General features: G+C 60.2%; 41 protein-coding genes (1 of these 41 running past the window's edge). 27 read left to right on the top strand and 14 right to left on the bottom strand.

Annotated elements, in window-relative coordinates; all coding sequences use genetic code 11:
• Window positions 1-123: 123 nt before the first annotated feature.
• Window positions 124-930 carry an aspartate/glutamate racemase family protein gene (locus ABK249_RS21575; RefSeq protein ID WP_348863954.1) on the bottom strand — a complete coding sequence of 269 codons (807 nt, stop codon included), beginning with the start codon at window positions 928-930 and terminating at the stop codon, window positions 124-126.
• Between the two features lie 96 nt (window positions 931-1,026).
• On the opposite strand from ABK249_RS21575, the gene ABK249_RS21570 reads away from it, so the two are divergent.
• Window positions 1,027-1,569, top strand: a complete 543-nt coding sequence (locus tag ABK249_RS21570; protein WP_227704474.1) for a winged helix DNA-binding protein — start codon at window positions 1,027-1,029, stop codon at window positions 1,567-1,569.
• Here ABK249_RS21570 and ABK249_RS21565 read toward each other — a convergent pair.
• From ABK249_RS21565 to ABK249_RS21540, 6 genes are all read right to left on the bottom strand, one after another.
• Window positions 1,548-2,339, bottom strand: a complete 792-nt coding sequence (locus tag ABK249_RS21565) for a cyclase family protein (protein ID WP_227704475.1) — start codon at window positions 2,337-2,339, stop codon at window positions 1,548-1,550. The two genes, ABK249_RS21570 and ABK249_RS21565, sit on opposite strands and share 22 nt — an antisense overlap.
• The gene (locus tag ABK249_RS21560) at window positions 2,336-3,580 is read right to left on the bottom strand and encodes an SDR family NAD(P)-dependent oxidoreductase (protein ID WP_348863953.1); all 1,245 of its coding nucleotides are present in this window, start codon (window positions 3,578-3,580) and stop codon (window positions 2,336-2,338) included. Before ABK249_RS21560 ends, ABK249_RS21565 begins: the two co-directional genes overlap by 4 nt.
• Window positions 3,577-4,755 carry a thiolase family protein gene (locus ABK249_RS21555; RefSeq protein ID WP_227704477.1) on the bottom strand — a complete coding sequence of 393 codons (1,179 nt, stop codon included), beginning with the start codon at window positions 4,753-4,755 and terminating at the stop codon, window positions 3,577-3,579. The genes ABK249_RS21560 and ABK249_RS21555 overlap by 4 nt, the downstream gene beginning before the upstream one ends.
• Entirely contained in the window at window positions 4,755-5,180 is a 426-nt protein-coding gene (locus tag ABK249_RS21550) for an organic hydroperoxide resistance protein (RefSeq protein WP_348863951.1), read from the bottom strand. Before ABK249_RS21550 ends, ABK249_RS21555 begins: the two co-directional genes overlap by 1 nt.
• Before the next feature lie 71 nt (window positions 5,181-5,251).
• Window positions 5,252-6,865 (bottom strand): AMP-binding protein, encoded by a 1,614-nt coding sequence (locus tag ABK249_RS21545; protein ID WP_348863950.1) that lies wholly within the window; start codon window positions 6,863-6,865, stop codon window positions 5,252-5,254.
• Between the two features lie 10 nt (window positions 6,866-6,875).
• The gene (locus ABK249_RS21540; RefSeq protein ID WP_037156446.1) at window positions 6,876-7,304 is read right to left on the bottom strand and encodes a hypothetical protein; all 429 of its coding nucleotides are present in this window, start codon (window positions 7,302-7,304) and stop codon (window positions 6,876-6,878) included.
• Between the two features lie 401 nt (window positions 7,305-7,705).
• Between ABK249_RS21540 and ABK249_RS21535 the strand changes: the two genes are divergently transcribed.
• The 4 genes from ABK249_RS21535 to ABK249_RS21520 all read left to right on the top strand — a co-directional run bounded on the left by ABK249_RS21535 (window position 7,706) and on the right by ABK249_RS21520 (window position 13,052).
• Window positions 7,706-9,241, top strand: a complete 1,536-nt coding sequence (locus tag ABK249_RS21535) for an ABC transporter substrate-binding protein (RefSeq protein WP_052183078.1) — start codon at window positions 7,706-7,708, stop codon at window positions 9,239-9,241.
• Between the two features lie 77 nt (window positions 9,242-9,318).
• Window positions 9,319-10,335, top strand: coding sequence for an ABC transporter permease (locus ABK249_RS21530; protein ID WP_037157227.1), 1,017 nt, complete (start codon window positions 9,319-9,321; stop codon window positions 10,333-10,335).
• 1 nt (window position 10,336) lies between these two features.
• Window positions 10,337-11,194: an ABC transporter permease gene (locus ABK249_RS21525; protein WP_037156444.1), complete on the top strand. Its 858-nt coding sequence runs from the start codon at window positions 10,337-10,339 to the stop codon at window positions 11,192-11,194.
• 1 nt (window position 11,195) lies between these two features.
• Window positions 11,196-13,052: a dipeptide ABC transporter ATP-binding protein gene (locus ABK249_RS21520; RefSeq protein ID WP_037156442.1), complete on the top strand. Its 1,857-nt coding sequence runs from the start codon at window positions 11,196-11,198 to the stop codon at window positions 13,050-13,052.
• Between the two features lie 30 nt (window positions 13,053-13,082).
• Here ABK249_RS21520 and ABK249_RS21515 read toward each other — a convergent pair whose 3' ends face one another.
• On the bottom strand, window positions 13,083-13,787 hold the full coding sequence (locus ABK249_RS21515) for a hypothetical protein (RefSeq protein ID WP_227704481.1): 705 nt from the start codon (window positions 13,785-13,787) through the stop codon (window positions 13,083-13,085).
• Window positions 13,788-14,159: 372 nt separating this feature from the next.
• Here ABK249_RS21515 and ABK249_RS21510 point away from each other — a divergent pair, with 372 nt between their 5' ends.
• A complete protein-coding gene (locus ABK249_RS21510) occupies window positions 14,160-14,957 on the top strand; it encodes an ABC transporter substrate-binding protein (RefSeq protein ID WP_037157224.1) in 798 nt (265 codons plus the stop codon).
• Window positions 14,958-15,026: 69 nt separating this feature from the next.
• Window positions 15,027-15,701 carry an amino acid ABC transporter permease gene (locus ABK249_RS21505; protein WP_037156432.1) on the top strand — a complete coding sequence of 225 codons (675 nt, stop codon included), beginning with the start codon at window positions 15,027-15,029 and terminating at the stop codon, window positions 15,699-15,701.
• 4 nt (window positions 15,702-15,705) lie between these two features.
• On the opposite strand, the gene ABK249_RS21500 is transcribed toward ABK249_RS21505, so the two are convergent.
• Together ABK249_RS21500 and ABK249_RS21495 are read right to left on the bottom strand one after the other, a co-directional pair.
• On the bottom strand, window positions 15,706-16,221 hold the full coding sequence (locus ABK249_RS21500; RefSeq protein ID WP_037156430.1) for a MarR family winged helix-turn-helix transcriptional regulator: 516 nt from the start codon (window positions 16,219-16,221) through the stop codon (window positions 15,706-15,708).
• A 67-nt stretch (window positions 16,222-16,288) separates the two neighbouring features.
• On the bottom strand, window positions 16,289-17,866 hold the full coding sequence (locus tag ABK249_RS21495; protein ID WP_348863948.1) for a phytoene desaturase family protein: 1,578 nt from the start codon (window positions 17,864-17,866) through the stop codon (window positions 16,289-16,291).
• Between the two features lie 321 nt (window positions 17,867-18,187).
• On the opposite strand from ABK249_RS21495, the gene ABK249_RS21490 reads away from it, so the two are divergent.
• Genes ABK249_RS21490 through ABK249_RS21480 form a run of 3 tightly spaced genes read left to right on the top strand, consistent with a single transcriptional unit; the run spans window position 18,188 to window position 21,164 of the window.
• The gene (locus ABK249_RS21490; RefSeq protein WP_210056070.1) at window positions 18,188-18,973 is read left to right on the top strand and encodes a cyclase family protein; all 786 of its coding nucleotides are present in this window, start codon (window positions 18,188-18,190) and stop codon (window positions 18,971-18,973) included.
• Window positions 18,974-19,033: 60 nt separating this feature from the next.
• A complete protein-coding gene (locus tag ABK249_RS21485; RefSeq protein ID WP_348863946.1) occupies window positions 19,034-20,623 on the top strand; it encodes a phytoene desaturase family protein in 1,590 nt (529 codons plus the stop codon).
• 31 nt (window positions 20,624-20,654) lie between these two features.
• Window positions 20,655-21,164 (top strand): MarR family winged helix-turn-helix transcriptional regulator, encoded by a 510-nt coding sequence (locus tag ABK249_RS21480; RefSeq protein ID WP_348863945.1) that lies wholly within the window; start codon window positions 20,655-20,657, stop codon window positions 21,162-21,164.
• Between the two features lies 1 nt (window position 21,165).
• Here the strand turns inward: ABK249_RS21480 and ABK249_RS21475 are convergent, their stop codons facing one another.
• The 4 genes from ABK249_RS21475 to ABK249_RS21460 all read right to left on the bottom strand — a co-directional run bounded on the left by ABK249_RS21475 (window position 21,166) and on the right by ABK249_RS21460 (window position 28,924).
• Window positions 21,166-22,539, bottom strand: a complete 1,374-nt coding sequence (locus tag ABK249_RS21475) for a virulence factor family protein (RefSeq protein WP_348863944.1) — start codon at window positions 22,537-22,539, stop codon at window positions 21,166-21,168.
• Window positions 22,536-25,118 carry a bifunctional lysylphosphatidylglycerol flippase/synthetase MprF gene (gene mprF, locus ABK249_RS21470; protein WP_348863943.1) on the bottom strand — a complete coding sequence of 861 codons (2,583 nt, stop codon included), beginning with the start codon at window positions 25,116-25,118 and terminating at the stop codon, window positions 22,536-22,538. Before mprF ends, ABK249_RS21475 begins: the two co-directional genes overlap by 4 nt.
• Before the next feature lie 94 nt (window positions 25,119-25,212).
• On the bottom strand, window positions 25,213-26,760 hold the full coding sequence (locus tag ABK249_RS21465) for an indolepyruvate oxidoreductase subunit beta family protein (protein WP_348863942.1): 1,548 nt from the start codon (window positions 26,758-26,760) through the stop codon (window positions 25,213-25,215).
• Window positions 26,761-26,770: 10 nt separating this feature from the next.
• Window positions 26,771-28,924: an indolepyruvate ferredoxin oxidoreductase subunit alpha gene (locus ABK249_RS21460; RefSeq protein ID WP_037156417.1), complete on the bottom strand. Its 2,154-nt coding sequence runs from the start codon at window positions 28,922-28,924 to the stop codon at window positions 26,771-26,773.
• A 329-nt stretch (window positions 28,925-29,253) separates the two neighbouring features.
• Between ABK249_RS21460 and ABK249_RS21455 the strand changes: the two genes are divergently transcribed.
• From ABK249_RS21455 to ABK249_RS21375, 17 genes are all read left to right on the top strand, one after another.
• Complete coding sequence (locus ABK249_RS21455; protein ID WP_348863941.1) at window positions 29,254-30,789, top strand: ABC transporter substrate-binding protein; 1,536 nt, start codon at window positions 29,254-29,256, stop codon at window positions 30,787-30,789.
• 182 nt (window positions 30,790-30,971) lie between these two features.
• The gene (locus ABK249_RS21450; RefSeq protein WP_348863940.1) at window positions 30,972-31,979 is read left to right on the top strand and encodes an ABC transporter permease; all 1,008 of its coding nucleotides are present in this window, start codon (window positions 30,972-30,974) and stop codon (window positions 31,977-31,979) included.
• A complete protein-coding gene (locus tag ABK249_RS21445) occupies window positions 31,972-32,868 on the top strand; it encodes an ABC transporter permease (RefSeq protein WP_348863938.1) in 897 nt (298 codons plus the stop codon). The genes ABK249_RS21450 and ABK249_RS21445 overlap by 8 nt, the downstream gene beginning before the upstream one ends.
• Window positions 32,865-33,725, top strand: a complete 861-nt coding sequence (locus tag ABK249_RS21440; protein ID WP_348863937.1) for an ABC transporter ATP-binding protein — start codon at window positions 32,865-32,867, stop codon at window positions 33,723-33,725. Before ABK249_RS21445 ends, ABK249_RS21440 begins: the two co-directional genes overlap by 4 nt.
• Window positions 33,725-34,552, top strand: a complete 828-nt coding sequence (locus ABK249_RS21435; protein ID WP_348863936.1) for an ATP-binding cassette domain-containing protein — start codon at window positions 33,725-33,727, stop codon at window positions 34,550-34,552. The genes ABK249_RS21440 and ABK249_RS21435 overlap by 1 nt, the downstream gene beginning before the upstream one ends.
• Before the next feature lie 113 nt (window positions 34,553-34,665).
• Window positions 34,666-37,014, top strand: coding sequence for a bifunctional salicylyl-CoA 5-hydroxylase/oxidoreductase (locus tag ABK249_RS21430; protein WP_348863934.1), 2,349 nt, complete (start codon window positions 34,666-34,668; stop codon window positions 37,012-37,014).
• 10 nt (window positions 37,015-37,024) lie between these two features.
• On the top strand, window positions 37,025-37,822 hold the full coding sequence (locus ABK249_RS21425) for an SDR family NAD(P)-dependent oxidoreductase (protein ID WP_348863933.1): 798 nt from the start codon (window positions 37,025-37,027) through the stop codon (window positions 37,820-37,822).
• Window positions 37,823-37,865: 43 nt separating this feature from the next.
• Window positions 37,866-38,312 carry a cupin domain-containing protein gene (locus ABK249_RS21420; RefSeq protein ID WP_348863932.1) on the top strand — a complete coding sequence of 149 codons (447 nt, stop codon included), beginning with the start codon at window positions 37,866-37,868 and terminating at the stop codon, window positions 38,310-38,312.
• 65 nt (window positions 38,313-38,377) lie between these two features.
• Window positions 38,378-39,220 carry an enoyl-CoA hydratase family protein gene (locus ABK249_RS21415; protein WP_348863931.1) on the top strand — a complete coding sequence of 281 codons (843 nt, stop codon included), beginning with the start codon at window positions 38,378-38,380 and terminating at the stop codon, window positions 39,218-39,220.
• Entirely contained in the window at window positions 39,220-40,395 is a 1,176-nt protein-coding gene (locus ABK249_RS21410; protein ID WP_348863930.1) for an acyl-CoA dehydrogenase family protein, read from the top strand. Before ABK249_RS21415 ends, ABK249_RS21410 begins: the two co-directional genes overlap by 1 nt.
• A gap of 8 nt (window positions 40,396-40,403) precedes the next feature.
• Complete coding sequence (locus ABK249_RS21405) at window positions 40,404-40,835, top strand: acyl-CoA thioesterase (protein WP_348863929.1); 432 nt, start codon at window positions 40,404-40,406, stop codon at window positions 40,833-40,835.
• Entirely contained in the window at window positions 40,813-41,208 is a 396-nt protein-coding gene (locus tag ABK249_RS21400; protein ID WP_348863963.1) for a RidA family protein, read from the top strand. The genes ABK249_RS21405 and ABK249_RS21400 overlap by 23 nt, the downstream gene beginning before the upstream one ends.
• Window positions 41,209-41,214: 6 nt before the next feature.
• The gene (locus ABK249_RS21395) at window positions 41,215-43,176 is read left to right on the top strand and encodes a 3-hydroxyacyl-CoA dehydrogenase NAD-binding domain-containing protein (RefSeq protein ID WP_348863928.1); all 1,962 of its coding nucleotides are present in this window, start codon (window positions 41,215-41,217) and stop codon (window positions 43,174-43,176) included.
• A gap of 313 nt (window positions 43,177-43,489) precedes the next feature.
• Window positions 43,490-45,097: an ABC transporter substrate-binding protein gene (locus ABK249_RS21390; RefSeq protein ID WP_348863927.1), complete on the top strand. Its 1,608-nt coding sequence runs from the start codon at window positions 43,490-43,492 to the stop codon at window positions 45,095-45,097.
• The gene (gene argE, locus ABK249_RS21385; RefSeq protein WP_348863926.1) at window positions 45,097-46,266 is read left to right on the top strand and encodes an acetylornithine deacetylase; all 1,170 of its coding nucleotides are present in this window, start codon (window positions 45,097-45,099) and stop codon (window positions 46,264-46,266) included. Before ABK249_RS21390 ends, argE begins: the two co-directional genes overlap by 1 nt.
• Before the next feature lie 9 nt (window positions 46,267-46,275).
• On the top strand, window positions 46,276-47,247 hold the full coding sequence (locus ABK249_RS21380; protein ID WP_348863925.1) for an ABC transporter permease: 972 nt from the start codon (window positions 46,276-46,278) through the stop codon (window positions 47,245-47,247).
• Window positions 47,244-47,446 carry the 5' end (the start) of an ABC transporter permease gene (locus ABK249_RS21375; RefSeq protein ID WP_037156388.1) on the top strand. The gene runs 742 nt beyond the window's last position, so only the first 203 of its 945 coding nucleotides appear in the window; its start codon is at window positions 47,244-47,246; its stop codon lies beyond the right edge, outside the window. The genes ABK249_RS21380 and ABK249_RS21375 overlap by 4 nt, the downstream gene beginning before the upstream one ends.

The following is a 47,446-nucleotide window of genomic DNA, read 5'->3' as shown; positions in this document are numbered from 1 at the left end:
GGCGTCGAACCGAAAGTGGCGCTCAAATCCGATGGATGTTCTCGACAGACCAAGCCCGCGAAAAGATGGCAAAGTCTTATCCAATACCTTTGCTCAACGAGTCATAATCTCTGGGACGTCACACTAGATGCCGTTCGGGAAGAGCGGCGCTCCCCGGCCTTTGGCGACGAAAGTCCGGAAATCTTCGACCGCGTGCTCATTGGCAAGCGCGCAGAACGGTCCGCGACTCACCTCAATGCCATTGATGTTCCGCAGTCGCACATCCATTTCGGCGCTTTTCAACGTCACTGCGGCCGTGTTGACCACCGGTGCATGCAGCACCTTGAAACCGTATTCACCACCGACGAGCAGGCCAGGCAGCACTCCCGCCGGCACCACCACATCCGCACCATCCCGAACCAATGGCTCCGCACAAGCGGTAAAATTTGCCAACATCCGGCGTCGCGCCTTATCGTCGCCGGCAAAGGCGGCACTGAAATCGGATGGCTCGCAGTTCAGCCCGGCCACGTGCTTCACGCGATTGCCAAGGCCGTAGAGATCGGCCTGTTCATAGTGCCAGACCTGGAAAACGTCATCGAGGGTGATGAGTGCCATGCGCCGGCCAAGTCGGGCAGCATAATGCATGCAGACCTCGCCCGCGCCGATCACCGGAATGGTGAGCGCCGACTTGAGTTCATAGAGACCCGGATCCTGAAAATGGCCGATGACTACCGCATCGTAACCGCGGCTCGCCGCTTCCAGCCCGTTATCGATCGCAATCGCCGCACAGCGGAATTCCGCTAGCCGCCCGAAATGTCTGTCCGGCGGGCTGATGCCGAAGACATCGACCGTTGTGCCCGGTTCGGCAATCCCGTTCAGATAATCCGAGAGCCGCGTCATGTAGCCGGCGCTCGCGGTGGCATCGATAAAGCTCTGCCAGAAGATGCGCATGTTATCCCCTTTCCTTCGCGTTTCTCTACGATTCTGCCTCGTCAAAACATCGATTTAAGGCTTTACTCCACGCACAGAATCAGCCTGGAGAGCCTCATGATTTCGCCGACCTCGCCCGAAAGCCCCCTGAGCGACGCGACCGTCGAAATGTCGGAGGCCGCGCTGACGGAATTCGAATGGTCGCTTTGGCGGATTTCGGCCGCCTTCCTGCGCTGGCAGTCGGAATGTTCGAGTGAGCTTGCAGGAGCCGGATTGAGCGGCCTCGATACCGCGATCCTGCACACGATCCGTTATCGCAACAAACCGAAAGGGCTTGGGGAAATCTCCCGCCTGCTCGGCCGCGACGACACCGCCAACATTCAATACGCCATCAAGAAGCTGCAGACCCTGCAACTGATCGAACGCGTCAAGGGCCGGTCGCGCAAGGATACGCTCTATGTACCGACCCGAAAGGGCACTAAACTGACACAGGACTACCGATTGCTGCGCCGGCATTTGCTGGTTTCGCTGATCCAGAAGATGGATCACGCGGAAAAGGGGCTTGGAAATGCGACAGAAATGCTGGAACTGCTCACGAGTTTCTACGACACCGCCGCCCGGCGCGTGGCAAGCGGATCTCATCCGGTGGAGCGCTCCTGAACCAAAGCCAGCACGCGCAGCGGACTTCCCGAGCCGTTTTGGATTTTGAGTGGGGCCGCGACGATCATGGCGCCAGTCGGCGGCAACTTGTCGAGATTGGTTAAGCACTGCAGCCCATAACGTCCCGTGCCGTGCAGGTAATGATGGGCGGGATAGGGCGGCGAGAAATGCCCGGCCTGTCCCGCATCCGTACCGATCGTCTCGGTACCGAACCCGATAATGCCACGCTCTTCGACCAGAAAGCGCATGACCGCGGCATCCGGTCCCGGTGTATGAGCGCCATCCGCTCCGAGGTTGGCATAGGCGGCGCCCCTCTTCTTCGACCAGTCTGTCCGCAAAAGCACCCAGGACCGAGCGGGAATGCGGCCGTGCTTCTCCTCCCATGTCGTCACCTCGGCAACCGTCAGCAGAAAATCCGCATCCTTTGCTACTTCGGCTGAGCAGTCGATCACGCAGGCCGGCGCAATCATGTCGGCCGGCGGCAGGGTATCGACGGTATTGAGTGGAAGATCGCGACCGGTATACCAATGGACCGGCGCGTCGAAATGCGTGCCGGTATGCTCGCCGAACGAAAGGTTGTTCCAGTACCAGGCAGGCCCTGAGGCATCATAACGCGAAATCCGCTCCATGCGGAACGGGGCCGATTGACCAAGCTCCGGCGGCATGACGATGACCGGAAAATCCGGCGATAGCGTATGAGTGAGATCGATGACACGCACCGCACCGCTCGCCAGTGCTCGGGCAAATGCGTCCAGAATATCCCCGCTCATTGACCAGCCTCCCGTTCGACGGCTTTTGGATTGTCGAAGAGCCGCGCCTCGATATCCTTGGCCACGTCCCCGACATAAATATCCTCGATCCCGTATTTCAGCCCGTCGACGATTGCGTCCGCCAACGCCTTCGGTGCGACTTTGGGCGGCGGCACGGTCTGGAACCATTCGGTATCAAGTGGGCCGGAAAAGGCATTGATCACCCGGATGCCTCCAGGCCGCAGCTCTGTGCGCAGCCATTGCGACAGCGACAGGCAAGCGGCATGCGCGGCGGAATGGACTCCGAATTGCGGCGCATTGCTGAGCCCGTGGACTGAGAGCACGTTGACCCAAGCAACGGCTCCCGTCGGGCCATCAGCGCCCCGCGAACGCATCACCGGCCCGAAGGCCTGCGCCAGCCGCATCAGGCCCATCACCGTATGGTCGATGGAATCCCGAGCTGTATTGGCTGCACCAACATCGAAGAGGTGCACAGGGCGGACGTGATCGGCCGTATTGATCAGGATTTCCACCTTGGCGCCGATATCCATGGCAAGCTCATGGACTGAACGCGCATTTGTAAGGTCCAGGTCGACGAGTTCGATGCCGTCGATCGCCTCAAGTGACTTCTGTTCGTTGAACGGCTTCCAGCGATCCGAAACGCCTATAAAAATCTTGGTCGCACCCGCCTTCTTCAAGGCCTGCGCCAGCGCTACAGCCGCCGGACTGCGGCCATCGGTGATCAGCACCCGCCGATGCTTGGGATCGGCGGTCAACTCCCGCCACTGAAGGTCGTCTTCCATGTTTGGCGTCTCCGGAATAGGCTTGGCGAAGAACACTGCTTGGCCACTCCTGTCGAGTTGCAGCGACAGGACCACTCGATTGCCTGGCCCACCACAATCGCCATGTAGATGCGTCACGATGCTCGGTCCGCAATCGAGCTTTACCAGGCCGGCCCGCCAGGGCGTGTGCTCACGGTAGTAGGGATCGCTGGTCACGTCGATCCTGGTTTCCGAGAGCAGAACCCCGCCGGTCGGTGTATCCTGAAACCGCAGGTCGGATGACAGGCAGTTCGGGCAGGCTTCACGGGGAGGATAGGTATATCGTCCGCATTCACTGCAACATTGCAGCGTGAATCGGCCGGACGCAGCCGCAAGCGTCAATCCATGCGCCTTGCGGCTGCGCGTCGACGGCGGCGACAACGGCTGGCGCGTGCGGGCGAGCGGATTTTTGCGTTTCGGTTTTGCGAGCGGTTCGGTCATGACGCCCTCGCCAGTATGGCCGCCGCAGAGGCAAGCCCACGATCGTAGTTGATCATGCCGAAGCCGGAAACGAGACCGAGCTTCGCATCCTTCACCTGCGTGCCACCTGCCGCATCAAGCAGTTGACGCATCGCCTCGGTGATCCCGAGATGTCCGCCGGCCGCACCTGCCTGCCCAACGGAAAGCTGTCCGCCAGATGTGTTATGCGGGAAGGTGCCATCGATCGTGAATGTGTGCTGGCGCACAAAATCCGGCCCCTCACCCTTGCCGCAAAAACCCAGATCCTCGAACTGCACCATCGAAATGACCGCGTAGTCGTCATAGGTCTGGACAAAATCCATGTCGTCCGAGGCCACCCCGGCCATGCCAAAGAGCTCGTCCCGATCAACCACCCAGCCGCCTCGTACCTGTACCGGATCATCCGGAAACGCATTGTGCCGCTCGATGGCGGAAAGCAGTCGTACGAACGGCAGCCCGAGCGATTTCGCCGTGTCTTCCCGCATCACCAGAAACGCCTCGGCCCCCGCGCAGGGCATAACGCAATCGAACAGGTGGAACGGTTCGGCGATCGGTCGTGCCGCCATATATTGCTCCAATGTCAGAGGCTTCTTCATCAGCGCATGCGGGTTTTTGAGTGCATTATCGCGCTGGGCGACGCAGAGCTTGCCGAAATCCTCGCGCGTCGCGCCGTAGCAATCCATGTAGTGACGGGCGATCAGAGCGAAACTGGCGTTCGGGCCGCCGGCGCCATAGGGATAGGAAGCGTCCTGCGCAAAACGGGAGAAGTTGGCAAGCGTCTTGCGGAAGGTATCAACCTGGTTCGTATCTGCGGCGACACAGGCGACGATATCTGCATCACCCGCCTGCACTGCCCTCGCCGCCCGTCGGATCGAAACGATGCCGGCCGCGCCACCCATCGGCACATGATCGATCCATCGCGGCGAAAGCCCGAAATGCTGGGTCAGTGCGATCGCGCTGTCCGGCCCCATCGTGAAGCTCGAAACTGAAAAGCCGTCGAAATCCCGATGACTGATGCCTGCACCCTCTGACAGCGCCCGTAACGCCCTGCCCATCCACCAATGCGCGCTTTCAATGGAATAGCGCTGATAGGGCACTGTCACCGGCACCGTCAGCACCACGCCATCATAGGGTTTTCGCGCGCGGGAAAAGGCCATCAGGCGACCGTCAGCTTGACATCGACATTGCCGCGTGTGGCGTTCGAATAGGGGCAGCGCTCGTGTGCGCCGGCGACGATCTCTTCGGCCACCGCCCGATCGATGCCCGGCAGGGAGGCGACCAGTTCGACTGCTAGCGCATAACCGACCGGCACCGGCCCGATGCCCACCTTGGCCGTGATCGAGGTATCATCCGGCAACGCAACTTTCCTGTTGCGGGCAACCAGCTTCACCGCGCCGAGGAAGCAGGCTGCATAACCGGCAGCGAAAAGCTGTTCCGGATTGGTGCCTTCGCCACCTGGCCCTCCCAGACCCTTCGGCACGGAAAGATTGACCGAAAAGCTGCCGTCGACACTCCGGGCTTTGCCTTCGCGCCCGCCATGGGCCGTAACGACGGTTTCGTAAAGGATCTTGTCTGGGATCACGCGAGCCTCCATATAGAAATTTAAGCTTTGATTCATAGCATAGAAGAAAACGACCCAACGCGGAAGCGGCGTCAGCCAGCCTTGCGGATCGACGCCTTCAATTTGCGCAGATCGATTGCCGAACCTTCTTCGACCGCTTTCGCCGCCATCGTCTTGATCTCACCACGCTGCAGTTTCTGGGTAGAGCTCACCGGCAATTTGTCGATGAAGACCACGTAACCCGGCAGTTTATGATAGGCGATATGGGCGCCCGCCCTCTCGACGATCTGCCTCGCCTTTTCGGCCGGTTCGCCCACTTTGGTCTTCTCGCTTTCGACGATGAAAGCGAACACTTCCTCGCCGCGCAGGTCGTCCAGCACCGGCGTTACGGCGGAAGCCTTCACGCTCGCATCCTTGGCAAGCGCCGCCTCGACTTCCAGCACGGCGATGTTCTCACCGCTGCGCCGCACGATGCTCTTCTTGCGATCGAAAAAATAAAGGAGCCCCTTTTCGTCGGCATGGACAACATCACCGGTATGGAACCAGCCGCCCTCCCAGGCCTCCTCGGTCGCTTTTTCATCCTTCAGGTAGCCGCTAAAGAAACCATCCCGCGGGTTTGCGCCCTTTGCACGTACGAGAAGTTCACCCGGCTCGCCAAGCTCTACATCATTCCCCGCATCATCGACGATACGGAAATCCATGCCGGCGCGCGGCCGACCGATGCAGCGAAGCCCCGGCGTATAGTCGTCCGCTGCTGTTGTTGTTACGGCCCGTCCGCCCGTCTCGGTCATTGCCCAGGCCTCGACGATCGGAATGCGATAGCGCTCCTCGAACTCGATTTTATGGCGCGCATCCACACCAGGCCCCAACGCAAATTTCACCTTGTGCGCACGCTCCGCTTTAACGATTGGGAGCTGGAGCAGGATCGCCGGGATGACGCCCAGACAATGAATGATGGTCGCGCCGGAATCGGTTATCGAAGCCCACCAGGAACTTGCATGGAACCGGTCGAGCGGTACGATCGCACCACCCTTCATGATCATGCCGACCGCCGTGCAGCCGAGCGCATTCATATGGAACATCGGCAGCGGCGTCAGCGCCACTTCCGCTCCCTCGCCCATTTCGGCAATGCCGCCCTGGGTCGTGTACCATTCGGCGACAGCGATAAAGTAGCTGTTTGAAAGAATGCAGCCTTTCGGCTTGCCGGTGCTTCCGGATGTGAAGAGCAGCGCACATTCCTGGTCCGGCCCGCCCGGGCGCGCTTCGTGGGGTTCCTGAGACGACGGGATATCGTCGCCGGGGGCAATTACCGACACCTTCCCGGGCTTGATGTCGCGCAATTCGCCCAGCCGCTCGGCAATCACGACCATCAGCGATGCTTCGGCCATGTCGAGCTGAAAGAGAAGCTCGTCGCGGCGCAAATCCGGATTGATCGGCACGATCGACACGCCGATTGCATTCAGCGCCAACCAGTAGTCAAAGAATTCCGGCCGGTTTTCGAGGAGCAGCGCGATGCGCGAGCCAATCCCATATCCCGCTTCTGCGAACTTCCGCTTCAGAAGGCTAATCCGCGCGAAAACCTCACCATAGCTGTAGCGAAAACCCTCCGGCGCATAGGGAAGCTTGGCGCTTGCCGGCGCAATAAGCATCGGCGCATCGGGATTTTTCAGCGCCTGGTGTTCGAACAGCAGGTAGGGAGAATACATCGTCTTGTCCTCAACCTCTTTCCAGCAGGCCCTTGATCAGGAACATCTCGGCCTCATGGATCGTCCCGAACTGGATCCATTCCGCATCCGTCTGCGTTTCGAGCCGCCAGGTGAGCAGCGTCACCACGCATCTATCCGGCCCCATACGGAGAAGCTCACCCGGAATGACCCGCGACATGTTGCGGAACTGCATAGCCTCCTTCGTCGCGCCGACTTCGTAGTCCACCTGCAGCCGGGTGTGATCAACATGGAGACGCACATAAGTCGGCTTGCCGGTGAACGTCGATGTACCGCGGAAGAGTCCAGGCTCCACCTCGGTGCGATTCAAGCTGCCCCATGCCCACTGACCCTGTTTCAGACCGTCGGACATAAGCTCGAAGGCGGCCACCGCCGGGCGGTTCACCATGACGCTGCTGGAATGGCAATGCGGATCGATCATGGCGTCCCTTTCTAAACCTGTGGAGCTGTCTCTCTAAAAGACATTTTAAGCATAAAATAATTGGAAAGAACGTCAATGATTTTTATGACGAAGGCTTCGAGTTCAGTCGTCTGCAATTGACAGCTGCTCTGAATTTCAACCAGGCGGCATCTTGAAAGCCATGATTTCCGGCATTTTGCACGTTCTGGTCGATTCGATTCTCGCTTCCCCGCGATCTTAAATTTTAGGCTTGAAGTAATTTATACGTCGTTCTACGATCCCCTCAATTGTCGAGGGGACGGCCGCAAAGAACGGCACCAAACAGAACCATCAGAAGCCCCTGACAGGATTGCAGGCTTGCGTTTCACAAACCGCCGCAGGTCCATCGGCCCGTGCCGATGGGCAGAACCAGAGGGATCGTCATGACTTTTGAAATTGACCGCAGAAATCTCCTGCAGATGCTCGGCCTCGCCGCCGTGGGCGGCTCCGTGCTCTCGCAGGCCACCTTCGCTTTCGCTGCAGATACCGACAACGTCACCATCGGCTGGCCGAGCGACGTGCCGTCCTGGGATCCGAACCTGCGCTTCGTGCCGGATGCGCAGCCGATCTTCAAACTTGTCTTCGACCAGCCACTCGACCAGGCGCCCGACCTGAAGCTCATTCCCAATCTCATCAGCAAATGGGAACTGAAGCCGGACGGTCTCTCGATGCCGTTCGAGATCCGTAGCGACGTGAAATTCCACAATGGCGATCCGATGACGATGGAGGACTTCAAATACACCTTCGTCGAGCGCGTGAAATCCGGCCTGAAACTGGATATTGCCAATTCCTGGCGCACGCTGACGGATATCGAAATTACTTCGCCGACGAGTGGCGTGATGAAATTCTCCGCCCCGACCCCGACCGCACCGCAATGGCTTGCCTTCCTCGGCAGCTATCTTGTGCCGAAGAAATATGTCGAATCTGTTGGTCCCGAAGAATTCGCCAAGAAGCCGATCGGCACTGGTCCCTACAAGCTCGTGGACTATCAGATGAACTCGCGCATTGTGCTGGAGCGCAACGATGACTATTTCGGTGCCAAACCGAAGGTCAAGCGCGTCACGATCGATATCATCAAGGATCCGTCGGCGCGCACCGCAGCCATCCAATCCGGCCAGGTGGACTTGACTGTCAACATCCCGGTCCGCGAAGCCGAACGCCTCGGCAAGACCGAGGGCCTGACCGCCGAGATCAATCCCTTCACCCGCCTGATCCTGCTGCAGATGCGCAACGACAAGGGCTTCAGCGACATGGCCGTGCGCCTTGCTGCCCATCATGCGATCGACAAGTCAGCGCTCTCCAAGGCCTTCTACGGTGGTGCCGCCGTACCGCTCTCCATTCCGGCGACACCCGGCACGCCAGGTTACCTGCCTGACTACAAGTTCGCTTACGATCCGGAACTGTCGAAGAAACTGCTGAAGGATGCCGGTTACACGGCCGACAAGCCGGCGACCTTCACGCTGGCTGCCACCAACGGCCAGTTCCCGAGCGATTTCGATATTGCCCGCGCCCTCGTCCAGATGTGGCAGAAAGTCGGCCTCAAGGTCGAGCTGCAGCAGATCGAATATTCGAAATATTTCGAGCTGAACCGCGGCGGCCAGCTGCCGGAAGCGACCCTCTACAGCTTCGACAATGCTACCGGCGACCCCGAAATCTTCTCTGGCTATCTCATGAACCCGAAGATGCCGTTCGGTGCCTGGAAGGGTCAGGAGATCGGCGACAAGATCCTCAAGCTCTTCGTCGAGCCGGTTTATGAAAAACGCATTGCCGGCTACAAGGAAGTGGCCAAGGAAGCCGTCGAAACCGGCGCCAATATTCCGATCCTGCAGAGCGTCCAGACACTGGTGCGCAAGAAGAACCTCAACTACGTCAAGTACGGCAATGCCTGGGTTCTGGGCAGCACCATGTCCTGGTCCTGATGCCGGCCTGATGAAACTGTTCGGGGTCCGGGCCTGTCCGGCCCCCTTTTCCTGATATCGTAATACGGGGCATGCGCATGTTTGCGACCATTGCCAATTTGCTGGTAAAGCGCGTGCTGACCGCGATACCGATCCTTCTCGTTGTTTCCGCGCTTCTCTTCTGCATCCTGCGCATCCTGCCGGTCGATCCGGCCGCCATGTCGCTGCCGCCGAATGCCACGGTCCAGGAGATCGAGGCGATGCGTACGGAAATGGGGCTCGACCGGCCTCTCTACGAACAATACGGCATCTGGCTCAATCAACTCCTGCATGGCGATATCGGCCGTTCCATCCATTTCCGCCAGGATGTGACATCGCTGATCGGCGGCACGCTGCCAGCCACGATCGAGCTTGCCGTCATCGCCATGATGGTCGCTACCGTCTTCGGCCTTGCCGGCGGCTTGTTCCTTTTTTACGTGCGCGGCACCCGCGCCGAAGCCGTGATGGATTTCATCTCCATACTGCTGCTCTCTCTACCGGAGTTCCTCTGGAGCCTTTTCCTGCTCCTGATTTTCGGGGTCTTCTTCGAGATTCTGCCATTCACAGGGCGGCTGAGCCCCGGTTTTGAACGACCGGTTGTCACAGGCTTCCTGCTGATCGACAGTCTGGTCACCGGCAATATCTCGACCTTCTTCAATGCGCTGGAGCATATGATCCTACCCTGTCTCGCGCTCGGCATAGCGCTTTCCCCCTCCCTGATGCGCGTGCTGCGCTCCAGCCTGCTCGACGCCTATCAGGACGACTATATCCAGCAGGCGCGGCTGCGCGGACTCTCGGAGAAACGGATCCTGATCCGCCACGGATTGAAGAACGCCATCCTGCCGACACTGAGCCTCATGGGTGTCCAGTTCGGTTTCCTCTTTGGAGGCACGTTGCTCGTCGAGATCATCTATTCCTATCCGGGCATGGGCAATCTGATGGTCGATGCTATTCGCAACGCCGACCTGCCGATCATCCAGGGGGCGGGGCTCACCTATTGCATCGCGGTTCTGGTGATCAGCATCGTGGTCGATAGTCTCTACCTAATCCTCAACCCGAAACTGAGGATGCGCTGACATGCAACCACTTCCCCTCTGGCTGAAATCCGGCCGCGTTCAGACCGGCCTTGTCATCATCTCCATCCTCGGCATCTGCGCTGTCTTCGCACCCTATCTCGCGCCGAACGATCCGAACGAGCAGAACCTTCTCGCCATCCTCACGCCGCCCGCCTGGGCCAATGGCGGGGACCCGATGTTTCCGCTCGGCACCGACAGCCTTGGCCGATGTATTCTCTCTCGCCTGATCTTTGGCGCCCGCGTTGCCCTCACCGTCGCCTTCACCGCATCGGTCGGCGCCATGATCCTCGGCGCGATCTTCGCCCATGTCGCCGGCTACTTCGGCGGCTGGGTGGATTGGCTGATCGGCCGCGTCGTTGAAATCTGGCTCTCCTTTCCGCCGGTCATCCTGTCGCTGATCCTCATGGTCGGCCTCGGCACCGGCCTGCGCAACGTTGTGCTGGCAATCATCCTCGTCGACTGGACCCGCTTCTGTCGGGTGCTCAGAAGCGAGGTGATCGTGCTGCGACGCCGCGACTATGTCGCCGCCGCCCAGCTTGTCGGCTTCTCACATTGGCGCACCATTACCCGTGAGATACTGCCGGGCACATTGCCACTTTTGATTACCCTCATGAGCCTCGAAATGGGTGTCGCCGTCATCGTCGAGGCGATCCTTTCCTTCGTCGGCATGAGCGTCGGTTCGGAAACCCCCGCCTGGGGTCAGATGATCGCCGATGCCCGCCAGAATATCTACGAAGCACCGTTCAACCTGATCGCGCCGATTTTTGCGATCTTCTTCGCAGTCTTCGGTTTCAACATCCTGGGCGATGGGCTGCGCCGCACGCTCGACACGCGCCTGACGCAGACGGAGCGTACCTGATATGGCCATTCTCTCCGCACAAGGTCTCTGCGTTGAATCGCTCGGCGGCAAGGAAAGCTTTCCGGTCCTGACAGACCTCAACTTCTCGCTGGGACCAGGCAAGATCCTCGGCCTCGTGGGTGAATCCGGCGCCGGCAAATCAATGATCGGCCGCACCATCTCGCAATACCTGCCGAAAGGTTTTGCGGTCACCAGGGGCACGCTGGAGTTCGATGGCGAGGATCTGGTGAGCATGGTGCCGGAACGCCGCCGGAACCTTCTCGGACGTGACATCGCCTTCATACCGCAGGAGCCGCTCTCCGGCCTCAACCCGGTCTTGAGCGTCGGCCAGCAGATGAAGGAGCACCTTCTGCGCATCGGCCTCGCCCCCGGCGAGAACTGGCGCGAGCGAGCACTGAAGGAATTCGAGTCGGTACACCTGCCGCATGGCTCGGCACTGCTGGAAAAATACCCGCATCAGCTTTCCGGCGGCATGTGTCAGCGCATTCTGATCGCCATGGCCTTTGCCAGCCGGCCCCGCCTGCTCATTGCCGACGAACCGACGACCGCACTCGACGTGACGATCCAGGCGCGTATCGTCAAGCTGATCGCAGAGATGCAAAAGCGCGACGGCACCGCGGTAATCTTCATCACACATGACCTCCGTCTCGCCTCCCAGATCAGCGACGAGATCATGGTGCTATATGCAGGCCGCCCGGCCGAACGCGGTCCCGCCAAACAGCTCTTTTCGGCACCGGCGCACCCTTACACGCGCTGTCTGCAGCTTGCCAATCCCACGATCAGTGGCCCGCGCCGCGGCCTGTTCATTCTGCCCGAGCGCATGCCGGGCTTGCGCGTGCTGAAGGAGCTTAAGGGTTGCCGTTTCGCGTCACGCTGTCCAAACGCCGTCGAAGCCTGCACCGAAAGCGAACCGCCGCTCGCCGATATCGGCCCGAACCATATCGCCGCCTGCATCCGCACCGAAAAGACGCCGGAGATCATGCCACCGCTTCTAGCCCCCGGCCGCGAGATCGTCTCGACGAAAATCCACCTCAACGGAGAAAAACTCACCAAGGCCTATACGACCGCCTGGAGCCCGTTTGCCAGGCGCAGCAGCTTCAAGGCCGTGAACGGCGTCGACTTTACCCTCGGCGAAGGCGAATTCGTGGGAATTGTCGGCGAGAGCGGCAGCGGCAAGAGCTCGCTCGCCCGCCTCGTCGTCGGCCTCGACACCCCGACCGAGGGCAGGATCACGCTTGCCGGCCGCGATGTGACGGCCAACGGCAATGCGGAAAAAGCCTATCGCCGGGAATATATCCAGATGGTGTTCCAGGATCCGCAATCGGCGCTCAATCCGCGCAGGCGCATCGGCAGCATCGTCACTCAGGCGAACGAGGCCAATGGCCTGCACAACAGCTCGCGCGAACGCATGAGCCGCGCCGCCGAACTTCTGAAGGAGATCGGCCTGCCGCCTGACGCAGCCATGCGTTTCCCCTCCCAGCTTTCCGGAGGCCAGAAGCAGCGTGTCAACATCGCCCGCGCCCTTTGTACTTTGCCGCGCATCCTCGTTGCGGACGAGATCGTCTCCGGCCTCGACGTCTCAGTCCAGGCCCAGCTTCTCGACCTTCTCCTGAAGCTGCGCGATGAGCACGGCTTTTCGATGCTGTTCATCAGCCATGACCTTTCCGTCGTCCGTTACCTCTGCGACCGGGTCATGGTCATGTATCGTGGAGAAGTCGTCGAAAGCGGCAGAACGGAAACCGTCTTCGCCGATCCGCAGCATGCCTATACCCGCAGCCTGCTTGCCGCAGTACCTCCGGATGACGTCAATCTGGAATGGTCGCCGGTTTTGGCAGAAGCAGGATATCAGGTCGAGTAATTTATTCTTCAGGCCCGGCGGAACCGCGCTTCACGGAACAATGATCCTGGTCTCCATCGGGTAATGGGAATTGCCGCCTTCGAAGGGCGGGAAGGTCTTGAAATCTTCGCGCATGGCAACACGCGCCGGTGATTGCAGCGCCGCCTGCAATGCCACTTGGCTGTCAAACATCACCCGGTTGCGCTGCATATGGTTGACCCGCTCCCACGGCAGAAAGCCGCACCAGTCGATGCGCGACAGGACCTCGATCTGCCTGATGCCCGGGAAAGTGCGCATGACCTGCGGATGATGGCTGACATAGTGATGCATCCAGACGTTCAGGTCCTCGGCCGGCCCGGTATAATGCACCACGTAGGAACAGGGATTTCCGTTCTTCTCAATATCGAGCTTGCCGTCATCGACCGGAAAATGCCGGACATACATTGCCTGCTGTGTCGCCTTCGCCCCGCGGATACTCGCAAGCACGCCGGATGCTGCAAGCTGCTGCAGGTGGCCTGTCGGCGCCATTGCCTCTTCGAGCTCGGTGAGCTCGTTGAAATAAAGCTGCATGCCGAAGACAGGGGACTGCTCATCCTTGTTGTACATGTCCCTCGTGACCTCGGGTGTATAGAGATTGGCCGAGGTGAGGCCAGGCGTCAGCTTGATGATCTCGGCGACGGTCTCGACATCCGCCTTGCTCACTACGAGTTGGCTTCCGTCCACATTCTCGAAAAACGCGAAATATGCAAAACGCATGGCTGGACTTTCCCTGCTACATTGTGAGGTCGCAACACATGCGGGGCGGCCTCCGCTTCTCCGTCAATGCTCGACTATCGAACCGGCGGAAGGAAAAAACAAGCTTTAAACCTAAACTATTTCGCGGCTCGATTTTTCCCGGAATTGGTTGGATCTTATATGATTTAAGCTTCAATCTTTTCGCTTGAAAGTCGCCGGGTTTTCGAGCACGATCCGCTCATTCGCGCCGTAAACGAGGATATGAAACGCTGCCGGATTGCTCTTGGGGAGAGCCCGTTTCGTTTATTCCATTTATCGACGACAAGAAAAAACCGTATCCGGTCCGGCGGAGAATACTCCCGGTCAAAACCAGAGGGAAGGAAATCTATGATCATGCCCTTTTTTCGCCGCGCCTTTATAGGCATTGCAGGCGCAACAACCCTGTTCATCGCCAGCGCTGGCTTTGCTTCGGCCGAAGCGCTCGTCGTTGGCTCCTATCCGAGCAACCCGCCCTTCGAATACAAGACCGCCGACGGCAAGTTCGAAGGCTTCGAAGTCGACATCGTCAATGAAGTGGCAAAACGCCTCGGCATGACGGTCGAGATTTCCGACCTCGGCTTCCAGGCACTCTTCGCCGCGACGGCCTCCAAGCGCATCGACGTGGCAATCTCCTCGATCACGATCACCAAGGAACGCCTCGGCAGCCAATCCTTCACCCAGCCCTACTATGATTCCGACATGGGGATCGCCACCCGCAAAGAGGCCAAGCTCGCCGCGGTCGAGGATCTCAAGGATAAGGTCGTCGGCGTTCTCGCCGGCTCCACCGGCGACAAATGGGCCAAGGAAAACAAGGAAAAATACGGCATCAGCGACATCAAGAGCTATAACGCCCAGCAGGACTTGCTGATGGACCTTTCCGCCGGTCGTGCTGATGCCGCCGTGAGCGACGTGCCGGGTATGGAATATGCTTTCCTTAAGATGAAAGACCTCGTGGTCAAGGTCCGCATCAAAACCGGGGAGCAATACGGCCTGATGATGACCAAGGATCATCCGCTGCTCGGCAAGGCGAACGATGCGCTTACCGCAATGAAGAAGGATGGCACCCTCATCGCCATTCATAAGAAATGGTTCGGCACCGATCCCGCCGCAGACTCCGCCACTGCCACCGAACAGCCGCTGCCGAAGCCTTAAGCCGGCTTCCATCGAACAAATTCCATCCATGCCGGCCGGAAACGGCCGGCATTTTCATGAGAGACGGACATGACCCTCCTCGATACGTTCTTCAATCTCGGGGTTCTCGGCGATGCGTTTCCGGCGTTGCTGCGCGGGCTGGTGAACACCTTCCTGCTCGGAATTGCCGGTATCGGCTTCGGCATTCCCTGCGGCCTCGTGATCGGCTTGCTGCGCCTCTACGGGCCGAAACCGCTACGCTATGCCACGGTCTTCTATATCGACATCTTCCGTGCGACGCCCATGTTGGTCGTGCTGATGCTGATCTATTTCGCATTGCCTTTCATCGGCATCCGCCTGTCATCATGGACCTGCGCGATATTGGCCTTCACGATTGTCATGGCCGCCTACATGGCCGAGGTCTTCCGTTCCGGCATCGAGAGCATTCCGAAGGGTCAGTTCGAAGCCGCCGCGGCTCTCGGTCTCTCCTTCATCGTAACGTTGCGCAAAGTCGTATTGCCGCAGGCGGTTCGCATCGTCATCCCGCCGACTACCAACAATTGCGTCTCGATGTTCAAAGACACATCGCTTGCCTCCACGGTGGCTCTGGCGGAGTTGATGAAGGAGGGCCTGGATGCGCAGGCGCTATATGCCAACCCGACGCCGCTGATCGGCGCAGCCCTGATCTACATCGCCTTTCTTTGGCCGATGGTGCGGTTGGTGAGTCTGCTCGAAAAGAAATTCAGCAAGGAAAAGAAGCGGTAAAGCCCTATTCGAAGGCCGCGCCCGAGAGATGGTTGCTGGCCGAGACTTTGACTGCCCCAATTTCCGACCAAAGCCCCGAGATCATACGAGGATCGACGTCCGCCATCATCTCCTGTAGCCAGCGCTCATGCGCGGCGGCCATCGTAGCAAAGAATATCGTACCATTGTCGGTGAGCTTCGCGACGGTAACGCGCCGGTCGGCATCCGGCGTCAACCGCTGGATGTAGCCATCCGCCTCCAGCCGTTCGACCAGACCAGTGACATTGCCATTCGTGACCATCGTGCGCTTGGAAAGTTCACCGAGGCGGAGCCCGTCCTTCTCACGATAGAGCTGTGCCATGAGATCGAATTGCGGCAGCGTGGCGCCGAACTCGGCCCGAAGCCGCCGGCGGATTTCCTGCGAAATCAGTTTGGTCGTAGACAACATGCGCAGCCAGAGACGCAATTCCGGCTTGGAACGCCCCTGCACGCCATGGACGATAATCTCCAGGTCGACATTGATTACGTCCGCTTCTGCCATCCCAATACAGCCCTTTCACTCGACCAAGCTCTAGAAGCTGATATTTGAAATGTCAAAGGAATCGTGTTCAGCTCTTGCCGGCCAGCATCTTTGCCAGCATGAATCCCGATCCGGCCCCAGTTCCAGCGCCCGGCCAGGTGGCGGCGCCGCAGAGATAGAGCGACTTCACCGGCGTTTTGTAACGAGAATAACCGGCGACCGGCCGGAACAGGAAATTCTGGTCGAGATGATGACTGCCGGAAAGATTGTCGCCGCCGATCAGGTTCGGATTCTCCCTTTCGAGATCAAGCGGGGAAAACACTGCGCGGCCGAGGATTTTCGCCTTCGTACCAGGGGCATAGTCCTCCAGAATGTCCAGCACCCGATCGGCATAGGCTTCCTTCACCTGATCCCAGTCGGTTCCCGCAATCGTGCCGGAAGCATCGCCGCGGATCCCCGCCGGCAGTACGCGAACCTGCACCCAGAGAACATGCTTGCCCTCCGGCGCGCGCGAGGGATCGAGCGCCGTGGGCTGGCCGACGACCAGCGCCGGTTCAGTCGGCAACAAGCCTGCCATAGCCTCCGAATAGACCCGCGACATCATCGCCAGGTCCGGCGCCACATGCACATAGGCAAAGCCCTTCAATGCCTCGCCGGCTTTCCAGTCCGGCAGGCCATCCATTGCCAGATGGATCATCATCGTGCCCGGCCCGGCACGGAATCTTTCGACCTTGCGATCGAATGACTCACGGGCCGGATCGGCATCGACCAGCTTGCCGAACAGCAGTCTCGGATGGACATTGGAAATGACCGCCTTGCGGGCGGAAATCACCCCCCCGTCTGACAGCTTGACGCCTGTTGCTGTGCCGTTCGACATCTCGACCCGCTCAACCGGCCTGCCGAGCATCAGTTCGCCGCCTTTTGCCTGCAGCAATCCAGTCATGGCTTTGATGATCGTATCGGCGCCGCCTTGGCCGATCACCATGCCAAAAGCCTGGTTCGCCATGCTTTCGAGATACGGAAACAGCGCTCCACCGGCGACATCCGGCGCAAAATCGAGATGCAAGCCCCAAGCACTCATCATCGCTTTGACCTTGTCATTTTGGAAGCGGACATCGAGGAAATCGCGAGGTGAAGCGAGCAGCATGCGTGCCGTGTCATAAAGCCAGCCAGTACCCTTTTCACGCCAAGCCTTCCAGAGCACTTTCGCCGCAGCAAGCGACGGCATGGGCGAACCAAGCAACCCGAAGATATGCGGGGCGTCCGAGCCGAATTCGGCGAAGAGTTCTCGCCATGCCGCCGCATCCTGTGACGAGATTGACTCGATCGCCCCGACCGTCTCTTCGAGATCGGTCGAGACCCCGAGATGGGTGCCGTCTCTGAAAACGCTCGAGAAACAGCGTTTGGCGGGTACCAAGCCGAGTCCGTGGGCGATCAGTTCGTCTTTATATGTCGCAAAGAACGGCGAGCCGGCGAACATCGACAGATTCATGGCCGCGAGATCGTGCCTGAATCCCGGCAGCGTGAAATCACCTGTCTTCACCGCGCCTCCCGGCTCCTGCTTGCCTTCTATGACGGCTACCGACCAGCCTCGTGCGGCGAGATGAATTGCGCTCGCAAGCCCATTATGACCTGCCCCTATCACCACCGCATCATATGCCGTCATCGCCGTTCCCCTGGATCACTTTATTTATCCATATGCATACATTTTCCGGAATCGGCATCAAGGGGTCGCAGCCTGAGAACAGCACGACGACACGCAGGATAGCCTCTTCTCAACGCAAGATGGGGCCGCTTATTCCGGAGAAATCCATGAACTCCGTGCTCGAACGGAGCACGCAAATTTTTGCGCGCGGTAGCGACGCTCGATTGCTTGCATCCTCATATTTTCTGAAATAGGCTCGCCCATCGGTTAGCGGCATCCGGCGGAGGAAACCGGCCTGCCGCCCTGCTCACGAAACCGGTCATTCAAGGGGAACTCGGCATCATGTCTTCCAACACGCTTTCCAATCTCGCTTCCGCTCTTCTTTCCGGCTCGGTCAAGGTGGTCGACCTGACAGCGCCGCTTGGCCCGGATACGCCGGTGCTCTATTTGCCGCCACAGTTCGGCAAGAACACGCCGAAAGTCGCGGTCCACACGATCTCCGCCTACGATCAGGACGGTCCGTTCTGGGCCTGGAATTGGCTGGAGCTCGGTGAACACACCGGCACACATTTCGATGCGCCCTGTCATTGGATCACCGGCAAGGACAACCCGAACAACACAACAGACACCATTCCGCCGCAGAATTTCGTGGCGCCGGTCAACGTCATCGACCGCTCCACGGAAGCCGCCGAAAACCCGGATTACCTGCTGACCGTTGACAGCATCAAGGAATGGGAAGCCGAGCACGGCGAGATCGAAGCAGGCAGCTGGGTGCTGATGCGCTCCGATTGGTACAAGCGCAACGGCTCTACCGAAACCTTCCTGAACGCCGACGAGAACGGCCCGCATTCGCCGGGCCCGACCGCCGAAGCGATCGAATACCTGCTTTCCAAAGGTATCATCGGCTGGGGTCAGGAAACGGTCGGCACCGATGCCGGTTCGGCCGGCGGCATGAACCCACCTTTCCCGGCGCACAACCTCATGCACAAGAACAACAAATACGGCTTGGCTTCGCTGTCCAACCTCGACCAGCTTCCGCCCAAGGGGGCGGTGCTGATCGCAGCGCCGCTCAAGTTCGTCAAGGGCACCGGCTCGCCGGTCCGCGCACTGGCTCTCATCGCCGGCTAAATCTCTGAGGGCTGGACCGTTCGCGGTCCGGCCTTTTCCATATCCGGCAAAGAGGGCGCTATGGCGGATTTCGATTACATCGTCGTCGGCAGCGGCATCAACGCTTTGGTCGCTGCCGCCATGCTTGGGAAGAAGGGCAAACGAGTCCTCGTTCTCGAACGAAACGACCGCATCGGCGGCTGCCTGCGAACCGAGGAAATCACCGAGCCAGGCTTTATTCACGATGTGATGGCAACCACAATGGTGCTTTTCCTGACCTCGCCCGCCTATGGCGTGCTGGGCAAGGACCTGGAAGATCACGGCCTGGAATTTGCTCACGCCGACCTGCCGACCGGCGTGCTGCGACCGGATGGTTCTTCGGTGATCTTCTCAAAGGACCGGCAGCGCAACATTGCCAACTTCGAGGCGCTGGCTGAAGGCGACGGCAAGGCTTTCGACCGCGAGATGAATGCGCTCGGTGCGGACGCAACCTTCCTCTTCTCACTGCTTGGCGGCGCGCTCTGGTCCGGCACGACGCTGAAGACCGTCGCAAAGCAGGGCTGGGGTAAAGGCCTCCGCCAGCTTGCCGCCTGGTTCGGAGACGCACTGAAACCTGCCCGCGGTTACCTTGAAACCACCTACAGGTCCGAGGCTGCGCATGCGCTCTGGGCACCTTGGGTGTTGCATTGCGGGCTGGCGCCGGAAAGCGCCTATTCGGCCGAGATGCTCAAAGTCATCGGTTTTGCAATCGAGCTTGCCGGCTGCCCGATCGTCAAGGGCGGAGCAGCCAATCTCGTAACCGCTTTCGAACGCTTGATCGCGAATCAGGGAGGCACGATCCGCACCGGCGCAGATGTCGAGCGTATCCTTGCCGGCCAGGGCAACAAGGCCGCCGGTATCCGGTTGGCAAGTGGTGAGGCGATCCAGGCGACGTCCGGCGTCATCTGCTCCACAACGCCAAACCAGATCTACGACCGGCTACTGAAGGACTGGCCACGGCCGATACCGGCCGAAGTCGCCGATGGCGTCGCCCGCTACCGCTACGGCAAAGGCGACATGCAAATTCACTATGCGCTTTCTGCGCCACCTCGTTGGAAGGGCGATCCCGATCTCGGCAAAGTCGCGCTGCTGCACCTGACGCCTGGACTCGATGGCGTTTCACGCGCCACCAACGAATGCGAGCGCGGCCTTCTGCCCGCCGAGCCAACTGTCTGCGTCGGCCAACCCGTGAGTTTCGACCCCTCACGCGCACCGGAAGGCAAATCGATCCTCTGGCTTCAGCTTCCGGAGGCTCCGCGCGTTATCAAGGGCGATGCAGCCGGTGAGATCGCCGTACCTGCAGATGGCAGTTGGACAGAGGCAGTGCGTGAACATTATGCAGACCGCATCGAGGCAATCCTTTTCCGTCACATTGAGAACTTTGCCGACATCAAGCTTGCCCGCCGTGCTTATTGTCCCGCCGATCTTGAGGGGATGAACATGAACCTTGTCGGTGGCGACCCCTATGGCGGCTTTTGCGGCCTGGATCAGTTTTTCCTCTGGCGGCCCTTCAAGTCGTCTGTTAACCACCGCACCCACGTGCCGGGTCTTTATCATATCGGCGCCTCGACCCATCCAGGTCCTGGGCTTGCCGGCGGCTCCGGTTTTCTGCTTGCATCGTCGTTGCGCTGAAACGCAGCGGCCGAAAATATCAAGAGGGCTCATGGCAGAACGGTTTTCAGGTGTGGTGCTACGCCGGCATCAGGAAGGTGATCAGGTGGGTCGGCCCACGATGGGGGAAATCGGCCTCAATCACTTCGCCCCCTATCTGATGAACCGCATCATCGCCCGCTGGAACTCTAATATGGCGGAGGAGTTGCGCGAATACGAACTCTCGACTGCCAAGATGCGCACGCTGGCTGTCCTGAGCGTCTCCGCCTCACTCACCATCAACGAACTTTCCGTTTTCGCTGTCATCGAGCAGTCGACAATGAGCCGCACGCTCGATTCTCTCGAGGATCAGGGTTATATCCGCCGCACGCCGCGGCCAGAGGACATGCGCATCCGCGACGTGACGATCACCGAAGACGGACGGGATGCCTTCGCTCGCTTCTGGCCGACCATGTACGATTCGCTGCTACAGATGTTCGACGGCATAGACGAGGAGGAGTATCGTGCCTTCACAGGCACGTTGCATAAAATCCTCCTGAACATCCGCAAGCACGAGATATGACCTACCTGTTCGCGAGCCGTGCTTGCAGGCTGTCACGGATGCGTTTGCCGAGCGCCTGATAATTCTCATCGAAATGGTGCCCGCCTTCGATCGGCACGACCTCGACGCCGCGGTCCTTCAGCGTTGGGCACGGGTCATCGTCCTCGTCCGTGCCATAGACACACTGGATAATTTTCGGATTGATCTTTGCGATGTCGTTCATCGGATCGTCGCCTTTCCCAGTGGCGGTGACACCGAGCCAACCTGTGACGGAAATCTCGTAGTCCACTTGGTGAGACAACCCGAGCAGCGTGATCTGCTTCACCCTTTCCCGATCGGCCACCGGCAGGAGATTGTAGGTGGCGGGCAGCACATCGGCTCCAAAAGAGTAACCGATCAGCAGCACGTTCTGGACGCTCCACTGCCGGCGATAGTGCTCGATGATTTTTGCCAGATCATCCGCCGTTCCTTGTGGCGTGCGTTCGGACCAGAAATAACGCAGCGAATCTACCCCAACTGTCGGGATGCCTTGAGACTGCAGGTAACCACCCACCTCGCTATCAAGGTCACGCCAGCCGCCATCACCGGAATAAATTACCGCCATCGTGTTCATAGCTGGCTTTGCATCGAGTACCGTCAGCGGCAAGTCGAGCGGCTGGCCGCTTTGGCCTGCCACCGCAATATGAGCCAGCAGAACCTCTGACAAAGCCTCTTCCGCAGTCGAGCCGGAATCGGCAAGTTCCACCTCCGGATGCTCCTGCTTCAGCCGCTGGCCATGCGCCCTGCCGGCAGCATCAGCAGACGCGGTGGAGATGATTGTTACTGCGGCCGGCAGGGCTCCATCGTCAAACCCATAAACCGTGCGATCGCCAATTTTCTGCTTCGAGGCGGGAGTGCAGAGTTCCTTGGCGAGCGGGATGCCGGCTGCCGGGTCGACAGCGATCGCCTCGCCTATAGTTGCATTCGGGCTCTGGGAGATCATGGCAAGCGCAAGTGCCCCGCCTTCTCCGATCCCGGCCACGATCGGATGACGATAATCCGGATTGCCGATCCGTCGCTGCACCTGCTGAGAAACATCCTCGATGTCGGATACCATATAGACGCATTCGCCATCATCGGCAGCAAGCGATTTGATATATGCCGGAAAATCGATGCCGACCACTGCGGCGCCGGCATTCAGCAGAGCTTGGGCCTGCGTCTCCTCCCGCACGCCCCAGCCCTGCCCGTCCGAGATCAGGAAAACGATGCCCTGGAGATCATCTCCGCTCTTCGGCACCATGATACGCGGCGACCGGATCAGGCCGGTATGATAATCCTGCTGCTGAGCGACGGCGGTCGTGACGCAGGAGAGCCAGCCAACAAGCGCGATGATGCAAAAAAACCGCAGGAACATCATTTACCAACCACTCCTCTCAAGCCGCCGCCGATCAGAAGCGTCGCGTCCATCATCACGATGGCAGGGCTGACTCCGCCCGCCACGGCGAGGTAGCGCGGCTCCCAGCTGGGATGGAACTTCGACTTGAAAGCTTTCAATCCTTTGAAGTTGTAGAACCGTTCGCCGTGCTCGAATACGACGCTGCCAATCCGGTCCCATGCGAGCGCGACTTCGCGCGTGGACATTCCCGAAAGTGGCGCCATGCCGAGATTAAAATGTGCATAGCCGGCATCGCGCAGATATTCCATGACTTTCACGAACAAAAAATCCATGGATCCTTTCGGTGCTTCCGGCGAAAAGCGCATCAGATCAACCGTTCCTTCCTGTTTCGTATCGGTGATCAAAAGCGTCGCGAAAGCGACAATTCGACCTTCCTTACGCAAAACCGCCACCGATTGCGAAGCGACATAATCATCTCGAAAAGCGCCCAGCGAGAACGTCTTTTCGCGCGTATTGTGTTCCGCAAGCCAGGCATCGGAGACCTGCCTGAGTTCCTCGATTGAAGCCATCACCTCCGGCGCGTCGATGACCGAGAACTCCAGCCCCTCGCGCATGCCTTTGTTGACAGCCTGCCGCAGTCCGGCGAGACGACCGCCTTTGAGATCGAAATGCGAAAGATCGATAATCGCAAGTTCGCCAAGCCTGAAGGCCCTCAGCCCGGCATCGGCGCAATGGGAAAGCAGGCCGGGTGATATTTGATAAAACACTGCACGGCCCCCCCGACTGCGCGCCTCTTCGACAAAACGCCAGACGAGATCTGCCGTCTCCTCTTGCGGTCCGACGGGATCAAAGAGGGCGATCCAGGACCGTCCCTGGATGCCGTACATGAGAAAGGCACGGCCACTCTCGGAGAACATCAGGCGCTTGTCTCCCATCCGGACCAGATTGGCATCGGCGTTGTCCTGCGCCATCACGATCTGGATTGCCCGTCCGAGATCGTCCGCGGTTGATGGCGGCGAGCGCCGGGTGGCCGGCCGCAACAGACTGTAAAAAGAGATGGACGCCGCGAAGATCGCCAGGCCGAGAACAGCACGCAGGCCGCGTGGCGCCTCTTCGGAAACCTCGAACTGCCACCAGAGCTCGTGGCTGTATTCCACCTCGCGGTAGACGAAAAGCAGCACTGTGGCGGCCGTAGCCACGATAATGAGCATGGCGGCAATCCAGCTCGGCGATAGCACCTGCCCAAACAGCGATGCCCGGCGGTTGAACTGTTTCGCGCTGAGAATAAGACCGACCAGCAGAATGACGAGGAAGATGGCTTCAAAAGGAGCGATCGCGCGCACGAAAGCGAAGACGAGTGCAAGAGCAGCGCAGACCATGCCTGTCCACCAGGCTCCATCCAACCGCTGGCCTATGCCGCGCGCTGCCACAAAGAGGATGAGGCCAAGGATGCTGGAAAGGAAATGCGCGCCCTCCACGAACGGCAGCGGCAAATAGTAGGAAAGGAAATTCAGGTCGGAATCCGGCGTCGGCGTCACGCTTGAAAAGATCAACATTACGCCGGCGATTATCGCAAAGGCGGCGAGCAGCGGCGGCACCAGCCGGAATTCCAGCTTGCGTAACGTGGAAGCCACCGGATGATGGGCAAGCTGACGTATCTCGACGCCGATGACCACGAGCGTCGCGATGAGCAGCGGCAGAACGTGATAGACGACACGGTAAAGAACCAGACTGCCGAGCACTTGATCGATGCTGACCGTATTGCCGAGTGCTGCGATGATCACGGTTTCGAAGACACCAAGGCCGGCAGGCACATGGCTCAGGACTCCGAGGCCGACGGCGGTGGCATAGATGGCGAGGAACGAAGGCCAGCCAATATTCGTCTGCGGAAGGAGGACATAGAGGACGGAGGCCGAGGCGGCAATATCAAGCGCTGTGATGAGGAACTGCTGCGAGGACGTCCGGGTATCCGGCAGACGGATGCTCAGACTGCCGATCGAAATCGTCCGTCCATCACGCCCCGATATCACCAGGACGGATAGCATGATGATGATCAGGATTGCTCCGGCACGGATCCAGCCACCATCGGCACCCAGAATCGCTCCGATCCTTGGTGCCGTGACGAGCGAGGCCAGTGCCGTGACGGCGAGCAATCCGATCCCGAAGGCCAGTGTCACGAAGGCGATGACACGACCGATATCATCTGGTGAAAGGCCAAGGCGGGAATAAGCGCGAAAGCGGATAGCACCGCCGCTCAGGGCTCCGAATCCGGCCGTGTTGCCGACCGCATAGGCACTGAAAGCGGTCATCGCGACCGGCATAAACGGCAAGGTGCGGCCGATGTACGCTAGCGCGTTCATGTCGTAGCCGACGAGCGCCGCAAAACTCAGCATGGTGAAGAAGACAGCAAGCCCGATTGCAGGCCACCGCGTATTGCCGAGCGCTTCGATCACATCGTCATAGCTCACCTCGGTGGTGAGATTGTAAATGGCGAACGTTGTGAAGGCGAACACCACCACCACCGCGAGCGCGATGATGTAAGAGCGGTACGCCTCGATGATATCTCGAAAGCGGCCAGGCTGACGATCCGTGGTTGTCATGGTGATTTACCGGTGCCGAGGAACTGCGCATCCAGACTTTGGTCAGATGCGCGGCAAAAGCAACGGGATCGCGGCTTTAATGTGTCTGATATGCTTAAAGCGTGGCGACTGTCTTCAAGGCGCCGTCAAGCGCGATCCCGTTCTCGTCGAGCAGTGCAGCCTGACGCAAACGTTTCATCCAGATCGCACCGTCCTCGCGGTCGCTAAGTGTCATCAGCGCCGACATCACCCGGTCGAACTTCGAAAGTCCCCGCGCATGGGTATCGGAATAGCCCTTCACCAGCCGACGATTGTTGATCACTTCGACTGCAAGATCATAGTTCCGCGAGAGCAGCGGAGTCGCCGCATTGAGCCAAGCCTCGAGGTGCTCGGTCTCGCGCAGGTGTCGCAACGTGCCGCGACGGATACGGCGCAGCGCCGCGAGCGTATAGAGCGTCAGGAACCAGAAGAGGGTGCCGGTTTGCACCCGGCGGCCCTTGTTGATGCGTCGGTCGAGCCAGGAGAACAGCTTTGGACGCTTCTCGACCCAGAGACCAAGCCCCTTCGGCAGCGCGCCACAGACCTCTTCCATGCGCGGATGCATGTATTCGGTCATGTAGAGGATCTGGTCCTGCTTGACGCCGACCTCCTTGCGTACCCGGTCGAAGCGGCTGCCGCGGGTCTTCAGGTCGGCAACACGGATCACGTCGTCATAAGCCATCGCAACGGCGACATATTTCGCCGACTGAACTGTGAAGGCATAATCCTTCTCCTCGCCGCCATTGGCACGGTCGAGAGCATGGAGCTGACCCACACGATCAAGATACTCGCCGGCATACGCCGGATCCTGGAAATCCGCGAGCTTCTTGACGCCGGCAAACAGCAACGGCAAGGCGACTTCCGGAAATTCGGCACGCAGGCGATGCACCAACCGGTCGAGCTCCGGATGACCGGCCGTTTCCGGCATGGCGTCGAAACGCTTCGGCGGCGAGGCGCTTATCTCGTCCCGTGGCCTCGCCCTGGCCCGGTCGAACGCGGCATTGAAGGCCTTCAGGCTCGCCTCGATGCCTTTGCCTCCACCACGGATCGTCGCTTCGAACGCATCCTTGGAAAAGGGCAGGACGTCGGCTGCAGCCAGTGCGCCGAACATCGAGGCGGAAATCACGCTGCCGTTCTTGAGCGCCAGCGTATCCATGTCGAAAACAATCGTCCGTTTGGCGGCGAAATCCGTGGCGCCGACCACAACCGTCGGATCGCCGATGCCGTCCCCCGGCTTTTCCTTCTCGCCGACTGCAAACGAGCGGTGCGTCGAAGCGATCAACACCGTCTTGTCCGGCGTCACGAGGCCACGAAGAACCGAACGGCCAGCCTCCATCAGCTCGGCGGCGAGCACGACATCCACATCGCCCGGTGTCGGCATCAGGGAGAAGATCGGCGAGACACCATCCCTGGCCGGCAGCATCTCGATGTAATAGATCGTGGCGCCGGTGCGCTGGGCGACGCCCGGCACTGAGGTGGATTGCGCCATCCAGCCCTGCTCTTCAGCAAGCGCAACGATCCAGTCGGCGAGCACGCCACCGCCCTGGCCGCCCATGGCGAGAATGGCGAGCGTCAGCGGCTTGTCGGAAGCGATCAGCGTCTTCAGGTTCACGGTTTCGTTCATAACCTTGTCCTTAATCCGCGAACACGATGCGACCGGCAGCGCGGCGGGCCTGGAGCCACCCGATGACCTTGTTACGCATATGGGAGACGAACCTGTCCCAGCCGGTCGGGTTGTGGATGACATCGGCGCGATAGAAGGACGGACAGAGGACCGCAGCCTCCGAAACCTCGCCGCAATTGCCGCAGCCGACACAGCTATTGTCGATCGCCGCAACCGGATCATCCTTCAGGGGATCATCGGTATGCTTGACCGAAAGCGACGGACAGCCGGAAAGCCGGATGCAGGCGTGATCACCCGTGCAGACGTCTTCGTCCACCCCGAACCGTTCCTTCACCATGCGCTTGCCATCCTTCACCGCCTTGGCGAATTGCGGCTTCACGCGGCGCTGCTTGTTCAGCATGCATTCGGAGGAGGCCACGATGATCTTCGGCCCCTTCTCCTTGGTCGTCAGCGCTTCCTTCAACGTGTCGCGCATCTTGGCGACGTCATAAGTGCGGTCGATCTGGCGCACCCAGGTGGCGCCGATGCCTTTCACGGCATTGACAATGGAATTGTTCGTCTTGCGGTTTGGATTGATAGCGCGCGATGAAAGGATGTCCTGCCCGCCGGTCGCCGCCGAATAATAATTGTCGACGACGAGAATGACGCCGTCCTGTTTGTTGAAAACCGCGTTGCCGACCGAGGTGGCAAGACCATTGTGCCAGAAACCACCGTCACCCATGACGGCGATCGAACGCTTGTCCGCCTCGACATTGAAAGCCGAGGCGGAAGCCGGGCCGAGACCATAGCCCATCGTCGTGCCCCCTATATTGAAGGGCGGCAGGATCGAGAAGAGATGGCAGCCGATATCCGCCGAGACGTGATGCTCGCCGAGTTCCTTTTCGACCAGCTTCATGGCCGCGAAAATCGGACGCTCCGGGCAGCCAGTACAAAAGCCGGCCGGACGGGCGGGCACGACTTCCGCCAGCGCCTTGACTTTCGGATCATTCAGGATCGGTGTCGGGTCCGGAACTGGCGGCTGGTTGCCAAGCAGGATTCGGTCATACATTTCGATAAAGGTTTTCAAACCCTTCATCATCACCGGTGCGGTATATTCTCCACCAAGCGGCAGGATATCCTTGCCGTGGAGCTTCGTCTGAATGTCCCGGCGACGCAGGAGCGTATGCATCGTCTGCTCGATATATTCCGGAGCGCCTTCCTCCACCATGATCACGGCCTTCTTGCCGACACAGAAATCGACGACCTCCTCGTCGATCATCGGATAGGCGACGTTCATCACGTAGAGCGGGATCGATGAATTGCCGTAGACGTCAGCCAGTCCGAGTTGCTGCAGGGCGCGCATGACGCCGTTATACATGCCACCCAGCATGATAATGCCGATTTCACCCTCTTCCGGACCGAAGAACTCGTTGAGCTTCTTCTCCTTGATGAAGTTGACGGCTGCCGGCCAGCGGCGCTCCAGCTTGTCCTTCTCGTGAATGAAGTTTGCCGGCGGCAGCACAATACGGTTCACGTCGCGCACTGGATTTTCGAGCGCCTGCTTCAGCGTATAAGTCGGCCGCTTGTTGTCCTTGGCAACGAACTGGCCATGCACATGGCAGGCGCGGATACGCACTTCCAGCATGACCGGCGTGTTCGATGCTTCAGAAAGCTGGAAACCATCCTCGACCGCCTGAACGATTGAAGGCAGATTCGGCCGCGGATCAAGCAACCACATCTGCGATTTCATGGCGAAAGCGTGGGAACGCTCCTGCATGATCGAAGAGCCCTCGCCAAAATCCTCGCCGAGAATGATCAGCGCGCCGCCGTTGACCCCGCCGGAGGAGAGGTTCGAGAGCGCATCCGAGGCGACGTTGGTGCCGGCCGTCGATTTCCAGGTCACGGCGCCGCGCACCGGATACATGACCGACGCCGACAGCATGGCGGCAGCGGCGGCCTCGGACGCGGACGTCTCGAAATGCACGCCGAGATCTTCCATAACATCCTTGGCGTCGGCCAGCACGTCCATCAGATGCGAGATCGGCGAGCCCTGGTAACCGCCGACATAGGAGACGCCCGATTGCAGCAGCGCCTTGGTGATCGCCAGGATGCCCTCGCCCCGAAAGATTTCACCTTCTCTAAGCTTCAGATCCTCGACTTCGCGGGCAAATGATCGCTCAGCCATGGCAGTTCCCCTTCGCCTCGTCGGCCTCAAGCTATAAACATTTGCAAAACCATATTTTTGACGTCATGCATTTGTCAATTCACAATTTCCACTAAGGCGTCCAGCTGAATTTTGGGATTCTGATGAGTCACAAGCGTCACTTGTCAGAACATTTATATATGCAATTGCATATTATTGGATCGTGCAGGAATAAAAAACACTTGTTTTGGCCGCAAATAACCCTTGCCGCCATTCGACACTTATTTTAACGTTAAACCATTCAAACGAACGAGCCCGACACGGACGGCCTGTCCGCAAGTTTGGCCGAGTGGGAACAATGGAGTTAGATCATGATGACGCTCTCCCGGCGCCAGGCATTGGGCCTGGGCACGGCTACTTTTCTGACAGGTGTATTTTGCGGACGTAACGCAGTTTTTGCGCAGGACAGTTCGACGCTGACCATTGCCTATAACGTCAACCTGCCCTCCTTCGATCCGACGGTCGGCCCGTCAGCTGTCAACCCGACAATCCAGGCGATCTACCGCTCGATCTTCGACCAGTTCATCGGCCAAGGCCCGGATCTTTCTTTCCAGCCCGGCCTTCTGACCGCCTGGGGCTGGAACGACGACAAAACGCAGATCTGGATGGACGTCCGCGAAGGTGTCAAATGGCACGACGGCTCCGACCTCACGCCGGAGGATGTCGTCTGGTCGCTGGAGCGCGCAGCCAAACAGGAAACCGGCAATCCGATCCAGTTCGTCTGGTCGACTGCCAGCAATTACAAGATCGATGGAAAGCGCATAACCGGCGACGTGAAACAGTTCGATCCGACTTTCTTCAAATGGATGGCCTTCCTGACCGGCTATGTCATGCCGAAGGCCTATTACGAGAAGGTCGGCGCGGAAGGGTTCGAGAAGAAGCCGGTCGGCACCGGCCCCTACATGGTTGACGCCTATGAAGGCAATGCCTTCCTGCGCCTCAAAGCCAACCCGAACTATTACGGCGGCAAGCCGGTCTTCGACACGGTCGTTTTCAAGTTCGTGCCGGATGCGACTACCCGTGTGGCAGAAATCGAGTCCGGCTCGTCCGACATCACGCTCGAAATTCCCTATGAAGAATACGACCGCCTGAAGGGGAAGGCCGGATTGAAAGGGGCCGTCACGCCGATCTCCGACATCGGCATGATCTTCCTGAACAACATCGACGCCATGCTCGACAAGAACGTGCGCCTCGCCGCCCATCATGCGATCGACAAGAAAGCGATCGTCGATCGGCTGCTGCGCGGCTATGGCGTGCCGATCGATACGCTCGAGGCACCGGAATACGATGCCTATGACGCGTCCATCAAGGTCGGCTATGACCAGGCAAAAGCCAAGGACCTGCTCAAAGCTTCCGGCTATTCCACCGACAAGCCTGTAAAATTCAAGATCCAGACGACGCGCGGCTTCAAGCCGAAGGATTACGAAATGATCCAGGCGATCGTCGGCATGTGGCGCCGCGTTGGCATTGAGGCGGAGATCGAGGTCTACGAGATCGCCAAGCATTACGAACTGCGGGCCGCCGACCAACTGGCGCCCGCCGCCTTCTACAACTGGGGCAACGCGATCGGCGACCCGACGACCTCCACCGGCTTCGCCATGTTCGGACCCTCGCCGCACTCGGTCTGGAATACGGAAGACCTCGACAACATGATCATGCCGCTCTGGGGCGAAAAGGACGAGAAGAAGCGTATCAACGGCTGGAAGGCCGTCAGCAAATACATCGCCGAACAGGGCTACGTCATCCCGTTGCTGCAATACGTCCAGCCGATCGTCTACAAGGAGAAGCTGACGGTCGTGCCGAACGTTTCCGGCGCGCTGCAGCCGACGCTAGTGTCAAAGGTCTAAACGGCATTTTGCCACAGGGGTCTCGTTGCCCCTCATCCGGCTGCCGCCACCTTCTCCCCGCATGCGGGGAGAAGGTATATGTCGCACCGCCTGCCAAAGCCTCAGCGTCGCGTGAGGCACGTTCCCTCGCCCCGCTTGCGGGGAGAGGGCAAGGGTGAGGGGCAAAGGACCCGCATGAGCCGATGATCGCAATACCCATCCTCAACAGACTGATCGTGGCGACCGTGACGTTGCTCGGCGTCGCCGCGATCGTCTTCGTGCTCCTGCGGATCATGCCGGGCGATCCGATCGCGATGATGATCGCGCCGGGAGCCAGTCCCGCCGATATCGCAGCGCTGCGCGCCAGATACGGCCTTGACCTCAGCTTGCCGGCGCAGTTCGGCGTCTGGCTTCAGTCCGTGTTGATGGGCGATTTCGGCACCTCAATCTCGCTCCGCCGCGACGTGCTGGAACTGCTGCTTGGGCGCTTGCCCGCCACCCTTGAGCTCGCTTTCGCGGCCTTGATCGTCGCCTTGGCTGTCGGCGGCGCGGTCGCTGTGGTCGGCACGCTCTTCCGGCGCACGCCGCTGGAACCGGCAATCGACGCGACCAATGGCGTATTGCTCGCCGTGCCGGATTTCGTATGGGCGCTTGCGCTGGTTCTGGTTGTTGGCGTCTTCATCCCTATCTTCCCCCTCTCCGGCCGCATCGACCCGACGCTATCGATCGATTTCTTCACCCCCTTCTATCTCCTCGAAAGCCTCATCAGGTTCCGCTTGGACGTCTTCTTCGATGTTGCCGCCCATATGGTGATGCCGGTCCTGGCACTCGCCCTGCCGCTTGCGACCGTTATCACCCGCATTCTCAAGGAAGCGCTGCTGGAAGCGATGGTACAGGATTACGTGCTGCTGGCACGGCTCAAGGGCATGTCGGAATTGCGGCTCGTGCTGCAGGAGGCGCTGCGCAATGCCGTCGGCCCCGCCCTCTCGCTCACTGGCGTACAATTCACCTTCCTCGTCGGTGGCACGGTCATCGTCGAGCGCATCTTCGCCTATCCCGGCATCGGCAACATGGCGATTGACGCCGTCATCAATCGTGACCTGCCGCTCATCCAGGGCCTCGTTCTGGTCTTTGGTGCGATCTTCATCGTCATCAACCTCGCCGTAGACCTGCTTGCCGCTGCGCTTAATCCGAGGCTCCGCCATGGCTGAGCCCATCACCATCACTGGCCCGGCGGCCAAGCCTCGTCGCACCCCGTCACGATTGCGGAACCTGTTCGCCGAACGACAAGTGCTGTTCGGCGGCGGCTTCATCCTGCTCCTGGTCGTCATCGCGATCTTCGCGCCTTTCATCGCGCCAAAGGATCCGCTGGAACAGGATCTGATGCTGGGCTCGCTGCCGCCCGCCTGGCTCGACGGTGCTGAACCCGGTTACTACCTTGGCACCGATGACCTCGGCCGCGACGTCCTATCCCGCCTGATCTACGGCAGCCGGATCGCCTTGCTCGTCGCTTTCGTCTCGGCGAGCCTCGCGGCGCTGATCGGCACTGTGCTCGGCCTGCTGGCCGGCTGGTATGGTGGATGGGCGGACCGCATCATCTCAAGGATCGTCGACATCTGGATGGCCTTCCCGCCAGTCCTGCTCTCCATCCTGCTCGTCGCGGTCTTCGGCTCCGGCGTGCATTCGGTGATTGCTGCGATCGTCATTATTGACTGGACCCGCTTCTGCCGCGTCGTGCGCGCCGAAACGCTCGCCCAGTCGCAGCTCGATTACGTGACGGCCGCCCGCACCGCAGGCTTCCCGCGCATGAAAATCCTGACGCGAGAAATCTTTCCCAACGTCGTACCGGTGCTGATCGCACTCGTCAGCCTGGAAATGGGCATCGCCGTCGTCGTCGAAGCCATCCTCTCCTTCGTCGGCCTGTCGGTCTCGTCCGACACACCCACCTGGGGCGGCATGATCGCGCAGGGGCGCCAGCTCATCCACCATGCCTGGTGGCTGCTTGTGGCACCGCTCGCGGTGCTGTTCACCACGGTTCTCGCTTTCAATCAGCTCGGCAGCGGCCTGCGCCGGGCGCTCGATCCGGTGCTCAGACGATGACGGAAAACCTGCTCGCCATAACCGGCCTTTCCGCCGTTTCCGACCGCGAAGGCGGCATGCCGGTCCTCCGTGATGTCGGCCTGACGCTGAAGAACGGTGGCGTCCGCGGCCTCGTCGGCGAAAGCGGCGCCGGCAAATCGACGATCGCCAAGGCCATCCTCGGCATCCTGCCACGAACGGTGCGTATCACAGGCGGCTGGATCAATTTCAAAGGCCGCGACCTTTTGACCATGAAGCCGCTGGACCTGCGCAGCATTATGGGCTCGGAAATCGCATTGATTCCACAGGATCCGCAGACGGCCCTTAATCCTGCCCGCCGCATCGGCGCACAGCTCGCGGACGGTCTGAAACTGAAGCGCGGCATGTCCGCCAGAACAGCAGAGGCCCATGCGCTGCAATTGCTGGCCGACGTGCAGATCCGCGATCCCGACCGGGTGATGAAGAGCTTTCCGCATCAGCTCTCCGGCGGCATGCGCCAACGTGTGTTGATTGCCGCTGCCTTCGCCATCGAGCCGGAACTGGTCATCGCTGACGAACCGACGACCGCGCTCGACGTGACGGTACAGAAGGAAATCCTCCGCCTTATCCGCCACATGCAGGAGGCGCGCGGTACCGGCGTGCTCTTCGTTACCCATGACCTCGGCATCGTGGCGCAGATATGTGACAGCGTCACGATGCTTTACGCTGGCAAGGTCATCGAGGAAGGACCGGTGCGTAACGTGCTGGAAAACCCGAAACACGCCTATACGAAGGCGCTGATTGCTGCAGGCCCCCGTTACGACCGGCCGGATGCGGGACTGGAGCCCGTGCCGGAAGCCGTCTTCCGCGAACTTCGCCAGGAGATCGGGATCAGTTGATGGATCAGAACCTGCTCGTCGCCACCGGCATCAAAGTCACCTACGCCAAGCACGCCGGCCTGTTCGGCAGCAAACCCTCGACGCCCGTCCTGCACTGCGTCGATATCCGCATCGGCAGGGGTCAGACGGTCGGCATCGTCGGCGAATCCGGCTCCGGCAAAACGACGCTCGGCCGTGCCCTACTCCGCCTCGTCGATGTCTCTGCCGGCAAGATCGCATTCGGCGGTCGTGACATTACCCATATCCCGGAAACCGAGATGCGGCCGCTGCGCCGGCGCATGCAGATGATCTTCCAGGACCCCATGGCGTCGCTGAACCCACGCCACACGATCCGCCGCATCCTGACGGGTCCGCTCCTGCTGCATGGCCTGGCCGGCGACGCGGCAACGGCGCTGGAACAGGTAAAATCCGTGCTTGACCGCGTATCCCTGCCCACCGCTTGCCTCGAGCGATACCCGCACGAGCTTTCCGGCGGCCAGCGCCAGCGCATCGGCATTGCGCGTGCCGTCCTGATGCAGCCCGATTTCGTACTGGCCGATGAAATTGTCTCCGGCCTCGACGTCTCCACCCAAGCACAGGCGCTGAAACTGTTGAAGGGCCTTTCCCGCGAACTCGGACTTGCCATGGCCTTCATCAGCCATGACCTCTCTGTCATTCGAGCCGTCTGCGACTATGTCTATGTGATGCGGCTCGGAAAGGTTGTCGAGGAAGGGCCCTGCGAGCAGGTTTTTGCAAGCCCTTCCGCTGCCTACACCCGCGCGCTTCTCGATGCGATCCCGCTTCCGGAATACGATCCGGGCTGGCTGGAGCGAAGAACCGAAACCTGAACAGGCGCCCGACAAAACCAGACTCGGGGGGAAATTATCAGCTTGACGCCCTGCTCGAACGCCATATAGTTTAAACTTAAAATAATGAGACGGAACATCAGGAGGATTTGGATATGCGCATCGTCTGCATCGGTGGTGGTCCCGCAGGCCTCTATTTCGCGCTCCTGATGAAGAAGTTTCATCCCGAGCATTCCATCTCGGTGATCGAGCGAAACCGGCCCTATGACACGTTCGGCTGGGGCGTCGTCTTCTCCGACGCAACCATGGTTTCCATGCGCGCCTGGGATCCGGAAAGTGCGGCCGAGATCGAGGATGCCTTCAACCATTGGGACGATATCGAGCTGCTCTTCAAGGGCATGCGCCAGCGCACCTCCGGCCACGGCTTCGTCGGCATCGGCCGAAAGAAGCTTCTGAACATCCTGCAGCGCCGCTGCGAGGCGCTCGGCGTGGAACTGGTCTTCGAGACGGAGGCCAATGGCGATCTTGACTACCCGGATGCCGACCTGATCATCGCCTCCGACGGCTTCAACTCAAAGATCCGCAATCGTTATCCGGACGTTTTCCAGCCGGACCTCGTGGTTCGCCCGAACCGCTATATCTGGCTCGGCACCAATAAGCTGTTCGACGCCTTCACCTTCGACTTCCGCAAGACGGAACACGGCTGGTTCCAGGCCCATATCTACAAGTTCGACGACAAGACCTCGACCTTCATCGTCGAGACGACCGAGGAGGCTTACGAAAAGCACGACCTCGGCCAGATGGACCAGCAGCAGTCCATCGACTTCTGCGAGAAGCTGTTCTCGGAGGTACTCGAAGGCTCCGAGCTCATGACCAATGCGCGCCATCTGCGCGGCTCGGCATGGCTCAACTTCAATCGCCTGATCTGCGGCAAGTGGAGCCATTTCAACGGCAATTCGCACGTGGTTCTGATGGGCGACGCCGCCCATACCGCCCATTTCGCGATCGGCTCGGGCACCAAGCTCGCGATCGACGACGCGATCGAGTTGACCAACCAGTTCAACAAGCTGGGCCACATCAGGGACAAGATCCCGCAGGTTCTCGAAACCTACGAGGAAATCCGCCGCGTCGATGTCGCCCGCATCCAGAATGCGGCCCGCAACGCCATGGAATGGTTCGAAGTGGTCGGCCAGCGTTACGCCGACACGCTTGAACCGGAACAGTTCATGTATTCCATGCTGACACGCTCCCAGCGAATCAGCCACGAGAACCTGCGCCTGCGCGATCCGAAATGGCTGGAAGGCTACGAACGGTGGTTCGCTAGGAAGAACGGCCTCGATGTCAGCAGCAACGGCCGCACCCTGCCGCCGATGTTCACGCCCTATTCGCTGCGGGAAACCCACCTGCCGAACCGCATCGTCATGTCGCCCATGGCCATGTATTCGGCGAAGGACGGGTTGATGGACGATTTCCATCTGGTCCACCTCGGCTCCCGTGCGCTCGGCGGCGCCGGCCTCGTCTTTGCAGAAATGACCTGTGTCTCGCCGGATGCCCGCATCACACCCGGCTGCCTTGGCCTCTGGAACGACGAGCAGGCGGCGCGTTGGAAACGCTTCATCGACTTCGTGCATGACAATTCCACCGCAAAGGTCGGCATCCAGCTCGGCCATGCCGGTCGCAAGGGGTCGACCAAGCTCGCCTGGGAAGGTATCGACCAACCCCTGGAGGACGGCGGCTGGCCATTGATTTCGGCATCCGCGATCCCCTATCTCAAGCACAGCCAGGTGCCGAAGGCGATGGATCGCGCCGATATGGACCGGGTGAAGGCCGATCACGTCCGCGCCGCGAAATATGCGGCACAGGCAGGCGCCGACTGGCTGGAACTGCACTGCGCCCACGGCTACCTTCTGTCGAGCTTCCTTTCGCCGCTGACAAACCTGCGGGATGACGAATATGGTGGCAGCCACGAGGACCGGGCGCGTTATCCGCTGGAAGTCTTCAAGGCGATCCGCAAGGTTTGGCCGCAAGACAAGCCGATTTCCGTACGTCTGTCTTGCCATGACTGGTTCGAGGGCGGCAACACGCCGGAAGATGCGGCAATCTTTGCGAAAATGTTCAAGGAAGCCGGCGCTGATCTGATCGACTGCTCGTCCGGCCAGGTATGGAAAGAGGAAAAGCCGGTCTACGGCCGCCTTTTCCAAACGCCGTTCTCCGACAAGATCCGCAACGAGATCGGCATCCCGACGATTGCCGTCGGCGCAATCTCCGAGGCCGATCACGCAAACTCGATCATTGCTGCCGGCCGCGCCGATCTCTGCGCGGTGGCCCGTCCGCATCTCGCCGATCCGGCCTGGGTGTTGCACGAGGCGGCGAAGATCGGCCTGACGAACATTCCCTGGCCGAAGCAGTATTATTCCGGCAAGGCACAATACGAAACCAACCTCGCCCGCGCTGCGGCGGCGGCAGCCCCTCCGGCGGTCGGCCCGGCTGTGGTGGCGAAATAAGGATCGCGTCATGAGCGAAGCGATTTCGGACAGGCTTGCCAACCGCCATGCCCTCGTCACCGGCGCGGGCAGCGGCATCGGTGCGGCGATCGCTACGGCATTGGTGGAGGCCGGCGCGCACGTGACGCTGGCGGGCCGCCGGGCGGAACCGCTGGAAGCGCTGGCCGCAACGCTTGGCACAGAGAGGACCTGCGTCGCAGACGGCTTCGACGTCACCGACGAAATGGCGATCGACAATGGTCTGAAGACGGCGCGGGCCGCTTTCGGCCCCGTCGACATCCTCGTCAACAATGCAGGCGAAGGCCCTAGCGCGCCGTTCGAGAAGACATCGCTCGATATGTGGAACCGGGTCATGTCGGTGGATCTCACCGGCGTATTCCTGGTCACTCAGGCCGTGCTGCCGGACCTGAAGGCCCACGCGACCGGGGGACGAATCATCAATATCGCCTCGACGGCCGGCCTGACCGGCTACGCCTATGTCACCGCCTATGTCGCCGCCAAGCACGGCGTCATCGGCCTCACCCGCTCGCTCGCGCTGGAGCTGGCGAAGACCGGCATCACCGTTAACGCCGTCTGCCCCGGCTTTACCGATACGCCGCTGATCGCCCGTTCGATCGAGACGATCGTCGCCAAGACCGGCCGGACCGCAGAACAGGCGCTGAAAGAATTCACCAAGAGCAATCCGCAGGGGCGGCTGGTGAGGCCGGAAGAGGTCGCGGACACGGTTCTGTGGCTGGCATCGCCCGGCGCTGCAGCGATCACCGGGCAGGCAATCGCGGTTGCCGGGGGAGAAATCCTGGCAGGCTAGTCTGCCCGACATGAACCAAGGAAACGAAACCTGGGAGATCACGATGGAACTGGAAAAGGGCATTACGGAGAACGGCAGCGGATATAGGGGTATCACCTGGAACATCCTGGGCCAGATCTATTTTCCAAAAGCCGTCTCCGACGACACCTTCGCCTTTGAAACCAACAGCCTGCCGGGACAGTTCGTCCCCGTGCACATTCATCCGACCCAGGATGAATTCATCCTCGTGCAGGAAGGTGAGCTCGATCTGAAGCTCGACGACCAATGGGTCAAGGCAAAGGCCGGAGATCTTGTCCGTATGCCGCGCGGTATCCCGCACGGTTACTTCAACAAGTCCGACAAGCCGTGCCGGGCGCTCTTCTGGGTCTCGCCGGCCCGCAAGCTCCACCAGCTTTTCGAGGCGTTGCACGAAATGACCGATGTGGACGAAATCGTGAAAGTTTCCGCCGCACACGAGGTGGATTTCCTGCCGCCTTCGGCCAACGACTGAGACACAGAAGACAATTTCCGGCCACCTGAAAAAGGCGATCAGTCGATTACGGGAGAGGAAGAAGCATGAGCGACGCGATGAACGAAATGAAGCGCGGCTTTCGCGATTACCAGCCCAAGCATTTCCTCTGGGAAGTGAGCGAAGGCGGCTGCGTCGCGACGATCCGCTTGAACCGGCCGGAGCGCAAGAATCCGCTGACTTTCGAAAGCTATGCCGAGCTTCGCGATCTCTTCCGCGATCTTGTCTACGCATCGGACATCCGCGCGATCGTGCTGACGGGTGCTGGCGGCAATTTCTCCTCCGGCGGCGATGTCTTCGAGATCATCGAGCCGCTCACTCACATGGCCATGCCGGATCTTCTGGCCTTCACCCGCATGACCGGCGACCTCGTGAAGGCGATGAAGAAGTGCCCGCAACCGATCATTGCAGCCGTCGATGGTATCTGTGCCGGCGCCGGCGCGATCCTCACCATGGCTTCCGATATGCGGCTGGCAACGCCGGAAGCCAAGACAGCCTTCCTCTTCACCCGGGTCGGCTTGGCCGGCGCGGATATGGGCGCATGCGGGATCCTGCCGCGTATCATCGGCCAGGGCCGCGCCGCCGAACTGCTCTTCACTGGCCGCGCGATGAACGCCGACGAGGGCCAGGCCTGGGGTTTTTACAATGCCCTGCACGCCGCCGATCAGGTCGAGGTGGAAGCCGTCAAGCTTGCCCACTCGCTGGCGGCCGGACCGTGGTTTGCCCATACAATGACGAAAACCATGCTGAACCAGGAATGGGCGATGGGTATCGACGAAATGATCGAATCCGAAGCTCAGGCCCAGGCGATCTGCATGGTGACCAAGGACTTCCGCCGCGCCTTCGAGGCTTTCGCCGAGAAACGCAAGCCAGTCTTCGAGGGTAACTGATGGCGGCTCCCACCACTCTCAAAGGGCCGACCCGCGATTTCCTCGGCTGGCCGTTCTTCGATGACAGCCACAAGGCGCTAGCCGAAAAGCTCGATGCCTTCGCGGCCTCCGGCGCGCTGAGTCATATCGACCATTCTGACACGGACGGCGCCTGCCGTGCGATCGTCAAGGCGCTTGGGGAAGCCGGCCTGCTGGATGCCGCAACCGGTGCCGGCGGCAGCCAGCCGATCGATAGTCGCGCTGCCTGCCTGACGCGCGAGACACTTGCCTGGCATGACGGGCTTGCCGATTTCGCTTTCGCGATGCAGGGCCTCGGCACCGGTGCAATCGGCCTTTCAGGCACGGAGGACCTGCGCCGCACCATACTGCCCAAAGCGCAATCCGGTGAGTGGATTTCCGCCTTCGCGCTCTCCGAAAAGGAGGCCGGTTCGGATGTCGCCGCGATGGCCTGCTCGGCACGCAAGGATGGCGACCACTATGTACTCGACGGCGAAAAGACCTGGATTTCCAACGGCGGCATCGCCGATGTCTACACGGTCTTCGTCCGTACCGGTGAGGCGCCCGGCACGCGCGGCATTTCAGCCTTTGTGGTATTCGCCGACGATCCGGGCTTCTCGATCGCCGAGCGGATCGATGTGCTCGCCCCGCACCCGCTGGCGACGATCCGCTTCGAAAACTGTCGCATTCCGGCCTCGCGGATGCTTGGTTCTCCCGGCGAAGGTTTTAAAATCGCCATGCGGACGCTCGACATTTTTCGCGCATCCGTGGCAGCTGCCGCCTTGGGTTTCGCCAAGCGGGCGCTCGATGAGGCGGTCGCCTATGCCAAGGCGCGGCCGATGTTCGGCAACCACCTTTCCGACTTGCAGCTTACCCAGGCCGCTTTCGGCGACATGGCAGCCGAGATCGATGCGGGCGCTCTTCTGACCTACCGCGCCGCCTGGCGCCGCGACGTGCAGGGCCTGCCGACCACCAAGGAAGCGGCAATGGCGAAGATGGTAGCCACCGAAAATGCACAAAAGGTCATTGACCGCGCCGTGCAGATTTTCGGCGGCCGCGGCGTCAAGAGCGGCGAAATCACGGAGAGCCTTTATCGCGAGATCCGGGCGCTGCGCATCTACGAAGGTGCCACCGAAGTGCAGAAGCTCATCATCGCCCGCGAACTGTTGAAGGCGTGAGGGCAACCATGGCTTATACCATTTCCCGCCGGTTGAACTTCGGTGATTGCGATCCTTCCGGTATCGCTTATTTCCCCTCCTACCTCGATATCCTGGTTGGAGTTTACGAAGAGTTCTTCAGGGCGATCGGTTTTCCCTGGCCGGAGTTGATCAACGAGCGAAAGATCGGTCTTCCGACGGTCACTTTGGATCTCACCTTCAAGAGCCCCGGCTTCCACGGCGACATGATGGATTTCACTATCAAGGTGATGCGGATCGGTACCAGTTCGGTCGATCTCGAACATGAGGTGCGCGCTGGCGATCGATTGCTCTGGACCGCCAAGCAGCGGCTGGTCGCGACCTCTCTCGAAACACACAAGGCCTGCCCATGGCCGGACGATATGCGCACTGCGCTTACACAGCATTTGGAGAAGAATGATGCACATGATTCTGCAGCCTGAAGGCTGGGCAAAACCGATCGGCTACGCCAATGGCGTGGCCGCCACCGGCCGCCAGGTCTTCGTCGGCGGGCAGGTCGGCTGGAATGCCCAATGCCAATTCGAGACGGACGACTTTGTGGGCCAGGTGCGTCAAACGCTCATGAACGTCGTTGCCATACTGGCAGAGGCCGGTGCGCGGCCTGAACATGTCACGACCATGACCTGGTACTTCACCAACAAGGCGGAATATCTCGGCAATCTGAGGGGTATCGGCCAGGCCTATCGCGAGATCATGGGCAAGCATTTTCCGGCCATGGCCGCCATGCAGGTCGTTGCTCTGGTGGAAGACCGCGCCAAGATCGAGATCCAGGCAACAGCAGTCATTCCGGAGTAGGCAGCCATGAACGACGCGATCGAATTTTCGTCCACGGTCTCGGCTATGACCCGAGGCGGGATTCTGGTCGTTACCATCGACAATGCGCCGGTCAACGCGACGTCTGCCGACGTCCGCAGCGGGCTTGAAAAGGCGCTTGTCCATGCGGAAGCGACTGCCGATGTGGCAGGCGTCGTCATCACAGGCGCCGGTAAGACCTTCATCGGCGGTGCCGACATCAGGGAATTCGGCAAGCCGGCTATAGAGCCGACCTTGCCGGCTGTTATTGAAAAGATCGAGAAGCTGTCGAAGCCGGTCGTCGCGGCGCTCAATGGGGCAGCCCTCGGTGGTGGCCTGGAAGTTGCGCTCGCCTGCCATTATCGAGTTGCTTCTTCCACTGCTCAAGTCGGTCTGCCCGAAGTCAAGCTCGGCATTGTTCCCGGCGCCGGCGGCACCCAGCGTCTGCCGCGCCTGATCGGCATCCCGGCCGCATTGGACCTCATCATCTCGGGCCGTTCTGCAAAGACCGACGAAGCTCTCTCGCTTGGGATCATCGATGAAATCGCCAAGGCCGATCTCGTCGAAACCGCCATTTCGGCAGCGCAAAAACTGTCAGGCAAACAGCTCCGTCGCACGGGCGAGTTGAGCATAGCCACCAATGAGGCGGCCGAAATCGAAAGAGCCGCCGCTAGAATTCTCGGCAGGGCGCGCGGTCAGAAGGCACCGGCCGAAGCCGTGCGTCTGATCACGTCGTCTAACCGCCCTCTCGCCGAAGGTCTGGCTGACGAGCGAGCCACCTTCCTGACCCTCCGCGATAGCCGCGAAGCTGCGGCACTCCGCTACGTCTTCTTCGCCGAACGGGAATCTTCCAGGGTCGAAGGGCTCGAAGGCATTGAGCCTCGCCCAGTCAAGACGATCGGCATCTGCGGCCTCGGCCTGATGGGCAGCGGCATTGCTGTCGCCGCCCTCGCAGCGGGTTACACGGTCATCGGCCTCGACCAGACGGTGGAAATTGCCGAAAAAGGCCGCGAGTGCATTGTCGGCCTGCTGGAACGCAATCTCGCTTCCGGCCGTCTCGATCAGGACGGTTTCGAGGCGCAAAAGGCCCGGCTTTCGGTGACGGCATCGGACGCCGACCTCGCCCCCTGCGATCTCGTCATTGAAGCCGTTTTTGACGATCTCGACATCAAGATCGACCTCTTCCTCCGTCTCGACAAAGTCATTCGTCCGGATGCGGTGCTGGCGACCAACACGAGTTATCTGAACCCGGACGAAATTGCCGCCGCGACCGCTTATCCGGAGCGCGTGCTCGGCATGCATTTCTTCTCCCCAGCGCATGTCATGCGGCTGCTGGAAATTGTCCGCTGCGCCAGGACCGCACCGGATGTTTTGGCGACCGGGTTAGCCGTCGCCAAGACGTTCAAAAAGCTGCCGGTCGTCACCGGCGTTACTGAGGGCTTCATCGGCAACCGCATCTTCTCCGCCTATCGCCGCGAGGCCGAATTCCTGCTGGAAGATGGGGCCCTGCCACACGAGATCGATGCGGCGCTGGAAGATTACGGTTTCCCTATGGGCCTTTTCGCCGTCTACGACATGGCAGGGCTTGAGATCGCCTGGGCGCGCCGCAAACGCCAGGCCGCCGCCCGCGATCCCGCTACACGCTACGTCGGGATAGCCGATACGCTCTGTGAAATGGGGCGGTTCGGCCAGAAGGCCGGCCGCGGCTGGTATGCCTATCCGGATGGCAAGCGCACCATCGATCCGGATGTGACCGCGATCATCGAAACCGCCCGTGCCCAAAAGGGCATTACACCGCGCGCATTCCCGAAAAGTGAGATTCAAGAGCGGATGCTGAAGGCCATGGCCGCCGAAGGCGAAGCATTGCTGGCCGAAGGCATCGCCGCACGGCCGAGCGACATCGACCTGGTGATGATCAACGGCTACGGCTTTCCAGCCCATAAGGGCGGCCCGATGTTCGCCAGGACCTGATCTGCAAATCTCTGTCTTTGAAATAACACATTGAAATCTCTTGCGTCCTGCCTCCTGCTAATGCAGGCGGGATGGTCGCCTGCTGCCGCACACTTCCTCGCCAAAAGAGTTTCGCTCATTTGATCAAAATTGCTTGCATGTTTCCTCAAAACGCCTATTGTTTGCCCAAGCCTCGCAAGTAGGCAACTCCAAGCAACGACAGGGAACGCTGCATGTCCTCATCTGATGAGCTTCCTTTGCTGAGATATTTTAAATTTAAAATATCTGCCGCGTCGTTGCCGCATTCCGACTCTCTCGTGGCGCATAGGAGATCATGATGCCTTTCTCGTTTCCCGCATTCAAACGTAAGATGCTGCTGGGCACGATCGCCGCGGCCGCCCTGACGGCACCGCTGGCCACCAGCGTCCAAGCCGCGGATTTCAAATTTGCCGGCCCGCTGGATGCCTATACGCTCGATCCGCATGCTGTCTCGAATACCCTGATTTTCGCCGTTCTCGCCAATGTTTATGAACCACTGGTCCGCCGCAACGCCGAACAGAAGATCGAGCCGGCACTTGCGACCGAATGGAAACAGACGGACGACACGACCTGGGAATTCACTCTGCGCCAGGGCGTCAAGTTCTCGAACGGAAATCCGTTTACCGCCGATGACGTGGTCTTCTCGCTGACCCGCGGCCAGGCCGGTGGCATCAAGGCAAACCTGAACTCCATCGCCTCGATCGAAAAGGTTGACGACTATAAGATCCGTATCAGGACACGCGCCGTCAACCCCATCCTGCCGAACCAGATCACCAACTGGTACATCATGGATAAGGAGTGGGCCGAGGCGAACGGCGCCGTACAGCCGGGTGCCGCCAACAACGCCACCGAGACCTTCGCCAACCGCAACGCCATGGGCACCGGCCCCTACGTCATCAAGGAGCGCGATCCGGGCGTGAAGACCGTCTTCGCCACAAATTCTGGCTGGTGGGACAAGAAGGCCGGCAATATCGATAATGCCACCTTCTTCGTGATCCCAAATCCTTCCACTCGCGTCTCGGCCCTGATCTCCGGCGAAGTGGACCTGATCGACGGCGTACCGCCGCAGGATGCCGAACGTATCGACAAGGCCGATGGCCTACATGTCAAGGCCGGGCCGGACCTGCGCACCATCTATGTCCAGCCGGATGTTGCACGAGACAGCCTGATCTTCGGCAGCGAGAAGGCCAAGAACCCTTTCAAGGAACTCAAGGTCCGCCAGGCCATGGAACTGGCGATAGATACCGGGGCGATCCAGAAGCGCATCATGCGCAACTATTCGGTTCCCGTCGGCCTGCCGATCGGTAAGGAGATCAACGGCTTCGATCCGGAACTCGGTGCACCGGTCAAGCCGGATGTCGACAAGGCCAAGGAACTGATGAAGGAAGCCGGCTACGAGAACGGCTTTTCCGTCACGCTCGACTGCACCAACGACCGCTTTATGAACGACGAAGCGACCTGCCTAGCGGTCGCCGCCTCCCTCGCCCGCATCAACATCAAGGTGGAACCTCGCGCCCAGGCCACCAGCCGCTGGGCGACCCAGGTGAACCCGCCGGAATACAATACCAGCCTTGCAATGCTGGGCTATTCGCCGGCGACCTATGACGCCCATATCTTCCTGACCTCGATTGCCGCCACCCGTGATCCGAAGAGCGGCCTCGGCGCCTTCAATATCGGCGGTTATTCCAATCCCGAGGTCGACAAGCTGATCGCCGCCATTGGTAAGGAAACCGACCAGGAGAAGCGCACCGATCTCATCCAGCAGGCTTTCAAGCTCATCAAGGCCGATGTCGGCTTCATTCCGCTTCACCAGCTCAACATTCTCTGGGGCGTGAAGGACAATGTCACCGTTGTGCAGCCAGCCGACCTCGCCTATCCGCTGCGCTATTTCACGGTGAAGTAATGACGATTGCCCCCGGCATCACGAAACAGGACATCACGAAACAGCTTGCAAGTCTGGTGTCCTTTCCGACGGTCAGCGCCGTCTCCAATCTCGACCTGATCAAATACGTGGAAGACCAGGCCGCCCCCTTCGGAGGACGCGTCCGGCGCTTTCCGAATGCCGAAGGCAACAAGGCGAACGTCCTTATTTCGATTGGCCCCGAAGCGCCTGGGGGCATCATCTTCAGCGGCCATACGGATGTGGTGCCGACGGAAGGTCAGGCATGGTCCGGCGATCCCTGGACGCTGAGGGAAGCGAACGGCCGGCTGATCGGCCGCGGCGCGACCGATATGAAGGGCTTCCTGGCCTGCTGTCTCGCTGCGGCACCTGGCATGGTCCAAAAGAAACTCAGGAAGCCTATCCATCTCGCCTTCTCCTATGACGAGGAAGTCGGCTGCACCGGTGTTGGCTCGATGGCCGAATGGGTGGGGCAAAGCGACTTGAAGCCGCGGCTCGCCGTCATCGGCGAAGCGACCAGCATGGACATGATCGCCGCGCACAAGGGCGGCCTGATTGGCTGGTGCCGCGTCAAGGGCAAGCCCGGTCACTCCTCCCAGCCGGACCGCTACGTCAACGCCGTCATGGCAGCCGGCGACATGATCGCCGAGATCAACCGCATCCGCGAGGACATGCGCAGCGGGCCGCAGTTCGAGGGCCTCGATCCACCCTATTCGACGATTTCCGTCAACGTCATCAAGGGGGGCCTGCACGGCAATATTGTCGCCGAGAACTGCGATTTCTTCTGGGAGATGCGCATCATCCCCGGCGAGAGCGAAATGGCGGTGTTCGAGCGCATGCAGCGTTTCGCGGTAGAAAAGCTGAATCCTGGCATGCAGGCTATCGACCCAGCCTCCGGTGTCTTCTTCGATGTGCAGGCACGCATTCCCGGCCTGAAGCCGAACGACGATCCGGTACTCGACGCAGAGCTCCTGAAGCTTCTCGGACGCTCGGAGCCGCGCTATGTTTCCTACGGCACGGAAGCGGGCATTTTCCAGATCGCCGGTGTTCCGTCGGTCGTCATCGGCCCGGGCGATATCGCCGATGCTCATCAGCCGGACGAGTCGATTGCGATTTCCGAGCTGGAGAAATGCATCGCCTTTCTTGACCAGCTTGGTGACACCTGCTGCTGAGGATTTGAAGTGCTGAACTATGCCGCATCCCGGATCGTGCAGACGGTCATCGTTCTGCTCGTGATCAGCTTCATCGCCTTCCTGCTGGTCGCCAATATCGGCGACCCGCTGGCGGCACTCCTCTCGGCCGATGCGACCGTGACGGAGCGGATGGAACTGATCGCCAGGCTCGGCCTCGACCAGCCGATCGGCACGCGCTTCGTGCATTTTCTTGGCAACCTGCTGCAGGGCGATTTCGGCCTCTCCTACCGCACCCAGGACCCGGTGGCGAAGCTTATCATCGAGCGCATGCCGGCGACGATCGAACTCGCTTTCGTCAGCCTGCTCATCACCATCCTCGTTGGCGTACCAGCCGGCATCTATTGCGGCGTGCATCCGAACTCGCTGTTCGGCCGCTTCATCATGCTGATCTCGACGGCCGGCATCACGCTTCCGAACTTCGTCGTCGGCCTGCTGCTGATCGCCGTCTTTTCCGTGCAATTGGGTCTGTTACCGTCATTTGGGCGCGGCACGGTCGTCGATCTCGGCTTCTGGACAACGGGCCTGTTCTCCGTTTCCGGCTGGCGAGCGATCATCCTGCCGGCAGCGACACTCTCCACCTTCCAGGTCGCGTTTATCATCCGAATGCTGCGCACCCAGCTCATGGAAGTCGGCCAAAGCGAGCATATCCGCTTCGCCCGCGCCCGCGGTCTGTCGGAAGCGCGCATCTGGTATGTCTACGCCATCAAGAACACGCTTCTGCCGGTCATCACCATGCTTGGCCTGCAGCTTGGCAACATCATCGCCTTTTCGGTGGTGACGGAAAACGTCTTCGCCTGGCCGGGCCTCGGTTCGCTCTTCCTGCAATCGATCCAGGCGGCGGATATTCCGGTTATCGCCATCTATCTGATCTTCGTCGGCCTGGTCTTCATGGTCATCAATCTGGTCGTAGAACTGCTCTACCCGCTGATCGATGCCCGCGTGTTGAGGAGGCAATCATGACCCCTGTCGTCAACACTCCTTCGGTTCCGACAGTCCGCCGCAGCCGCCTGTCGAAACTTCTGCGCGCCATGCGCAAGGCACCCGGGCCGACCTCCTGCGCCCTCGTCATCTTCGCGCTGCTCGTCTATGCCTTCATGACGCCGCTGGTATCGCAGAATCCCTTCGAATTCGCCGGCATGTCGGTGATGGACAGCTTCAT

Source organism: Neorhizobium phenanthreniclasticum (assembly GCF_040066075.1).
Classification (GTDB): domain Bacteria; phylum Pseudomonadota; class Alphaproteobacteria; order Rhizobiales; family Rhizobiaceae; genus Neorhizobium; species Neorhizobium petrolearium.
The sequence above is the reverse complement of the archived record's forward strand: the minus strand, read 5'-3'. Positions and strand labels throughout refer to the sequence as shown.

Excerpts from the sequence above, each read along its gene's own strand:
- ABK249_RS21475 (WP_348863944.1), bottom strand. The coding sequence starts at position 22,539 with ATGATGTTCCTGCGGTTTTTTTGCATCATCGCGCTTGTTGGCTGGCTC.
- ABK249_RS21415 (WP_348863931.1), top strand. The coding sequence starts at position 38,378 with ATGAGCGACGCGATGAACGAAATGAAGCGCGGCTTTCGCGATTACCAG.
- ABK249_RS21510 (WP_037157224.1), top strand. The coding sequence starts at position 14,160 with ATGCCCTTTTTTCGCCGCGCCTTTATAGGCATTGCAGGCGCAACAACC.
- ABK249_RS21525 (WP_037156444.1), top strand. The coding sequence starts at position 10,337 with ATGCAACCACTTCCCCTCTGGCTGAAATCCGGCCGCGTTCAGACCGGC.
- ABK249_RS21395 (WP_348863928.1), top strand. The coding sequence starts at position 41,215 with ATGAACGACGCGATCGAATTTTCGTCCACGGTCTCGGCTATGACCCGA.
- ABK249_RS21505 (WP_037156432.1), top strand. The coding sequence starts at position 15,027 with ATGACCCTCCTCGATACGTTCTTCAATCTCGGGGTTCTCGGCGATGCG.
- ABK249_RS21465 (WP_348863942.1), bottom strand. The coding sequence starts at position 26,760 with ATGAACGAAACCGTGAACCTGAAGACGCTGATCGCTTCCGACAAGCCG.
- ABK249_RS21490 (WP_210056070.1), top strand. The coding sequence starts at position 18,188 with ATGTCTTCCAACACGCTTTCCAATCTCGCTTCCGCTCTTCTTTCCGGC.
- ABK249_RS21450 (WP_348863940.1), top strand. The coding sequence starts at position 30,972 with ATGATCGCAATACCCATCCTCAACAGACTGATCGTGGCGACCGTGACG.
- ABK249_RS21485 (WP_348863946.1), top strand. The coding sequence starts at position 19,034 with ATGGCGGATTTCGATTACATCGTCGTCGGCAGCGGCATCAACGCTTTG.
- ABK249_RS21565 (WP_227704475.1), bottom strand. The coding sequence starts at position 2,339 with ATGAGCGGGGATATTCTGGACGCATTTGCCCGAGCACTGGCGAGCGGT.
- argE (WP_348863926.1), top strand. The coding sequence starts at position 45,097 with ATGACGATTGCCCCCGGCATCACGAAACAGGACATCACGAAACAGCTT.
- ABK249_RS21410 (WP_348863930.1), top strand. The coding sequence starts at position 39,220 with ATGGCGGCTCCCACCACTCTCAAAGGGCCGACCCGCGATTTCCTCGGC.
- ABK249_RS21390 (WP_348863927.1), top strand. The coding sequence starts at position 43,490 with ATGATGCCTTTCTCGTTTCCCGCATTCAAACGTAAGATGCTGCTGGGC.
- ABK249_RS21500 (WP_037156430.1), bottom strand. The coding sequence starts at position 16,221 with ATGGCAGAAGCGGACGTAATCAATGTCGACCTGGAGATTATCGTCCAT.
- mprF (WP_348863943.1), bottom strand. The coding sequence starts at position 25,118 with ATGACAACCACGGATCGTCAGCCTGGCCGCTTTCGAGATATCATCGAG.
- ABK249_RS21460 (WP_037156417.1), bottom strand. The coding sequence starts at position 28,924 with ATGGCTGAGCGATCATTTGCCCGCGAAGTCGAGGATCTGAAGCTTAGA.
- ABK249_RS21570 (WP_227704474.1), top strand. The coding sequence starts at position 1,027 with ATGATTTCGCCGACCTCGCCCGAAAGCCCCCTGAGCGACGCGACCGTC.
- ABK249_RS21400 (WP_348863963.1), top strand. The coding sequence starts at position 40,813 with ATGCACATGATTCTGCAGCCTGAAGGCTGGGCAAAACCGATCGGCTAC.
- ABK249_RS21480 (WP_348863945.1), top strand. The coding sequence starts at position 20,655 with ATGGCAGAACGGTTTTCAGGTGTGGTGCTACGCCGGCATCAGGAAGGT.
- ABK249_RS21445 (WP_348863938.1), top strand. The coding sequence starts at position 31,972 with ATGGCTGAGCCCATCACCATCACTGGCCCGGCGGCCAAGCCTCGTCGC.
- ABK249_RS21545 (WP_348863950.1), bottom strand. The coding sequence starts at position 6,865 with ATGTATTCTCCCTACCTGCTGTTCGAACACCAGGCGCTGAAAAATCCC.
- ABK249_RS21455 (WP_348863941.1), top strand. The coding sequence starts at position 29,254 with ATGATGACGCTCTCCCGGCGCCAGGCATTGGGCCTGGGCACGGCTACT.
- ABK249_RS21430 (WP_348863934.1), top strand. The coding sequence starts at position 34,666 with ATGCGCATCGTCTGCATCGGTGGTGGTCCCGCAGGCCTCTATTTCGCG.
- ABK249_RS21560 (WP_348863953.1), bottom strand. The coding sequence starts at position 3,580 with ATGACCGAACCGCTCGCAAAACCGAAACGCAAAAATCCGCTCGCCCGC.
- ABK249_RS21435 (WP_348863936.1), top strand. The coding sequence starts at position 33,725 with ATGGATCAGAACCTGCTCGTCGCCACCGGCATCAAAGTCACCTACGCC.
- ABK249_RS21515 (WP_227704481.1), bottom strand. The coding sequence starts at position 13,787 with ATGCGTTTTGCATATTTCGCGTTTTTCGAGAATGTGGACGGAAGCCAA.
- ABK249_RS21555 (WP_227704477.1), bottom strand. The coding sequence starts at position 4,755 with ATGGCCTTTTCCCGCGCGCGAAAACCCTATGATGGCGTGGTGCTGACG.
- ABK249_RS21405 (WP_348863929.1), top strand. The coding sequence starts at position 40,404 with ATGGCTTATACCATTTCCCGCCGGTTGAACTTCGGTGATTGCGATCCT.
- ABK249_RS21425 (WP_348863933.1), top strand. The coding sequence starts at position 37,025 with ATGAGCGAAGCGATTTCGGACAGGCTTGCCAACCGCCATGCCCTCGTC.
- ABK249_RS21575 (WP_348863954.1), bottom strand. The coding sequence starts at position 930 with ATGCGCATCTTCTGGCAGAGCTTTATCGATGCCACCGCGAGCGCCGGC.
- ABK249_RS21530 (WP_037157227.1), top strand. The coding sequence starts at position 9,319 with ATGTTTGCGACCATTGCCAATTTGCTGGTAAAGCGCGTGCTGACCGCG.
- ABK249_RS21420 (WP_348863932.1), top strand. The coding sequence starts at position 37,866 with ATGGAACTGGAAAAGGGCATTACGGAGAACGGCAGCGGATATAGGGGT.
- ABK249_RS21495 (WP_348863948.1), bottom strand. The coding sequence starts at position 17,866 with ATGACGGCATATGATGCGGTGGTGATAGGGGCAGGTCATAATGGGCTT.
- ABK249_RS21535 (WP_052183078.1), top strand. The coding sequence starts at position 7,706 with ATGACTTTTGAAATTGACCGCAGAAATCTCCTGCAGATGCTCGGCCTC.
- ABK249_RS21540 (WP_037156446.1), bottom strand. The coding sequence starts at position 7,304 with ATGATCGATCCGCATTGCCATTCCAGCAGCGTCATGGTGAACCGCCCG.
- ABK249_RS21440 (WP_348863937.1), top strand. The coding sequence starts at position 32,865 with ATGACGGAAAACCTGCTCGCCATAACCGGCCTTTCCGCCGTTTCCGAC.
- ABK249_RS21520 (WP_037156442.1), top strand. The coding sequence starts at position 11,196 with ATGGCCATTCTCTCCGCACAAGGTCTCTGCGTTGAATCGCTCGGCGGC.